58 protein-coding genes and 1 tRNA gene (1 of these 59 cut by a window edge) are annotated in these 56926 nt (G+C 56.0%); 46 read left to right on the top strand and 13 right to left on the bottom strand.

The window, feature by feature from the left end; translation table 11 throughout:
- Positions 1-41 carry the final stretch of a helix-turn-helix domain-containing protein gene (locus tag KQI10_RS07200; RefSeq protein WP_216566731.1) on the top strand. 928 nt of this gene lie to the left of the window's left edge, so only the last 41 of its 969 coding nucleotides appear in the window; its start codon lies off the left edge, out of view; the stop codon is at positions 39-41.
- A gap of 249 nt (positions 42-290) precedes the next feature.
- Here the strand turns inward: KQI10_RS07200 and KQI10_RS07195 are convergent, their stop codons facing one another.
- The 5 genes from KQI10_RS07195 to KQI10_RS07180 form a co-directional block, all read right to left on the bottom strand.
- Positions 291-878, bottom strand: a complete 588-nt coding sequence (locus KQI10_RS07195) for a hypothetical protein (protein ID WP_216566730.1) — start codon at positions 876-878, stop codon at positions 291-293.
- Positions 868-1044 carry an RNA polymerase sigma factor gene (locus KQI10_RS11950; protein WP_371818383.1) on the bottom strand — a complete coding sequence of 59 codons (177 nt, stop codon included), beginning with the start codon at positions 1042-1044 and terminating at the stop codon, positions 868-870. The genes KQI10_RS07195 and KQI10_RS11950 overlap by 11 nt, the downstream gene beginning before the upstream one ends.
- The gene (locus KQI10_RS07190) at positions 1017-1340 is read right to left on the bottom strand and encodes an RNA polymerase sigma factor (protein ID WP_371818382.1); all 324 of its coding nucleotides are present in this window, start codon (positions 1338-1340) and stop codon (positions 1017-1019) included. Before KQI10_RS07190 ends, KQI10_RS11950 begins: the two co-directional genes overlap by 28 nt.
- A 175-nt stretch (positions 1341-1515) precedes the next feature.
- Positions 1516-1737 (bottom strand): hypothetical protein, encoded by a 222-nt coding sequence (locus tag KQI10_RS07185; RefSeq protein WP_216566729.1) that lies wholly within the window; start codon positions 1735-1737, stop codon positions 1516-1518.
- The gene (locus KQI10_RS07180) at positions 1734-2375 is read right to left on the bottom strand and encodes a hypothetical protein (protein ID WP_216566728.1); all 642 of its coding nucleotides are present in this window, start codon (positions 2373-2375) and stop codon (positions 1734-1736) included. The genes KQI10_RS07185 and KQI10_RS07180 overlap by 4 nt, the downstream gene beginning before the upstream one ends.
- 120 nt (positions 2376-2495) lie before the next feature.
- Here KQI10_RS07180 and KQI10_RS07175 point away from each other — a divergent pair, with 120 nt between their 5' ends.
- The 25 genes from KQI10_RS07175 (at position 2496) to KQI10_RS07055 (ending at position 29673) form a co-directional block, all read left to right on the top strand.
- Positions 2496-3110 carry a single-stranded DNA-binding protein gene (locus KQI10_RS07175; protein WP_216566727.1) on the top strand — a complete coding sequence of 205 codons (615 nt, stop codon included), beginning with the start codon at positions 2496-2498 and terminating at the stop codon, positions 3108-3110.
- A gap of 62 nt (positions 3111-3172) precedes the next feature.
- Positions 3173-3811, top strand: a complete 639-nt coding sequence (gene nth, locus KQI10_RS07170) for an endonuclease III (protein ID WP_216566726.1) — start codon at positions 3173-3175, stop codon at positions 3809-3811.
- A 51-nt stretch (positions 3812-3862) separates the two neighbouring features.
- The gene (locus KQI10_RS07165) at positions 3863-5341 is read left to right on the top strand and encodes an oligosaccharide flippase family protein (RefSeq protein WP_216566725.1); all 1479 of its coding nucleotides are present in this window, start codon (positions 3863-3865) and stop codon (positions 5339-5341) included.
- Between the two features lie 83 nt (positions 5342-5424).
- Entirely contained in the window at positions 5425-5658 is a 234-nt protein-coding gene (locus KQI10_RS07160; protein WP_216566724.1) for a kinase, read from the top strand.
- A 45-nt stretch (positions 5659-5703) separates the two neighbouring features.
- Positions 5704-6633 carry a LysR family transcriptional regulator gene (locus tag KQI10_RS07155; RefSeq protein WP_216566723.1) on the top strand — a complete coding sequence of 310 codons (930 nt, stop codon included), beginning with the start codon at positions 5704-5706 and terminating at the stop codon, positions 6631-6633.
- A gap of 236 nt (positions 6634-6869) precedes the next feature.
- Positions 6870-8174, top strand: coding sequence for a 2-hydroxycarboxylate transporter family protein (locus KQI10_RS07150; protein ID WP_216566722.1), 1305 nt, complete (start codon positions 6870-6872; stop codon positions 8172-8174).
- A gap of 15 nt (positions 8175-8189) precedes the next feature.
- The gene (locus KQI10_RS07145) at positions 8190-9011 is read left to right on the top strand and encodes a S9 family peptidase (protein WP_216566721.1); all 822 of its coding nucleotides are present in this window, start codon (positions 8190-8192) and stop codon (positions 9009-9011) included.
- Between the two features lie 257 nt (positions 9012-9268).
- Positions 9269-10390, top strand: a complete 1122-nt coding sequence (locus KQI10_RS07140; RefSeq protein WP_216566720.1) for a sodium ion-translocating decarboxylase subunit beta — start codon at positions 9269-9271, stop codon at positions 10388-10390.
- Positions 10391-10403: 13 nt separating this feature from the next.
- A complete protein-coding gene (locus KQI10_RS07135; RefSeq protein WP_216566719.1) occupies positions 10404-10529 on the top strand; it encodes an OadG-related small transporter subunit in 126 nt (41 codons plus the stop codon).
- A 120-nt stretch (positions 10530-10649) separates the two neighbouring features.
- A complete protein-coding gene (locus tag KQI10_RS07130) occupies positions 10650-11858 on the top strand; it encodes a 5-bromo-4-chloroindolyl phosphate hydrolysis family protein (protein WP_216566718.1) in 1209 nt (402 codons plus the stop codon).
- Positions 11859-11870: 12 nt separating this feature from the next.
- Positions 11871-13016, top strand: coding sequence for a toxic anion resistance protein (locus tag KQI10_RS07125; protein ID WP_216566717.1), 1146 nt, complete (start codon positions 11871-11873; stop codon positions 13014-13016).
- Between the two features lie 95 nt (positions 13017-13111).
- Positions 13112-14023, top strand: coding sequence for a UDP-N-acetylmuramate dehydrogenase (gene murB / locus KQI10_RS07120; protein ID WP_216566716.1), 912 nt, complete (start codon positions 13112-13114; stop codon positions 14021-14023).
- Positions 14017-14952: a DNA-binding protein WhiA gene (gene whiA, locus KQI10_RS07115; protein ID WP_253285194.1), complete on the top strand. Its 936-nt coding sequence runs from the start codon at positions 14017-14019 to the stop codon at positions 14950-14952. Before murB ends, whiA begins: the two co-directional genes overlap by 7 nt.
- Positions 14949-18392 carry a DNA polymerase III subunit alpha gene (locus tag KQI10_RS07110; protein ID WP_216566715.1) on the top strand — a complete coding sequence of 1148 codons (3444 nt, stop codon included), beginning with the start codon at positions 14949-14951 and terminating at the stop codon, positions 18390-18392. Before whiA ends, KQI10_RS07110 begins: the two co-directional genes overlap by 4 nt.
- Positions 18393-18456: 64 nt before the next feature.
- Complete coding sequence (locus KQI10_RS07105) at positions 18457-19782, top strand: hypothetical protein (RefSeq protein WP_216566714.1); 1326 nt, start codon at positions 18457-18459, stop codon at positions 19780-19782.
- Positions 19783-19785: 3 nt separating this feature from the next.
- Positions 19786-20472 (top strand): response regulator transcription factor, encoded by a 687-nt coding sequence (locus tag KQI10_RS07100; protein ID WP_216566713.1) that lies wholly within the window; start codon positions 19786-19788, stop codon positions 20470-20472.
- Between the two features lie 6 nt (positions 20473-20478).
- Positions 20479-21903, top strand: a complete 1425-nt coding sequence (locus KQI10_RS07095) for an ATP-binding protein (RefSeq protein WP_216566712.1) — start codon at positions 20479-20481, stop codon at positions 21901-21903.
- 99 nt (positions 21904-22002) lie between these two features.
- Positions 22003-22986 (top strand): DUF1385 domain-containing protein, encoded by a 984-nt coding sequence (locus KQI10_RS07090; RefSeq protein WP_216566711.1) that lies wholly within the window; start codon positions 22003-22005, stop codon positions 22984-22986.
- Entirely contained in the window at positions 22983-23855 is an 873-nt protein-coding gene (gene prmC, locus KQI10_RS07085; protein WP_216566710.1) for a peptide chain release factor N(5)-glutamine methyltransferase, read from the top strand. The genes KQI10_RS07090 and prmC overlap by 4 nt, the downstream gene beginning before the upstream one ends.
- A 3-nt stretch (positions 23856-23858) precedes the next feature.
- Positions 23859-24965, top strand: a complete 1107-nt coding sequence (recA, locus tag KQI10_RS07080) for a recombinase RecA (protein ID WP_216566709.1) — start codon at positions 23859-23861, stop codon at positions 24963-24965.
- Positions 24955-25584, top strand: a complete 630-nt coding sequence (locus KQI10_RS07075) for a regulatory protein RecX (protein ID WP_216566708.1) — start codon at positions 24955-24957, stop codon at positions 25582-25584. Before recA ends, KQI10_RS07075 begins: the two co-directional genes overlap by 11 nt.
- Positions 25584-26915, top strand: a complete 1332-nt coding sequence (gene rimO / locus KQI10_RS07070; RefSeq protein ID WP_216566707.1) for a 30S ribosomal protein S12 methylthiotransferase RimO — start codon at positions 25584-25586, stop codon at positions 26913-26915. The genes KQI10_RS07075 and rimO overlap by 1 nt, the downstream gene beginning before the upstream one ends.
- Positions 26915-27445 carry a CDP-diacylglycerol--glycerol-3-phosphate 3-phosphatidyltransferase gene (gene pgsA, locus KQI10_RS07065; RefSeq protein WP_216566706.1) on the top strand — a complete coding sequence of 177 codons (531 nt, stop codon included), beginning with the start codon at positions 26915-26917 and terminating at the stop codon, positions 27443-27445. The genes rimO and pgsA overlap by 1 nt, the downstream gene beginning before the upstream one ends.
- A 177-nt stretch (positions 27446-27622) precedes the next feature.
- A complete protein-coding gene (locus KQI10_RS07060) occupies positions 27623-28111 on the top strand; it encodes an RNA polymerase sigma factor (RefSeq protein ID WP_216566705.1) in 489 nt (162 codons plus the stop codon).
- Positions 28108-29673: a hypothetical protein gene (locus KQI10_RS07055; protein WP_216566704.1), complete on the top strand. Its 1566-nt coding sequence runs from the start codon at positions 28108-28110 to the stop codon at positions 29671-29673. The genes KQI10_RS07060 and KQI10_RS07055 overlap by 4 nt, the downstream gene beginning before the upstream one ends.
- Positions 29674-29710: 37 nt before the next feature.
- Here the strand turns inward: KQI10_RS07055 and KQI10_RS07050 are convergent, their stop codons facing one another.
- Genes KQI10_RS07050 through KQI10_RS07040 form a run of 3 tightly spaced genes read right to left on the bottom strand, consistent with a single transcriptional unit; the run spans position 29711 to position 32800 of the window.
- Positions 29711-30505, bottom strand: a complete 795-nt coding sequence (locus KQI10_RS07050) for a biotin--[acetyl-CoA-carboxylase] ligase (protein ID WP_216566703.1) — start codon at positions 30503-30505, stop codon at positions 29711-29713.
- Positions 30505-31923 (bottom strand): 2-oxo acid dehydrogenase subunit E2, encoded by a 1419-nt coding sequence (locus KQI10_RS07045; protein WP_216566702.1) that lies wholly within the window; start codon positions 31921-31923, stop codon positions 30505-30507. The genes KQI10_RS07050 and KQI10_RS07045 overlap by 1 nt, the downstream gene beginning before the upstream one ends.
- Entirely contained in the window at positions 31916-32800 is an 885-nt protein-coding gene (locus KQI10_RS07040) for a homocysteine S-methyltransferase family protein (protein ID WP_216566701.1), read from the bottom strand. Before KQI10_RS07040 ends, KQI10_RS07045 begins: the two co-directional genes overlap by 8 nt.
- Positions 32801-32929: 129 nt before the next feature.
- On the opposite strand from KQI10_RS07040, the gene KQI10_RS07035 reads away from it, so the two are divergent.
- The 16 genes from KQI10_RS07035 to KQI10_RS06960 all read left to right on the top strand — a co-directional run bounded on the left by KQI10_RS07035 (position 32930) and on the right by KQI10_RS06960 (position 47683).
- Positions 32930-34153 (top strand): aminopeptidase, encoded by a 1224-nt coding sequence (locus KQI10_RS07035; RefSeq protein ID WP_216566700.1) that lies wholly within the window; start codon positions 32930-32932, stop codon positions 34151-34153.
- Between the two features lie 145 nt (positions 34154-34298).
- Positions 34299-34499 carry a 50S ribosomal protein L31 gene (rpmE, locus tag KQI10_RS07030; RefSeq protein ID WP_216566699.1) on the top strand — a complete coding sequence of 67 codons (201 nt, stop codon included), beginning with the start codon at positions 34299-34301 and terminating at the stop codon, positions 34497-34499.
- 129 nt (positions 34500-34628) lie between these two features.
- A complete protein-coding gene (gene hflX / locus KQI10_RS07025) occupies positions 34629-35894 on the top strand; it encodes a GTPase HflX (protein WP_216566698.1) in 1266 nt (421 codons plus the stop codon).
- Positions 35895-35897: 3 nt separating this feature from the next.
- A complete protein-coding gene (locus KQI10_RS07020; RefSeq protein ID WP_216566697.1) occupies positions 35898-36539 on the top strand; it encodes a YigZ family protein in 642 nt (213 codons plus the stop codon).
- Between the two features lie 18 nt (positions 36540-36557).
- A complete protein-coding gene (locus tag KQI10_RS07015; protein WP_216566696.1) occupies positions 36558-37568 on the top strand; it encodes a deoxyguanosinetriphosphate triphosphohydrolase in 1011 nt (336 codons plus the stop codon).
- A gap of 51 nt (positions 37569-37619) precedes the next feature.
- Complete coding sequence (gene dnaG, locus KQI10_RS07010; protein WP_216566695.1) at positions 37620-39365, top strand: DNA primase; 1746 nt, start codon at positions 37620-37622, stop codon at positions 39363-39365.
- Entirely contained in the window at positions 39362-40240 is an 879-nt protein-coding gene (locus KQI10_RS07005) for an RNA polymerase sigma factor RpoD/SigA (RefSeq protein ID WP_216566694.1), read from the top strand. The genes dnaG and KQI10_RS07005 overlap by 4 nt, the downstream gene beginning before the upstream one ends.
- A complete protein-coding gene (locus tag KQI10_RS07000; RefSeq protein ID WP_216566693.1) occupies positions 40237-41268 on the top strand; it encodes a sigma factor-like helix-turn-helix DNA-binding protein in 1032 nt (343 codons plus the stop codon). Before KQI10_RS07005 ends, KQI10_RS07000 begins: the two co-directional genes overlap by 4 nt.
- A 33-nt stretch (positions 41269-41301) precedes the next feature.
- Complete coding sequence (gene cmk / locus KQI10_RS06995) at positions 41302-41982, top strand: (d)CMP kinase (RefSeq protein WP_216566692.1); 681 nt, start codon at positions 41302-41304, stop codon at positions 41980-41982.
- Positions 41979-43916 (top strand): bifunctional 4-hydroxy-3-methylbut-2-enyl diphosphate reductase/30S ribosomal protein S1, encoded by a 1938-nt coding sequence (locus tag KQI10_RS06990; RefSeq protein WP_216566691.1) that lies wholly within the window; start codon positions 41979-41981, stop codon positions 43914-43916. The genes cmk and KQI10_RS06990 overlap by 4 nt, the downstream gene beginning before the upstream one ends.
- 69 nt (positions 43917-43985) lie before the next feature.
- Positions 43986-44267, top strand: a complete 282-nt coding sequence (locus KQI10_RS06985) for a Dabb family protein (protein WP_216566690.1) — start codon at positions 43986-43988, stop codon at positions 44265-44267.
- Between the two features lie 11 nt (positions 44268-44278).
- Positions 44279-44548: an ACT domain-containing protein gene (locus tag KQI10_RS06980; RefSeq protein WP_216566689.1), complete on the top strand. Its 270-nt coding sequence runs from the start codon at positions 44279-44281 to the stop codon at positions 44546-44548.
- A gap of 9 nt (positions 44549-44557) precedes the next feature.
- Complete coding sequence (locus tag KQI10_RS06975) at positions 44558-45916, top strand: PFL family protein (protein ID WP_216566688.1); 1359 nt, start codon at positions 44558-44560, stop codon at positions 45914-45916.
- Between the two features lie 92 nt (positions 45917-46008).
- Positions 46009-46084, top strand: a tRNA-Ala gene (locus KQI10_RS06970).
- Positions 46085-46435: 351 nt separating this feature from the next.
- Entirely contained in the window at positions 46436-47107 is a 672-nt protein-coding gene (locus tag KQI10_RS06965; RefSeq protein WP_216566687.1) for a hypothetical protein, read from the top strand.
- A 105-nt stretch (positions 47108-47212) separates the two neighbouring features.
- Positions 47213-47683: a GNAT family N-acetyltransferase gene (locus tag KQI10_RS06960; RefSeq protein ID WP_216566686.1), complete on the top strand. Its 471-nt coding sequence runs from the start codon at positions 47213-47215 to the stop codon at positions 47681-47683.
- 200 nt (positions 47684-47883) lie between these two features.
- On the opposite strand, the gene KQI10_RS06955 is transcribed toward KQI10_RS06960, so the two are convergent.
- Together KQI10_RS06955 and KQI10_RS06950 are read right to left on the bottom strand one after the other, a co-directional pair.
- The gene (locus tag KQI10_RS06955) at positions 47884-49323 is read right to left on the bottom strand and encodes a M56 family metallopeptidase (RefSeq protein WP_216566685.1); all 1440 of its coding nucleotides are present in this window, start codon (positions 49321-49323) and stop codon (positions 47884-47886) included.
- Between the two features lie 5 nt (positions 49324-49328).
- Positions 49329-49691 carry a BlaI/MecI/CopY family transcriptional regulator gene (locus KQI10_RS06950; protein ID WP_216566684.1) on the bottom strand — a complete coding sequence of 121 codons (363 nt, stop codon included), beginning with the start codon at positions 49689-49691 and terminating at the stop codon, positions 49329-49331.
- A gap of 154 nt (positions 49692-49845) precedes the next feature.
- On the opposite strand from KQI10_RS06950, the gene KQI10_RS06945 reads away from it, so the two are divergent.
- A complete protein-coding gene (locus KQI10_RS06945) occupies positions 49846-50409 on the top strand; it encodes a DUF5808 domain-containing protein (RefSeq protein ID WP_216566683.1) in 564 nt (187 codons plus the stop codon).
- A gap of 94 nt (positions 50410-50503) precedes the next feature.
- Positions 50504-51160: a helix-turn-helix domain-containing protein gene (locus KQI10_RS06940; protein ID WP_216566682.1), complete on the top strand. Its 657-nt coding sequence runs from the start codon at positions 50504-50506 to the stop codon at positions 51158-51160.
- 219 nt (positions 51161-51379) lie between these two features.
- On the opposite strand, the gene KQI10_RS06935 is transcribed toward KQI10_RS06940, so the two are convergent.
- The gene (locus KQI10_RS06935; RefSeq protein ID WP_216566681.1) at positions 51380-52366 is read right to left on the bottom strand and encodes a calcium/sodium antiporter; all 987 of its coding nucleotides are present in this window, start codon (positions 52364-52366) and stop codon (positions 51380-51382) included.
- A gap of 14 nt (positions 52367-52380) precedes the next feature.
- A complete protein-coding gene (locus KQI10_RS06930; protein ID WP_216566680.1) occupies positions 52381-53271 on the bottom strand; it encodes a 2-oxo acid dehydrogenase subunit E2 in 891 nt (296 codons plus the stop codon).
- Between the two features lie 136 nt (positions 53272-53407).
- Between KQI10_RS06930 and spoIID the strand changes: the two genes are divergently transcribed.
- Entirely contained in the window at positions 53408-54343 is a 936-nt protein-coding gene (gene spoIID / locus KQI10_RS06925) for a stage II sporulation protein D (protein WP_216566679.1), read from the top strand.
- Positions 54344-54390: 47 nt separating this feature from the next.
- The gene (locus tag KQI10_RS06920; protein ID WP_216566678.1) at positions 54391-56091 is read left to right on the top strand and encodes a nucleoside kinase; all 1701 of its coding nucleotides are present in this window, start codon (positions 54391-54393) and stop codon (positions 56089-56091) included.
- A 45-nt stretch (positions 56092-56136) separates the two neighbouring features.
- Here KQI10_RS06920 and KQI10_RS06915 read toward each other — a convergent pair whose 3' ends face one another.
- Positions 56137-56907: a hypothetical protein gene (locus KQI10_RS06915; RefSeq protein ID WP_216566677.1), complete on the bottom strand. Its 771-nt coding sequence runs from the start codon at positions 56905-56907 to the stop codon at positions 56137-56139.
- Between the last annotated feature and the right edge of the window lie 19 nt (positions 56908-56926).

Below are 56926 nucleotides of genomic sequence, written 5' to 3'. Positions count from 1 at the left end.
TCACGCCTAGTCTTCAATTGGTATCTCACGAGGCGGACTAGACTCTGAATAGGGTGCTGCATTATGTCTGTACGTATGGTCCGCCCGTGCAGACACGTTTGCCATGGATAGGCAAATGGCCAAGAGAGCCATAAACAGTGCCAATTTTTTCTTCACAATGTTGCCCCCCTGTGTGTTATTTGCATTGACAAAATAACACATATTCCCAGAAAGAACAATAACACCCAGTGAAAATTCACTGGGTGCATTGTTTATATTGGGCTGCCGCTTTATGCGGCGGCACCTTTGTATTAATCTGAAAATTCCTCCGGCTGGACATAGCCGAAACTGCTCCAGGAAAGGCTTCCGCCGTACTTTACGGTGACGTAGATCGTTTCCGTTCCGGTTTTGATCTGGACATAGCAGACCTTGTTTTCATCAAACAGATCCGTGATCTCCATGGCCTGGTCCTGATAATAGACCCAGACGGTACCGTCGTCCTTATATTCCACGTCCACGTTGCTGCTGATCTCCTCCAGAAGCTCCTCGTCCGTCAAGGGCCGCTCCCGGCCAAAGTTGTCGATGGCTACGCCGCCGCCGCCCCGCTCGTGGCTGCCCTGTTCGTCTTCATAGGAAAGGCTATAGTTTCCGTTTTCAATGTCCATGACGGCATCAGTCTGGTCTCCGTGGATCCAGAGCTGAACGGTACGGCGAATGCCGCCGATGTTTTCCGCGTAGCCGACCGTCCCCATGCCCAGGATCAGCACAGCCGCGGCGCACAGAATGACTGCCTTGCGCACGGTGAATTTTTTCATTTTCATGGTTTTTGCCTCCGTCAAAAAATCGTCGGAGGCGTGCAGCACACCAAAGGCACGCCGGTATTTTTCCTTATTCGTCATCGTCCCACGCCTCCATCAGTTTGGTTTTCAGGAGCTTTCTTCCTCTGCTCAGCTGGCTTTTCACGGTGCCCTCGGTGGTATGCAGGATTCCCGCGATTTCCGAAACGGACAGGTCCTCGTAATAATGCAGATGGATGGTCACCCGGTATTTCCGTGGCAGCTCCATAACCGCCTCAAACAGGTTCTTGTCCTCCGGCTCCGCAAAAGGAAGCAGTCCTCCCATGGCACCTTTTTTCTATGCCAGAAGGACCGCAGCAGATCCCGGGACCGGTTGATGGACATCCGCAGCAGCCAGGCTTTGATATGGTTTTCGTCCGCAAAATCCTGGTCCGTATTCCAGTATTTCAGAAATGTGTCCTGCACTACGTCGTCGGCGTCCTCTTTGTTCCCCGTTGCGCTGAACGCGGTGGAAAACACCCGGTCGCCGAACTGACGGAACGCGTCCTCAGCTGATAGCTTCATAAGCAGCTCCTTTGTATGTTGGAAAGTACTTTCTGTATACCAAACGATTCAGGGAGGGAACAGGTTGCGTGTTCCCAAAATTTCTGTGCTGGCTATCAGATGAAAACAAAAACGCAGAGGCGGACGCTCCGTCGACCTCTGCGTAATCTCTGTTCTTGCGGCGCTTTCGCGTTCCTCAAAGCCACTTCCGGATCACCCTGCGCAGCACCCAGGCGGCTGCCATAACCATGAGACATACCACCCCCGGCGGAAGCAATCCCACATACCATGGGGCCGACTGCATGGCGTACAGTCCGGGGCGGACCCTGAAGTCGATGTATTCGTACAGGGCAATGCCCGCAAATACTCCGGGTGCTGCCCAAAACAGGGTATGCAAAAATTGATCCGGTTTTTTCATAAAACAGTACCTCTCAGCAGAAAAGCCAACAGAACCGCGCTCCCCAGGCACGCAAGGGTTCGCTTGGAGTTTGCGTTCAGCATAAACACGCAGACCAGAAACGCGGCTGTATAGAGAATTCCCCGGAAGTCAAAGTACCAAAAGCCAATGCCAAAGCAGCTCAGGAGCAGTACCGTCAGAATCAGCGTTTGGATGCACGCCGCAGCCGGTCCCTTGCCCTTGGCGTACCAGCACAGCCAACCAAGCACCGGTGAAAGAGCCGTCAGGCCGTACCAGATGCGCATATACCCGCTGGGATTGAAGCCGCCGAATTGTATGCTGTACCAGTGGTACGCGCCGCACATGCCCAGAAAGAAGAAAAACACTCCGTCCCCGGCCTGGAAAGCCGAGGGGGCATAGACCGCAATGGCCAGCCCGACTGCCAGCCAGAAGGGGAAATCAGACAGAAAATTCCGAAGATCCAGCCATTCCAGCACCCTTTCCCAGAAGGTCGCGCCGCTGCAGCTGGCCAGGTCCAGCTGTTTTGCCAGCGCCCCCAGAGCAGCGCCCAGGAGCAGGCAGAGTAAGCTCCGCCGGATGCCCTGCCAGACGGTGTACCGCTTTTTTGGGGCCCGAATATTGTGGAGCCATTGTATCATGCGCATCACCTCTTGGGCACATTTTATCCTACGGCCGGGGAGAAGTCAACAGCCGGGCGTTCTGTTTGTCCCGGGGGCGCATAGGATGTGCTATCCTACGAAAATTTTGGGGTGGTACTTATGGAATATCCGACCAATCAGGCCTTCCTCCGGGGCAGTCTTCTGGAGCTGCCTGCCTTTTCTCACGAAAGCGGCGGGGACCGCTTTTACCGATTTCTTCTGGAAGTCCCACGGCTTTCCGGCGCGGTGGACACCCTGCCGGTCATTGTCCGGGAGCGCATTCTGGAAACGCTGGACCTTTCCGGAGGCCGTATGCTGGCGGTGACGGGGCAGATCCGTTCCCACAATCTCCGCCGGGAGGACGGGCGCAGGCTGCTGATCTTCGTCTTTGCCCAGACGCTTACCGCCGAGGACGGCCCGCCAGCCAATGATATTGCCCTCTGCGGCAGCCTGTGCCGGGATTCCAATTATCGGAAAACGCCCCTGGGGCGGGAGATATGCGATGTGATGCTGGCGGTGCCCCGGACTACCCGGCGGGCGGATTACATTCCCTGCATCCTTTGGGGCTCCACCGCCCAGCTGGGGGCCAGATGCCGCACCCGGGACCGGCTGTCCATCCAGGGCAGGCTCCAAAGCCGGGTCTATACCAAGCTCACCGAGGACGGGGCTCAGGAACGGACGGCCTATGAGGTATCCGCCCTCACCGCCCAGACGGAGGAAAATCCATTCCTCTGAACGATTGAAAATCGGGCGGAAATGTGGTATTCTGAAGAAAAACAGAAAAGGATGCTGATCCTATGGAAGAGAAAGTTCAGGCCATTCTGGAAATTCTGGAAAACCGCTATCCGGAATCCATGTGTGCTCTGCATTACGGAAAGGACTATGAGCTGATGATCGCCGTTCGCCTGTCCGCCCAGTGTACGGACGCCCGGGTGAATCTGGTGACCCCCGCGCTGTTTGCCGCCTACCCCACGCTGGAAGCTATGGCGGCGGCGCCTATTGAAGATGTGGAGAACTATGTCCGCTCCTGCGGCTTTTACAAGCACAAGGCCCGGGACATCGTTCTGGCCTGCCAGATGCTCATCAGTGACTACGGCGGGAAGGTTCCCGGCACTATGGAGGAGCTGCTTCGCCTGCCCGGCGTGGGGCGGAAGACGGCTAATCTGCTGCTGGGCGACATTTACAAGGTCCCCGGCAGTGTGGTCTGCGATACCCACTGCATCCGCATCTGCGGCAAATTGGGTCTGAGCCATGGCAAGGATCCGGAAAAGGTAGAGCGGCAGCTCCGTAAGATCCTGCCCCCGGAAAAGAGCAACGACTTCTGCCACCGCCTTGTCCTCTTCGGCCGGGAAATCTGTACGGCCCGCAGCCCCAAGTGCGGGGAATGCCCCCTGAGCCCCTTCTGCCAGGAAGCAAATCCCGCGGCAAAGCAATAATTCTATTCACCCCCTTGTCCGCATAGTTTGTGGACAAGGGGGTGTGCTTCTTTGGCCCGAAAAAAACCACTGTTTTACAGTGCAATGCTGCTGACCGCCGTGAACCTGGCTCTGCGTATGGCCGGAACCGTATTTCAGGTCTACTTGTCCCGGAAAATCGGCCCGGAGGGTATTGGGCTTTTGCAGCTGACCATGTCCGTGGGCAGCCTTGCCATGATCGCGGGCATCGGCGGCATCCGGACGGCTGCCATGTACCTGACCGCCGAAGAGCTGGGAAGAAAACGCCCCTGGGGACTGCGGTCGGTGCTCTCCGGCTGCGCTGTCTACAGTATTCTTTGCAGCCTTGGCGTGAGCGTGGTCCTGTACCTGCTGGCCCCGAAAATTGCCGCCTCCTGGATCGGCAACAGTGCCGTGACCTCCGCCCTGCGGCTGTTTTCCTGCTTTCTGCCGGCAAGCTGCCTGTGCGCCCTGATGACGGGCTTCTTTACAGGCCAGAACCGTATTGGTACACTGGCGGTTGTGGAGGTCATCGAGCAGCTGTTCTCCATGACGGTCACCATGGTTTGCCTCCACTTCTGGGCGGGCAGGGACTCCGGCCGGGCATGCCGGTGCGTGATTCTGGGCAGCGCCATGGGCAGCTGCCTGACGCTGCTGGTACTGACGCTGCTGACCCTTTTGCGGCGCGTCCCCAAGGGCAGGCGGGAACCCATGAGCCGCCGGGTGCTGCAGGCCGCGGGGCCTTTGGCCCTGGCGGACACCGCAAAATCCGGCATTTCCACGCTGGAGCATATGCTGGTGCCCAAGCGCCTGGCTCTGGCGGTCAGCAACCCTTTGGCTCTTTTCGGAATCGTCACCGGTATGGTCTTTCCCGTGCTCATGTTTCCTGCCTGCATTCTCTTCGGGCTGTCAGAGCTGCTGATTCCGGAAATGGCCCGGTGCCACTGTGCCGGGGAGGAAAAGCGCATCCGCTATCTCCTGCACAGGAGCCTGCGGGTAGCCCTGCTGTATGGGCTGCTCTGGGGAGGCTGGCTGTTCCTGTCAGCGGATGTGCTGTGTCTGCGGCTGTATAAGAACAGTCAGGCGGGTATATTGCTGCGCTGGTTCGCCCTGCTGGCGCCCATGCTCTACTGCGATGCCGTCACCGATGCCATGACCAAGGGCCTTGGCCAGCAGAAGTGGGCCATGGCCATCAATATCTTCACCAACGCGCTGGATGTGGCGCTGCTCTTCTTCCTGCTGCCGGTTTTCGGCATCCGGGGGTATTATGCCAGCTTTCTCATCACCCATGTGATCAATTTCATCCTCAGTATGCAGCGTCTGCTTGCCATTACCGGGGAAAAGATTGACCTGCGGTTTGCTTTTGCCGCTATTTTCTGCGCCGCCGGGACATTGTGGGTCTGCACTTACGCAGGCGGCATCGCCGGGTGCGGCCTGTATGCACTGGCGCTGTTTGCGGCGCTGCTGCTGACGGGGACGCTCCGCCGGGCCGACCTCCACTGGTTCCGTCGGCTTTTCCATTCGACAATGTAATTTCGGAGGGGTTGCTTTTTTGGCGTTTTCCTGTATAATAAATGCAAACACAATCATAAAAGCAAACACAAAAGGAGCTTTTTATGCGTCTGGAAGCCATTCAGAACTGCCTGCGGGCAAAAAATATGCCCTTTGAATACTGGGAGGACAACGACAGCGGCAGCATCCACTTTATCCACAAAGGTCTTTCCTACCATATCTGGGAGTATCCGGCCCCGGAGAGGGGGGCGGAAAGCAACGTCCGCTCTGCCGGACGAAGCGAGGATTTTGAAGGAGACTATGAGGCTCAGATTCTGGAAATATTGAAGGAATTCTGATATTCGGAAACATCGGGCGTTTCCGTAAAAAACGGGAGGTTGCAAATGGATACCAATGTGTTCCACTATTGTCTGGAAGTGGAAGAGAGTAAGAATATCACCTTGGCTGCCAAACATCTGTTTATCTCTCAGCCTGCGTTGAGCAAGCAGCTGAACAAGCTGGAAAAAGAGTTGGGGTTTCAGCTCTTCGACCGTACCAGAAGTCCCATTACCGTAACGCCCCAGGGGGAGATATTCCTGGAGTTTGCCCATCGCTACGTGAATATGGAGCGGGAGCTTCTGGAGAGCCTGCGGCAGTTTACCTCCGTGCAGACAGAGCCTGTCCGCATCGCCACGACCCATCGGGGCGGCACTTATGCAGGGTCTCAGGCGGCGTCCTTTATGCTGGAGCATCCGGAAATCCCTCTGGAGTACACAAACCGTTCCTCGTCCCAATGTGAAGAGGATCTGGAAAACGAGACAGCGGATCTGGCCATCTATACGGAACCGGTTCGTTCGGAAAAGCTGGAATATATGCCGGTCCAGGAGGATCCTCTGATTTTTGTGATTCCCAGAAATTCACCCATTCTGGAGGGCCTGGATACATCCGGCAACAGTCTGGAGAATCCCTTGCATATCGATGCCCAGCGATTCCGGAATCCGTCCCTTCGCTATGTGCTGGCAACGCCGGGACAGGGACTTTATTACGCGGAGAACGCCTTTTTCAAAAAGTACCGCGTCACGCCGATCCATCCGCAGAGGGTCGATTATGTGGATACCCGCTATCTGGTGGCGTGCAGTGGCTGCGGGATCGCGCTGCTGCCCCATGTGACCATTCGGGAATCGAAAAGAGGCCAGAATGAGATCTATGGCATGGTAGAAGGGGACAACCTCTATCGCTACGTTGTTGTCGCGCGAAAGAAGGGACGGCAGCTTTCCCCGGCCGCCGAGACAGTGTGGCGGTTCAGGGTTGGAATATCCGCAAAAAATCGATAACCTTTTGGAATCAATGTCATAACTTATTCACAAAAAATGCAGTCTCGGAACACGGCTTTCCGGGGCTGCGTTTTTATAATATACATGCAATGATTCCAAATGGTTATGATGGCTGCCACAAAGGGGAATTGCGGAACTATTGCACAATTCATACGGCATGATATATAATGCTATTGTGAAATTTACCGGTAAAGGCTTCAAACTGCACAAAGAAAAAGAAAATAGGAGGGTCAATCGTGAATAAACTGAAAGAGACAAAAATCCTGGGATTCCCACTGTGGATGTACCTGATCTTAAGTGCCCTGATGCTCCTCATGGCCGCCAATGACTGGATGCTGACCAATATGGTCGGCGCTCTGGCCTTCGCCATGATCATCGGTACGCTGCTTGGCTGGGTGGGCGACCACATTCCCGTTTGGAAGACCTGGTTCGGCGGCGGTATGCTGTTTGCCTGTCTGGTGGCAGGAGCCCTGAACACCTTCAATCTGATCGGCGAGGGCTCCAGGGAAGCACTGAACACTTTCAATGGCTCCACCGGCTTCCTGGATCTGTACATTCTGGTGCTGATTACCGGCTCTGTGCTGTCCGTTGACCGCAAGATGCTGATTAAGTCCTTTGCGGGCTTTATCCCCACCATTCTGGCTGGTATCGTTGGTGCTCTGGCACTGGCCGGTCTGGTAGGCGCTGTCACCGGTGTGGGCGCCATCGATGCCATCGCAACCTATGCCATCCCCGTCATGGGCGGCGGCAACGGTGCGGGTATCACTCCCATGAGCAAGATGTGGGCTGCCGCGACCGGCGGCGATGCCTCCACCTGGTACGCCTCCGCTTTCGCCATTATCAGTATCGGCAACCTGTGCGCCGTGTTTATGAGTGCCCTGCTCAATAAGCTGGGCCAGGCCAAGCCCTCTCTCACCGGCAACGGCCGCCTGATGGAAGGCGAGGAGAAGCTGGAGAACAAGGCAAACGATGTGAAGCCCACCGTGGGCGACTACGCCACCGGCCTGGCGCTGGGCGTTGTGTGCTACAACGTCGCCAACCTGTACGCGAAGAAGATCTCTATCATCAACCACGCGAACCTGGGCTTTACCATCCATACCTTTGCGTTCATGGTCATCCTGATCGCGATTCTGAATATCTCCAACATCCTGCCCGAGAATGTGAAGGCCGGCGCAAGAGGCATGCAGATGTTCTTTGTCAAATACATGTCCTTCCCGCTGATGATTACCGTCGGTATCGGCACCAACCTGAGCGACTATGCCAAGGTCTTTACCAACCCCGCTTACATCCTGATTATTATGGCTACCGTTATCGGCGCTATGATCGGAACCCTGCTTATGGGCAAACTGTTCCACTTCTATCCCGTGGAATCCATGCTGACCGCGGGCCTCTGCATGGCCAATGGCGGCGGTTCCGGCGACGTGCAGTGTCTGGGCGCCGCGCACCGTATGGAACTCATGTCCTATGCGCAGATCTCCTCCAGAATCGGCGGCGCCATCATGCTGGTGATTGCCAGCTTTGTATTCGGAAAATTCCTGTAAGGAAAGAGGCTTATCATGGCAAATACGAACCCCCTTGCTGCCAACCTGACACTGGAGCAGCAGAAAAATCTATTCGGCAACGCGTATCTGAATATGCTCTGGCACTGCCCTACGGACCAGCGGTTCCACTACTGGGTTCATCTGCCGGACTGCTACTATGACGAGGCCGAGCACAACTATTCTCTGATGGTCATTATCCATGGCACCGGGTGCGCTACGGAGGAATATATCAAGCAGGCCAAAGAACTGTCTGACAAGTACCATATGGCGGTTCTGGCACCTATGTTCCCCGGCGGCTTGATCCAGAGGGATGACTTCAACAGCTATAAGCTGCTTTCCTGCGATGGGATCCGGTATGATCTGATCCTGCTGGATATGATTGAGGACATGGCGAAGCGTTACCCCGGTGTCCATACGGATAAGTTCTTTATGTTCGGCCATTCCGGCGGCGGCCAGTTTGTCAACCGCTTCCTGTTTGCCCATCCGGACCGGATGAAGGCCTGCTCCATCGGCGCGCCGGGCCGGCCCACCTTCCTGAACCCGGATGAGGACTACTTCTGGGGAATTCGGGATTTCAAGGATTATTTCGGCTATGATGTAGACCTGGATGCCGTTCGGAAGGTGCCTGTCCTGATTACGGTCGGGGAACTGGACAACAAGTTCATCGGTGACTCCCCTTATGGCAACAACCGCGTAGACCGCATGAAGAGTCTGCAAAAGAATCTGCGGGACAACGGCGTCCATGCGGAGCTGGAGATCCTCCCGGGTTTTGCCCATGAAAGCGGCGAGAAGGAACGGGTGCAGGCAGCGCAGAAGTTCTTCATCCGCTATCTCTGATTCATCATTCCCATCTGCGTCCGGCAGGATTTTCCTGCCGGACGCGTTTTTTCGGTTGACTTTTTCACTGGAAATACATATAATATTCCCAAGGTAAAAGGGAGTAAAGGGCGGGGTGTTCCCGCTGCATGGTCTCGTCATCACGGCGTTTCGCCCGGGGCCATGTGGTAAGCTTGAGACTTTTATCACAGTTTTTCTGCTGTGATGGAGGTCTTCTTTTTTATCCTCTTCACAGCGCGCCTGTAAGGAGGGTATTTATGGAAATTCTCGCGCTTTTCTCCAATCTCACAAACATCACACCCCAGATGGTCCTTATGTGGGCTATCGGCGGACTCCTTATCTATCTGGCAATTGCCCGGAAGATGGAGCCCAGTCTGCTGCTGCCCATGGGTTTCGGCGCAATTCTTGTCAATCTCCCACTGTCCGGGGCAATTACGCAAGGGGACGTTGAAGGAGCCCTCAGCGTTCTGTTTCAAGCGGGCATGTCCAATGAGCTGTTCCCGCTGCTGCTGTTTATCGGCATCGGGGCCATGATCGATTTTGGCCCTCTGCTGGAAAAGCCCTGGCTGCTGCTGTTTGGCGCGGCGGCACAGTTCGGCATTTTCCTGACGCTGGTGCTGGCGGGCTTCTTCTTTGATTTGAAGGATGCTGCCTCCATCGCCGTTATCGGCGCGGCGGACGGGCCTACGGCCATTTTCGTAGCCAATACGCTGGGCTCCAAATATCTGGGAGCCATTATGGTGGCGGCCTACAGCTACATGGCTCTGGTTCCCATCGTCCAACCGCCGGTGATTCGGCTGGTGACCACCAAAAAGGAACGGCGAATCCGGATGCCTTATCAGAAGGGCAACGTCAGCCGTCTGACCCGGATTCTGTTCCCGATTCTTGTTACCGTTGCCGCCGGACTGGTGGCCCCGGCCAGCGCAAGTCTGGTGGGTTTCCTGATGTTCGGCAACCTGCTGCGGGAATGCGGCGTGCTGAACGCCCTGTCCGAAACCGCCCAGAGTACGCTGACCAATCTCATTACCATTGTACTTGGCCTTACGGTTGCCAGCCAGATGACTGCGGAGCAGTTCGTCCGGCCGGACACCTTGTTGATTCTGGCTCTGGGCCTGGTGGCCTTTATTGGCGACACCATCGGCGGCGTGCTGTTTGCCAAGCTCATCAACCTCTTCCTGCCGGAGGGCAAGAAGATCAATCCCATGATCGGCGCGGCGGGCATTTCCGCCTTCCCCATGAGCGGCAGAGTGGTGAACCAGATGGGACTGAAGGAGGACAATCAGAATTTCCTGCTGATGTACTCCATCAGCGTCAATGTTTCCGGCCAGATCGCTTCGGTCATCGCGGGCGGCCTGATCCTCACCCTGATGGGTGTCTGAGGAGGTGGAGAGAATGCTGCATCCTGACGCACTGGCCCAGACGCTTCCCATGCTCACCAAGGGCATGGCCGGGGTTTTCCTGGTCATCGGCGTGATTGTCCTGGCAACGGCGATTCTGAACAAGCTGACAAACAGATAAGAGGGATCCCCGGCGGAAACGCCGGGGACATTTGGTATCTTTTCGCTGTTTTTTCGGATACCTATTGTTTTTTCCCGGAAGAAAAGCTATAATAGAAAAAGTATTTATGGGAGGGACACCATGGCGAACGAAAAGCAGAACCAGGAGTGGGATTCCCTGGGCCGAAGCATTGAAGATATCATTGACAAGGCAATCAATTCCCAGAACTATCGGGAGCTGAGCCGCAATATCACCAGCACCATTGACAAGGCCGCCCGCACCGGTTCCGATGCCCTGTGGCGGGCACTGGATATGTCCGGCGCGACGAAGCCCAGAAAAACGATCACGGTGGAGCCTATGCGGCCGGAACCCGTTCAGAAAACCAATCTTCCCGCCCTATACGGCAGCGCCAACGGCGAGACAGCAAAGGGTATTCTCAAAACCGTTTTTGGCGGCATTCTCTCTATTACAGGCTTTACCCTTTCTCTGATCTCCGGCATTTTCCATCTGGTGGGCTTTGCTGCCGGGTCCATTGCCGCACCTCTGGTTTTCGGCGTAGGCAGTCTGGGTGTAGGCGGCTTCCTGCTCAGCGGCGGTATTCGATCTCTGGGGAAGGTCAGCCGTTATAAGGTCTATTTGAAGACGCTGGATCAGAAGACCCACATTGCTCTGGAAAAGCTGGCCCGCGGTGTGGGCAAGCCTGTGAAGTTCGTCCGCAAGGAGCTCCGCGGCATGATTGACGAGGGCCTGTTCCTGGAAGGTCACCTGGACAAGGAAGAGAACAACCTGATCACCAGCGATGAGACCTATCAGCACTATGAGGCCAGCCGCCTGGAACTGGAAGCCCGGCAGAAGGCTCAGGCGGAGAAACAGGCGGAGCAGGCGCGGAGCGCGGTTTCCCCCAAGGTTCAGGAGGTTCTGGACCGGGGAAATGCTTATCTGCGGGAGATCCGCCGGTGCAACGATGAAATTCCCGGGGACGAAATCTCCGCGAAGATATCCCGGATGGAATCCATTGTGCGGAAGATTATCGAGCGGGCTGAGGCCCATCCGGAGATTATTCCGGACCTCAAAAAGCTCATGGATTATTATCTGCCCATGACCATCAAGCTTTTGAACGCCTATGCGGACATGGACCGTCAGCCAATCCAGGGCGAGACGATTCAGGCCTCCAAGAAGGAGATCGACGACACTTTGGATACCTTGAATCTGGCCTTTGAAAAGCTGCTGGATTCCGTATTTCAGGATACGGCCATGGACGTGTCCAGCGATATTTCCGTCCTGCAAACCCTGCTGGCCCAGGAGGGCCTGACGGGCGATGATTTTTCGAAAAACAAACCGGTAGAATAAGGAGAGAGTACTATGAGCAACGAATTTGATATGGACGCCGTCCCCAGCCTGACTCTGGAGCCGGAGCTGGAGGAGAAACAGGAGCTGACTGTGAAGGAGCAGACCGCGCCTGTGGAGAAGCCCATGCAGCAGCCTGTTCTGACCGAGCAGGAGCAGAAAATGGTCACGGACTTTGCTGCCAAAATCGATCTGGAAAACACCACCCAGATTTTGCAGTACGGTGCCGCTGCCCAGAAGAAAATGGCAGATTTCTCGGATGCCGCGCTGGCAAACGTGAAGACCCAGGATCTGGGTGAGGTTGGCGATCTGATTGTCAATGTAGTCGGCGAACTGCAGGGCTTCGACAAGGAGGAGCAGAAGGGCTTTCTTGGTTTCTTCAAGAAGCAGGCAGACAAGCTGGAGCTGATGAAGAGCCGTTATGCCAAGGCTGAGGTCAATGTGGAAAAAATCAGCGATGCGTTGCAGCAGCATCAGGTGCGGCTGCTGAAGGATTCCGCCGTACTGGATAAGATGTACGAGCAGAACCTTGCCTACTTCAAGGAGCTGACCATGTATATCATGGCCGGCAAGCAGAAGCTCCAGGAGGTCCGAGAGGGCAAACTCAAGGAACTGGAGGCCAAGGCCCAGCAAACGGGTCTGGCGGAGGATGCCCAGACTGCCCGAGATCTGGCTGAGAAGTGCAATCGGTTTGAAAAGAAAATCTACGATCTGGAGCTGACCCGGACCATTTCCATCCAGACAGCCCCTCAGATTCGCATGATCCAGAATAATGACACCGTTATGGTGGAAAAGATCCAGACCACGCTGGTAAACACCATTCCCTTGTGGAAGAACCAGATGGTTCTGGCCTTGGGCATTGCCCATTCCTCCGAGGCCGCTCAGGCCCAGCGGCAGGTCAACGATGTGACAAACGCGCTGCTGAAATCCAATGCGGAAAAACTGCACATGGCCTCTGTAGAGACCGCCAAGGAAGCGGAGCGGGGCATCGTGGATATCGAGACTCTGAAGAAGACCAACGCCGATCTGATTCAGACTCTGGACGATGTGATGAAGATCCAGGCCGACGGCCGCACCCAGCGCATGGCCGCCGAGGCCGAGATGGCAAAGATGGAGCAGCAGCTGAAAGACAAGCTCCTGCAGATCCGCGGGACGAAATAAGTTCACATATCCCGGGGCAGTGCCCCGGGATTTTTCGTTGCATAATCGCCCCGGGTGTGGTATACTATTCTGGATTCATACACCCGGAGGCGTTTATGACTGAATTGACCGATTTTCAGCGGAAAACCGCTGCCTTTTTCCCGGAAATATCTCTGAGCTTCGGCGAAAGCCTGGCAAAGCATACCTCCTTCCGCATCGGAGGCCCGGCGGAAGTGATGGCTTTTCCCAAAAACGGAGAGGAACTTTCCGAGCTTTTGAATAAGTCCGCTTTATTGGACCGTAAACCGGTTATCCTTGGCGCAGGAACCAACGTATTGGCGCCGGACGAGGGCCTTCCCGGCCTTGCCATCTGCCTGAAGGACTGCCTGGACGGCATGGAGCGGGTGGACGAGACCCATATTCGAGTCATGGCGGGTGTGACCATGACCCGCTGCGCCATGTTTGCGGCGAAGGAGGGACTCAGCGGTCTGGAATTCGCCCATGGCATTCCGGGTACCATCGGCGGCGGTGTGTATATGAACGCCGGGGCCTACGGCGGCGAGATCGCCCGGGTCTGCGTGGAGGCGGAGCTGATGACAAGTACCGGTGTCCGCTATACCCGAACCCGGGAGGAGATGGCCTTCTCCTATCGCCATAGCTGCCTGGAGGAGACCGGGGATATTGTGCTCAGCGCGTTGCTGGAGCTGACGCCGGGGGATCCGGAGCAGATCCGGCAGCGTATGAAGGAGCTGCAGGCCAAGCGGTCTGCCTCTCAGCCTCTGAACTATCCCAGCGCCGGATCTGCCTTCAAGCGTCCCAGCCAGGGCTATGCCGCCGCGCTTATCGATGAGGCGGGACTTCGGGGCTACAGGGTGGGAGACGCCGCCATTTCCGAAAAGCACGCGGGCTTTGCCGTGAATTTAGGCAATGCCACGGCGGAACAGGTCAAGCGGCTGCTTGCGGACGTGGCACGTATCGTAAAAGAGAAATCCGGCATTCAGCTGGAACCGGAGGTTCGTGTTTGGTAAAAGAAAGAAGGGAAGCCATGCAATCCTTTTCCGCATCCGCCAAGGCGGAGATCTGCCGGGAATATCCTCAGAATACCTGCTGCGCCCTGGCGGAATGCTTCGGCATTCTGCTCTTTTGCAATTGCTTTCAGGACACACAGATCAAGATCATTACGGAGAGCCAGGACTTCGGAAAGCTGCTGCCCAGGCTCTTCCGCAAGGCTTTCGGCGTGAGCTTTGACCAGCTGCCGGAGGATGGGGGCACCGGGAAGCTGGTATTCCAGATCACCGCCCCAAACAAAATCGCCGCCATTATGGATGCCTTCGGCTTTACCAGAGGGGACACCCTGTCCCTGCATATCAATCTGCCCGTAGTGGAGGAGGACTGCTGCAAAGCAGCCTTTCTGCGGGGGGCCTTTCTGGCGGGCGGCAGTGTGACCAGTCCCGCCAAGGCGTACCATCTGGAGTTCACCACTACACACAAGAGCGTGGCCCGGGAATGCTATACTCTGCTCCATGAGACCGTGGGCTTTTCGCCCAAAACCGCCTCCCGTGCGGGAGCGCAGGTACTCTATCTCAAGCAAAGCGACCTGATCTCCGATTTTCTCACCTTTTTGGGCGCTCCCGTCGCCTCCATGGGCATTATGGAGGCGAAGTTGGAAAAGGAGCTTAACAACCAGGTCAACCGCTGCTGCAACTGTGACGACGCCAATACCTCCAAGGTGGTGGAGGCGGCTCAGGAGCAGCTCAGCGCCATTCGCGTTTTGCGGGAGCGGGGAGAGCTGGAAAAGCTGCCCCAGAAGATTGCTCAGGCGGCCAGGGCCCGGGAAGAGAACCCGGAGGCATCCCTTTCCGAACTGGCGGCAATGATGGAGCCGCCTATCACCAAGCCAGCCATGAACCACCGTCTGCAGCGCATTGTTGCCATGGCAAAGGAGGCGGCACAATGAGTTTTGCACATCTGCATGTCCATAGCGAGTACAGCCTTCTGGACGGCGCCTGCCGCATTGACAGCATGATGGACCGGGTCAAGGAGCTTGGGCAGACGGCCATTGCCCTGACGGATCACGGCGTCATGTACGGCTGTATCGATTTCTATAAAGCGGCCAAGGCAGCGGGCGTCAAGCCGATTATCGGCTGCGAGGTCTATGTGGCGCGCCGGAAAATGACGGATCGTGTCCACGGTCTGGACAACGACCCCTACCATCTGGTTCTGCTCTGCAAGGACAGAACGGGCTATGAAAACCTCTGCTATCTGGTGTCGGAGGCCTTTCTGCATGGCTTTTACGGGAAACCCCGGGTGGATCTGGAGTTGCTGGAAGCCCACCATGAGGGATTGATCGCCCTGTCCGCCTGCCTTGCGGGGGCCATTCCCCAGGCTTTGATGAACGAGGACTATGACAAGGCCAGAGCAACAGCTCTGGAGCTGTCCCGGATATTCGGGCAGGACAATTTCTATCTGGAGATGCAGGACCACGGCATTGCCGCCCAGCGCCCCGTGAACCAGGGCATTCAGCGTCTGGCCCGGGAAACAGGGCTGCCCATGGTCATCACCAACGATGCCCACTATCTGCGCAAAGAGGACGCGGATATTCAGGATGTGCTGCTGTGCATCCAGACGGGGAAATCCGTGGACGATATCAACCGAATGCGGTTCGAGACCCAGGAATTCTACCTGAAAAGCGAAGAGGAGCTGCGCAGTCTGTTCCCCGGCTGCGACGAGGCTTTTGAAAATACAGTCAAAATTGCCGAGCGTTGTAATGTGGAGTTTACCTTCCATGAGTACCATTTGCCGGCCTATCCCGTGCCGGAGGGCTATACCAACGAGGAGTACTTCCGGAAGCTCTGCTATGAGGGCTTTCAGGAGCGCTACCCGGACGCGCCTGAGGAATATCGGGAACGCATGGAGTACGAGATCAAGGTCATCAGCTCCATGGGGTATGTAAACTATTATCTGATCGTCTGGGACTTTATCCACTATGCCAAGAGTGCGGGCATTCCCGTGGGCCCCGGCCGTGGCTCCGGCGCCGGCTCCATTGTGGCATACTGCATTCACATTACGGAAGTGGATCCTATGAAGTACGGCCTGATCTTCGAGCGCTTCCTGAATCCGGAGCGGGTCAGTATGCCTGATTTTGACACGGACTTCTGTCAGGAGCGCCGGGGTGAGGTCATTGACTATGTGTACCGGAAGTACGGCGCGGATCATGTAGCCCAGATCGTGACCTTTGGCACCATGGCTGCCCGGGGCGCCATCCGGGATGTGGGCCGTGCCCTGAACTTCACCTTTGCCGAGACGGATGTGGTGGCAAAACTGGTGCCCGCTGGCCCCCATGTGACGCTGAAATCCGCTTTGGAGGAGTCTCCCAAGTTCCGGGAGATGTACAATGGGGATGAACGGGTCAAAAAGCTCATCGATACCGCTATGCGCCTGGAGGGAATGCCCCGCAATTCCTCCACCCACGCCGCGGGCGTGGTGATTACGGCAGACCCCGTGTGCAGCTATGTGCCGCTTTCCAAAAACGATGATACCATTGTTACCCAGTATACCATGACCACCATTGAGGAACTGGGCCTTCTGAAAATGGATTTTCTGGGATTGCGGAACCTGACGGTGATCCAGGACGCGGAACAGCAGATCCAGCAGAAGGAGCCGGCGTTCCGCATTGACCGGATTCCGGACAACGACCCGGAGACCTTCCGGATGCTCTCCGAGGGAAAGACCTCCGGCGTGTTCCAAATGGAGTCTGCCGGTATGACCGGCGTTTGCATCAGCATGAAACCCAGTTCCATCGAAGACATCACGGCTATCGTGGCGCTGTACCGACCCGGCCCTATGGATTCCATTCCCAGATTTGTTGCCAACAAGCTGGATCCCTCCAAAGTGACCTATAAAACGCCGCTGCTGGAGCCCATCCTGCGGGTGACCTACGGCTGCATCGTCTACCAGGAGCAGGTCATTGAGATTTTCCGGACTCTGGGAGGCTACACCATGGGGCAGGCGGATAATATTCGCCGGGCCATTTCCAAGAAAAAGCTGAAGGTCATTGAAGCGGAGCGAAAAGTTTTCGTCTATGGCGACAAAGACCAGGGGATCTCCGGTGCCATTGCCAAGGGCGTCAGTGAGGCGGCGGCCCAGTCTATCTACGACGAAATCGTCGATTTTGCCAACTACGCTTTCAACAAGTCCCATGCCGTGTGTTACGCGGTGGTGTCCTATCAGACGGCTTATCTGAAATGCCACTATCCCAGGCAGTATATGGCGGCGCTGATGACCTCCGTGCTGGATTCCGCCGTGAAGATCTCTGCCTACATTGCCGAGTGCAAGGAACTGGGTATCGCGTTGCTGCCGCCGGATATCAACCACTCCGAGGATCATTTCTCTGTGGAGGAGGGCGGCATCCGCTTTGGTCTGGGCGCGGTGAAGAACATCGGCAGAGGCCTGATCCGCAGTATGGCGGCAAAGCGCCGGGAAGGTGGCCCCTTCCGCTCCATGCAGGATTTTCTGGAGCGGATGGACGAGGGCGAGCTGAACAAGCGGGCGGTTGAGAATCTGATTCGCTGCGGCGCTATGGACGGCTTCGGCTGTCACAGAAGCGAACTGATCGGGGTCTATGAAGCCATGATGGATTCCATCGCCGCCAGCCGCAAGCAGAATCTGGAGGGACAGATGGGCCTGTTCGCTATGCTGGAGGACGAGGGCCCCAGCAAAATGGACATTCCCCATAAAGAAGAATACAGCCGGGCGGAGCTCATGGCCATGGAGAAGGAGACCACAGGCATTTATCTCTCCGGTCACCCCATGGACGACTACCGCAAGCTGCTGAAAAACACCCATGTGCTTCCCATTGGCGATTTGATGGACGAGGAGAAGCGCTTTCAGGATGACCAGATTGTCTCCGTGGCGGGCATCATTCAAACAGTGAAGACCAAGACAACCCGGAACAATTCCGTGATGGCCTATGTGACCATGGAGGACGATACGGCTTCTATTGAAATGCTGGCCTTCGCCAGTGTTCTGGGCCAGTACGGCGGCTATATCCGGGAGAATTCCGCCGTTGTTGTCACAGGCAGGCTCTCCCTGCGGGACGATAAGGACCCGCAGATCCTGATAAACCGTGTGCGGCCCATTTCCGACTATGCCGCCGGGAGACCACAGGAGGCCCCTCGGCCTCAGATGCCCCAGACATTGTATCTGCGGCTGCCGGGGGAGCAGGGGAAGCTCTATCCCAAGATCAAGGCCATCCTCAACATGTTCCCGGGCACCCAGAAGACGGTTTTGTTCTTTGAGGATACCCGGGCCCGCCGGGGCACCACCTGTGATTTCCGGGAAAACATGCTGCGGGAGCTGAAAAATGTCCTGGGAGACGGGAATGTTGTGCTCAAATAGCTTTTCATTTTCAAATGAATGTGTTATAATAAAAAGAAATCTGACAGTTTGGGGAGTTGATGCCTTGAAAAAGAAATTTTTTGCCATAGGACTTGTGCTGCTGGCGTCGCTTCTTACCGGCTGCGGTTTCCGAACGGTAGATCAGATGTACTGCATCCCCCGCAGGACAGAGGAGTATACCATTTTGCAGAATACCATTGAGCAGGCCATGGACGGACTGGAATTTGCCTCGCCCTCCTATGGAGACAACCAGCAGATGGTCCAGAGCGCGGATCTGGACGGCGACGGCAAGCAGGAATATCTGGTGTTTGCCCGGGGCAATTCCGAGAAGCCTTTGAAAATTTTGATTTTCCACGAAACGGACAACGGGAAATATGTTCTGCTGGAAATGCTGCAGATGAACGGCTCTGCCTTTGAACAGGTGGACTATGTGGATGTGGACGGCCGTCCCGGCAGCGAGCTGGTGGTAGGCCGCAGACTCAGCGACCAGATGATGCGGATCGCGGCGGTGTTTTCCTTTGCGGACGGCCAGAGCAACCAGCTGATTAATACCATCTATGCCAAGTTTTATACCACGGATATGGATTCCGACGGCAAGGCGGACCTGCTGGTGCTGCGGGAAGGGGAGACGGATGTCTCTGCCGGTACCGCTGTACTCTATACCTACGAAAATGACGCCATGGTGCGCTCCAGAGAGATTCGGCTGTCCCAGCGCATTGAGCAGGTGAAGCGTACAAAGGTCAGCCGTCTGCAAAGCGGAGAAACTGCTCTCTATATCTCCAGTTCCATGAACGACAGTGCCATCGTCACCGATGTGCTGACCGTGAAGGATGGGGAACTGATCAATCTGAACAGCGGCAATAAGCTGGCCTACAGTGTGCGGACCCTGCGCAATTACTTCCTCTACATGGATGATATTGACGGCGACGGCGTAATGGAGCTTCCGAACCTGATGGACCTCCGGGCGGCTCCGGGCCAGACGGACGGCAAACGCCAGCAGCTGGTCTACTGGTATTCCATCGATTCGGAGGGCTACGAGATCAAAAAACTCTTTACCTTCCACAATGTGGATGGGGGCTGGTATCTGCGGCTGAATCTGGACAGCATGACGGCTGAGCGCCTGGCGGTCTCCAAGAACGGAAGCGGCTATACCTTCTACATATGGGATGAGACCAACGAGGGGGCTGTCCCGCTCTTCACCGTCTATTCCTTTACGGGAAAGGAGCGGGAGGAACTGGCTACAGAAAATAACCGCTTCCCGCTGTACCGGGGCGAAAATGTGGTTTTTGCCGGAAAGCTGGAGGTCGGTTCCGGAGTCTACGGCATTACCCAGGAGTCTTTGACCCAGGATTTCAGCCTGATCGGCGTGGATTGGAAACAGGAAGGATAAGAAATGAAAAAGGTACTAATTCTGGAAGATGAAGTGAATATCCGCAGCTTTGTGGTCATCAATCTGCGCCGGGCGGGCTATGATGTGATCGAGGCAGGCACCGGTCAGGAGGCTCTGGACCGGCTTTCCGAGAATCCGGATATCGGTGTGGCCATTCTGGATATCATGTTGCCGGATATCGACGGCTTCGAGGTCTGCCGCCGGATCCGCGCCACCAACAAGCAGATGGGTATCATTATGCTCACTGCCCGCACCCAGGAAATGGACAAGGTCACGGGCCTGATGACCGGCGCGGACGACTATGTGACGAAGCCCTTCTCCCCGGCGGAGCTGACTGCCCGGATCGATGCCCTCTACCGCCGCATCGGCGGTGACAGCACGGCCAGTCCCGAGCTGTTGACCCAGGGCCCCTTTGCCATGAATACCCGGAACCATACTCTGGAAAAGAACGGGGAGCGCATTCGCCTGACCCAGGTGGAGTATGCCATTTTGAAGCTGTTTATGCAGAATCCAGGCAGAGCCCTGTCCCGGGAGGACATTCTTTCCGCCGTTTGGGGCAAGGACTATGAGGGGGAATTGAAGATCGTGGACGTGAATATCCGCCGTCTTCGCATTAAAATCGAGGACGATACGGCCAATCCCACCTATATCACTACGGTCTGGGGTCTGGGCTATAAGTGGGGCGCGTAACCCGGCATGAAACTGGAACTCAAAAAAATCGGAAACCTTCATAAGCGCTGGCTGACAAATATTACGCTGGTCATTGTGGCGGTGGGCCTGGTATGTGTGGCAGCCATTACCGCATCCTATGCGGCCTACTGCTACCGGAATATGGACGCGGATCTGCAAAACCGTGCCCGCAGTACGACGGAGTTTTTCAAGGAGTATATCGGTCAGGACTATGATACCTTTTATCAGTCCTGCATCACCTATGCCGAGACCTTTGAAAACGGCGACGCTTTGGAGCTGCAGTTCATCGACCAGTGGGGGAAGATTGTGGCTTCCTCCTATGGCAGCTGGGCGGCGGTGTCTCCCAGAACGCCGGAGATTGCGGAGGCGGTGTCTACCCGCACCATCCAACCCTTCGTGGGGCGGGACCCGGACACCGGGGAGCGGATCATGGCGGTGAGCAGCCCCATGATCTACAGCAACGGCCAGGTAATCGGTGTGCTGCGGTATGTGACTTCTACCTCTGTTATGGACCGGGAGATTGTCAGCATTGCCTTTATCAGCGTCACTGTGCTGGCGGCGGCATTGGTGGTGGTGCTGCTGTTCAGCAGCTTCTTCATCCGTTCCGTCATGCTGCCTGTGGAGCAGATTACGGAAAAGGCAAAGCGCATTGCCAACGGAAGCTACGGCGCACAGATCAAGACAAAATACAATGACGAGATTGCCGATCTGGCGGAGACCATCAACGAGATGTCCGTGAAGATCAGTCAGAACGAGAAGATGCAGGCGGAGTTCATCTCCCAGCTTTCCCATGAACTGCGGACGCCTCTGACTGTCATCAACGGCTGGAGTGAGACATTGCTTGCGGACGAATCGCTGGATGCCGATACGGCACAGGGCCTGAAGATCATCTCTTCCGAGGCCAAGCGCCTGACGGAAATGGTCATGGAACTGCTGGACTTTACGAGACTTCAGGACGGCCGCATGACCTTGAATGTGGAGCAAACGGATATTCGCGGAGAGTTTGAGGACACCATCTTCATGTACGGCAGCCGATTGGCACAGGATGGCATCACTCTGGAATATCTGGAAAATGACGAGGAGATTCCTGAAATCCCCTGTGACCCCAAGCGTTTGCGGCAGGTGTTCCTGAACATTTTGGATAACGCCGCCAAGCATGGCAAGGATGGCAAGAAAATCGAAGCCAGCATTGCCTATGAGAATGATCAGGTCATTGTCCGCATTCGGGACCACGGCCCCGGCATTCCTGAGGATGAGCTGCCGCTGGTGAAAAAGAAATTCTACAAGGGCAGCTCCAAGGCCCGGGGAACCGGCATTGGTCTGGCTGTCTGCGATGAGATTGTTCAGCTCCACGGCGGTACCCTGACCTTGGAGAACGCCGAGGGCGGCGGAACCCTGGTGACCATCGCCCTGCCCGCATCCCAGGAATAAGAGCCTTCTCCTGAGAGAAGACGTCCAGCCGCGGGCGTCGTATGGCAGCAGGTTGCGGCCATTGCAATATGAATAAAACCCACAGCGGAAAGGAAACACATGGAAACAAAAGAACAGTTCAAAACCTCCATCGGCGGCCAGGCCTTGATCGAGGGAATTCTTATGCGGGGACCGGAGAAGGATGCCATTGTCATCCGGGGAGCCGATGGCCTGACATTGGAGGTCAGTGACCGGAAGGTGAATCCGCCGGAGTCCTGGAAAAGCAAACCCTTTATCCGGGGCATTTTCAACTTCTTTGATTCCCAGGTAGTGGGCGTCAAGGCACTGATGCGCTCTGCCGAGCTGGTGCCGGAGGAAGAGCAGGAGGAGCCCAGCAAGTTTGACCAGTGGCTGGAAAAGACCCTGGGTGGTGAAAAATTCCAGAAGGCTATTGTAGGTATTGCGGTGGCAATGGGCGTTGGACTGTCGGTGCTGCTGTTTTTCCTGCTGCCCATGACCATTGCGTCTTTCTTTGACAAGATAATCACAAGCAATCTTCTGCTGAACCTGGTGGAAGGCGTCATTCGTATGGCCATTTTTATGGGTTATATGATTCTAATCTCCAAAATGGGGGAAATGAAGCGGGTTTTCTCCTACCACGGCGCGGAGCATAAAACCATCCGTTGCTATGAGGCGGGGCTGCCCCTGACCGTGGAAAATATCCGGGGAATGTCCCGGTTCCATCCCCGCTGCGGCACCAGCTTCCTGTTGGTGGTCATGGTCATTTCCATTCTGATTTTTTCCATCGCATCTTCGCTGCTGCTGGCCGTTTTTCCGGGGCTGAATGCCATCCGGGGCACCTTCGGCTACCGGCTGCTGATGATTGTTTTCAAGCTCCTGCTGCTGCCGCTGGTGGTAGGCGTTACCTATGAGATCAATCGCTGGGCGGGCCGCCATGACAACGGCTTTACCAGAGTAATCACCAAGCCCGGCATGCTCATGCAGCACTTTACCACCAATGAGCCGGACGACAGCATGATCGAGGTGGGCATTGCGGCAGTCAAGGCTGTGCTGCCTGAGAAGGAGGGCTCTGACCGGTGGTGAAGACCTACGGCGACCTGTATATCAGGACTCGTGACCGGCTGACGCTGACGGAGACCCCGGAGACTGCCGGCCCCATGGCGCGGGATCTGGTCAGCACCCTCTCCGGCATGACTCAGGAAGCCTTTCTGGCAGAACGGGACAAGCCTGTTCCGGAGGAACTCACAGCCCGGGTGGATATGGCGGTGGATCGGTACTTAGCCGGAGAGCCTCTGCCCTATGTGCTGGGGGAGTGGACGTTTTACGGCCTGGATCTGTATGTAAGCCCTGATGTGCTGATTCCCCGGGATGATACATGCGCCGTGGCGGAATTGGCCATCCATCGGGGACTGTTTCTGGACCAAAATCCTCGGATCCTGGATCTCTGCTGCGGCTCCGGATGTATTGGTCTGGCAATTGCCAGCCGCTTGAAGGATGCCAGGGTAACCCTGGCGGACCTCTCCGGGCCTGCGCTGTCCGTTGCCCGGAAGAACATCCAGCGCAACCATATGGGCGGCCGGGTCAGCTGTGTTCAGGTGGATGCCATGGAAGCGCCGCCGGCCTTTTTGGGGAAATTCGATATGATCGTCTCCAACCCTCCCTATGTGACGGCCTCCGAAATGGAGGAACTGCCGGGCAGCGTGAAGAAATACGAACCCCATATGGCCCTGTTCGGCGGAACGGACGGCCTGAATTTCTACCGTGCCATTACGAAAAATTTCCGTGGCCTTTTGAAGCCCGGTGGATTCCTGTGCTATGAGTTCGGCATGGGCCAGGGGGACGCGGTCTGCGCCATACTGGAGGAGAACGGTTTTACCGTTCTGGAACGGACCTTGGATTTTAATGAAAGAGAACGCGCCGTGCTGGCTCAGTACGGCAGGAAAGGAATATGAATCATGGCTACAAAAAAGACTCCTTATGAAGCACCGACTCCCGCCTCGGACAAGAAAAAGGCTCTGCAGACGGCTCTGAGCCAGCTGGACAAGACATTTGGCAAGGGCACCGTTATGCGTCTGGGCGATCGTCCCGAGATGAATGTGGAGGCAATCCCCACCGGCTCTCTGGCACTGGATGCCGCCCTTGGCATCGGCGGTGTGCCCAAGGGGCGGATCATTGAAATCTACGGCCCGGAATCCTCCGGCAAGACCACTCTGGCCCTGCATATTCTGGCAGAGGCCCAGAAGCGTGGCGGAGAGGTGGCTTTTGTGGACGCAGAGCATGCGCTGGACCCCGTTTATGCCGCCGCGCTGGGCGTGGACATCGACAATCTGCTGGTTTCCCAGCCCGATACCGGTGAGCAGGCATTGGAGATCACCGATGCCCTGGTCCGCTCCGGTGCCGTCGATGCCGTGGTCGTGGACTCTGTGGCGGCACTGGTCCCCAAGCAGGAAATTGAGGGGGAGATGGGCGATACTTTCGTGGGCCTCCAGGCGAGACTGATGTCTCAGGCACTGCGGAAGCTGGCCGGCACCATCAACAAGACCAACTGCGTGGTCATCTTCATCAACCAGCTGCGTATGAAGATCGGCGTTATGTACGGAAACCCTGAGACCACCACCGGCGGCAATGCCCTGAAATTCTATGCCTCCGTCCGTTTGGATGTGCGGCGTATCGAGCAGATCAAGGAGGGCGGCAATGTTATCGGCAACAAGACCCGAGTCAAGGTGGTCAAGAATAAGGTAGCGCCCCCCTTCAAGGAGGCTGTGTTCGATATCATGTATGGTCAGGGCATCTCCAAGTGGAGCGAGCTGATTGATCTGGCCGTCCAGATGGAGATCATCCAGAAGAGCGGCAGCTGGTTCTCTATGGGCGACGATCGCATCGGCCAGGGTAAGGAAAGCGTAAAGACCTATTTGCAGGAGCGGCCGGAGTTGGCCGAGCAGGTGGAGGCAGAGGTTCGGGAGAATCTCTGGAAGATTTCCGGCGGAGCACCCAAGGCCCCTGCCAAGGCGGCGGAGAAGCCCATCGCCGTAAGCGCTGACGATTTCAGCGATGAGGATTGAGTACCTGAAAACCGCCCCGGACCGTTCGGGGCGGTACACCCTGCGCTTTGAAGACGGCAGCATCCTGCGGCTCTACCGCCAGACGATAGAGGACTTTGGCCTTTCTATAGGGCTGGAACTGGACGAGGCGCAATACAAAAAGCTATTGGCGGCGGCCTCTGAAATGTCCGCGAAAATGCGGGCGGTGCGAATCGTTTCCGCCTCCAATGTTTCCAAAAGGGATCTGGAGAGCCGTCTGGTGCGAAAAGGGGAAGATCCCCTTCAGGCCCGGAAAGCGGTGGGGTGGCTGTCAGATCTGCATCTGATCGACGACAGCGCCACGGCGGAGACAGTGGTCCGTTCCTGTATTGCCAAGGGCTATGGAAAGGCCCGGGCAAAGCAAGTCCTGTATGAAAAACGAATTCCCCGGGAGCTTTGGGAGGCGGCCCTGGAGGATTATCCCGACCAGTCGGAGAAAATCGCTGATTTTCTCCGGGCAAAGCTGAACGGCAGCACGGATCCCAAGCTGCAAAAGCGGGCCATTGATGCGCTTTTGCGCCGGGGCCACAGCTATGGAGCCATTCGGCAGGCGCTCAGCGAGCTTTCCCTAGACACAGATGATTTCCCGGAGGAAGAATAATGGCAACGATCGGATTTATTTCTCTTGGCTGCGCCAAGAACCAGGTGGACTGCGAGCGGATGATGTTCCGGGTGCAGGAAGCCGGATATACGGTAAACGAGGGCATTGTGGGCAGTGATGTGGTGGTCATCAACACCTGCGGCTTTATTGACTCCGCCAAAAGCGAGGCAATTGATTATATTTTGCAGACCGCCGCGCTGAAAGCGGAAGGCCAGGTGGGCAAGATTCTGGTGACAGGCTGCCTGTCCCAGCGCTATCAGGGGGATATTCTTCAGGAGATGCCCGAGGTGGATGGCATTCTGGGCACCGGCAGCTATACGAAAATTGTTCCCGCCATTGAGCAGCTGCTCAGCGGTCACAAGGTGGTGGATTTTGGCTCCATCGATGCCCCGGAGGAGGAAATAGGCCGTGTAGTCACCACCCCGGAGCACTTCTCCTATATCAAGATCGCTGAGGGCTGCAACAACCGCTGCGCTTTCTGCATCATCCCCTATCTGCGAGGCAAGTACCGCAGCCGTCAACTGGACGATGTGTTGTACGAAGCCCGTGTGCTGGCCGCCAACGGCACCAAGGAGCTGATCGTTGTGGCCCAGGACACCAGCCGCTACGGTACGGACTTCCCGGAGCACAAGCGTCTGCTGCCGGAACTGCTGCGGGAGTTGTGCAAGATCGACGGGCTGCACTGGATCCGGGTGCATTATGTGTACCCGGACGAGATCGATGACGAACTTATCGATGTGATTGCCAGCGAACCCAAAATCGTCAAGTATCTGGATATTCCCATTCAGCATTGTAATGATAAGATCCTTTCCACCATGCATCGCCGGGGGGACAAGAAGCTGATCGAAGAGCTGTTCGCCAAGCTGCGCGCCCGGATCCCCGGTCTGGTTATCCGCACCAGCCTGATTGCCGGCCTGCCCGGCGAGGGGGAAGAGGAATTCCAGGAACTGTGCCAGTTCCTGCGGGAGCAGCGCATGGAGCGGGTAGGCGCTTTTGTCTTCTCTCCGGAGGAGGGTACCCCCGCCGCGACCATGGAGCATGTGGATGAGGAGGTCGCCAGGGAGCGGGCGCAGACTCTGGAGATGATCCAGTCCCAGATTATGGACGAGTACAACGCGGCCCAGATCGGCAAAACCCTGGAGGTTCTGGTGGACGGCTATGACGAGGAGCAGGAGCAGTTCTATGGACGGACCTATGCCGATTCTCCGGATATTGACGGCAGGGTATGGATTGCTTCGGAGGAACCGCTCCATGAGGGAGATTTTGTAAATGTGACCATCGACGGTTGTATTGACGGTGATCTGGCAGGCTATGTAACGGAGGAAGAATAATGACAACAGCTAGTAAAATTACGCTTTTTCGTGTATTTCTGATCCCGGTCATGATGGTGACCCTGTACTTAAGCGGCGGTCAGAGCGACATCTGGATGTGGGTCTCCCTGGCAATTTTCATTCTGGGCAGCCTCAGCGACTTTCTGGATGGCCAGATCGCCCGGCGCTGCAATCAGGTGACGGACTTCGGCAAGTTCCTGGATCCCTTGGCCGACAAGCTGCTGACCATTGCCGTCATGACCATGTTCACCCAGTGGGGGCGCTTCCCCGCCTGGGCGCTGATGATCGTTCTTACCCGGGAGTTTGCTGTCACCGGCCTGCGTCTGGTGGCCGCCCCCAAGGGTAAGGTCATTGCCGCCGCCTGGAGCGGCAAAGTGAAGACCGCCAGCACCATGGTGGGCATCATTGCCTGGCTGATCTTCCCCACAGACATGGTGGTGGGTCTGGTGGTCTCCGCCGTCATCGTGCTGACCACGGTGTACTCCGGCGTGGAGTACTTCGTTAAGAACTGGAGCTGTCTCTGGGATTAAGCAGAATTCTTATGTAGGGGCGGTAATCTGCCGCGCGCGGCGTAATGAAACTGAGCAGAAAAACGATCGCTCAATTTCGCTACCCGACGGGCGTCGGATTGCCGTCCCTGTTTTTTTGCATTTTCTGAAACATCCGTCCCGTTTCAGTCGTATCTTGGGTGAGAGGAGGTGGTGACCATGGCTTCTTTGTTGCGTACGGACAAAGAGATCACGGAAATCTATCATCGTCAGGTCGATACGGTCTACCGTATCTGCTATTCCTTTATGAAAAACAAGCCGGAGGCGGAGGATATGGTCCAGGAGACCTTCCTGCGGCTCATCGCTTCCGGGAAGACCTTCGAAAACCCACGGCACGAAAAGGCCTGGCTCGTCGTGACGGCGTCCAACCTGTGCAAGGACCAGCTGAAGAGGTTCTACCGAAAGGACGAGGATCTGGACGACCACGCGGACATTGCGGGGGACCTTGGGCCAAAGGAAAACCCGGTGCTGGAGGCAATTCTCAGCCTGCCCCGGGACTACAAAACGGTGGTGTATCTCTACTATTACGAGGGCTATACCACGGCGGAAATCGCGAAATTCTTACGCTGTCCCCAGCCAACGGTCCGCACCCGGCTTGCCCGTGCCCGAAAACAACTGAAATCCATGTTAGGCGGTGATTTGGAATGAAAAAACAGAACATTCAGGAAGCGTTTGAATCCGTCGCTTTGACGCAGAAGGAGAAAGATGCTCTTCTGGAAAACATCCTGTCCGCCTCCGGTCATCGGCCTGCGGAAAGGAAACGGATTATGAAAGTTAAGAAACCTCTATTGATTGCGGCCATCATTACCGCAATGGCGATTTTTATGGGCTGCGCTGTTGCGGCCCTCAGCACCAAGGACCTGAAGCTGGACGAGTACCAGACCACGGCCCCCGCCTGGATCGATGGGGACGGCCAGCGCCATGAGGCGCGGGAAGTGACAAAAACGGTTCTGTCCCTCCAGGGCGTCCGGGATACCCCGGAGCAGAAGGCGGCGCTGGAATGGTATCAGTTCTGCAAAAGCTATGATCCCAATAATGATATCTACCTGGCAAATAAGGGAAAGTTCCAGGCACCGGAGGAATACGCGGCCTATGACGTATACTCCCAGGAAATGGTGGACAAGCTGGAGGAAATCGCACGGAAATATGATTTGCAGATTCTGGGGCGGGAGGCTATGGCCTATCACTACGACTGGGAGCTTGGCTGGAACGCTCTGGGGCTGCCGAGGGATTTCGTCAGTGACACCGAGGATGCGGAGAATCTGCGATTCTGCAGTTTCTATGAATCCGGAAACGCAACCTTTGGAGCTGATCTGAAGGTGACGGATCCGGCGTTTACCTGGGAGAATCCCGTTGGCATTTTCCTTTGCTACGCCCAGAAGGGCTACATGAATACGACTACCTTCGTGACAAACAACGCGGCCAACATAAGGGAATGGACCTATACCCGCAGCGACGGACAAAAGATCCTGATTGCGATTTCCACGGACCCTGTTCAGCCCGCCAACGACTGGACTTACCTGATCTGCGACCGGGAGGACGCGTTCCTCTACGCACGTTTTACGACTGTCTGGTATCTGAACGACGGAGAGGGCCCCCGGATGGAGATGTCCGACCAGGATATCGAATGGCTCGCAGAGCACATTGATTTCTCCATCCGGCCCCGTAAGCCGGATATGGATGCGGTGCTGCCCAAAATTCAAAAGGAGGACGCGGAATACGATGCCATGCTGGAGCAGGACAATCCCTTCCGGCAGGACAGCTTTGCTGCCTTGAGTAAGGTCATGACCGCTGCTGAGTACACATTGCTTGACCTGAACGGGGACGGGCAGGACGAGTGCGTCTTCTGGCAGAGCGGACGTCCGCAGCTTTACGCAATGAAGGACGGCAAGACCACCTTTGTGGGCCTGCGGGAGAAGGAAATGGTAGGTCTGGATGGAGAACTGAAGCTGTATGAGGGCAATATTCTGGGAACCTATGTGGAAGTGAATAACGCCTATAAGCTCTATACCTTCTACACCGTAGAGGATGCCAGCCTGGTGGTGCAGCAGTGTGTGGTTTATGATTCTGCCAACGATGTCTGGGGCCTGGGGCTGGGCGGAACGCAAATCGCCAAGACCATTACCCAAACGGAAGCGCGGGAAATTCTGAATAGCTATCGGGAGATCCCCATGGAGCGCAAGCCCGTGAGCCAGTTGACAGAAGAATAAAATAATGGGCACGCCGTCAGGCGTGCCCATTTGTGTGTTATACGTACCCGTACATCCCGCGGATGCTGACCTCGCCGCTGCTTACGGCTTCCGTGTGGCCGTCATCAAAGCGGACGATCAGATCACCGTCGTCGCCGATATCCAGTGCCGTGCCGTGGCGAATCTCGTCTCCCCGGACCACGGAGATTTTCTGACCAAGGGTCACACAGTCCCGGCGGTACTGTTCCAGCATGGCTTCTTTGCCGGTGAGCAGGTTCCTGTCCATGTTCGCCAGAGCCTCCATCATGGCGGCAGCCACCTTAGGGCGGTCAATTCTATGGCCCGTGACCATGGCCAGGGAACCGGCCCGGTCCCGCAGCTCCTCCGGAAAATCCGTCAGCTGCTGGCAGCAGTTGACACCGATGCCGATAATCACGCACAGCTTTCCCTGGGTGTCGTTCAGCAGCTCCACCAGAATGCCGGAGAGCTTCCGTTTTTCGCAGACCAGATCATTGGTCCATTTGATGCCGGGCCTTACGCCCGCGGCCTCTTCCAAAGCGTCGCACATGGCCGTACCCACGGCGCAGGTCAGGTGCATCAGCTGCTTCTGGGGACAGTCGGGCCTGAGCAGCATGCTCAGGTAAATGCCCACGCCCCCGGGGGACTGAAAGCTTCTGCCCAACCGCCCTTTGCCGCCGGTCTGGCAGTCCGCCACGGCTACCGTGCCGTGGGGTGCGCCCAGAAGAGCCTGCCGTTTCAGATAGTTATTGGTGGAATCGACGGTGTTAAAGTAATGAAAGCGGTCTGCCCAGGGGTAATCCGGGGACAGGGCATTTAAAATGGCGTCTTTCATTATTCTACATCCTTTACGACTTCCTCGGGTGCCAGGTCCAGTACCTCCGGGTGCTGGATCAGGCGACGAAGATGCTTGAGGAAAGAGGCATAATAAAAGCCGTCAACAATGCGCTCGTCCAGGGTAAAGCGGAAGTCCACGTACTTTTTCTGGACAACGGAGCCGTCCTCCTGAACCTCCAATTCCTTGCGCTTGCAGCCGAAGGCGCCGAATACGGGAAGATTGCCAAAGTCATACAGATGGTGATAAACAGGGGGGATGCCCAGAGAACCCATGGAGGTAAAATACACGCTGCCATGGAAGGGGCTCAGTTCCAAAAGGGCTTTTGGCAGCAGCCCAAAATAATCCAGAGTTTTCAGCAGCCACACCGTAAATTTCAGAAACACGCCGGGAACCAATGTCAAAGCATAGGCGGCGTTGTCCACCCCGGCATCCAAAGGCGCATTCTTGGCCTTGGTGATTTCATCATTCATCTTTTTGTAGACATCGTAGACGGTATCTCTGGGGCTGAGGTGAAGTTTGATTTCCGTTTCCGCGCCATCGGTGCTCATTTCCTTTTTGATGGTCATGCTGAACTGGATGTCCTCGCCCCGGGAGTAAATTTTCTGACCGGCAACAAACCGGTTGATTCCGGGATACTTGGCAATGGCCCGGCAATAGGCCGTAAGAAACACATGGGTCAGACCAAAGCTGCTCAGTCCCTCCCGGCGCTTCTGCCGGATATAGCGGTCCACATTGGTGATTTCAAAAGCCTGTTCAAAGAGATTGGAGGAGCCGTTGCGGTTTACCATAATATAGGGGATGATCTGGTTGACCGGGGGCAGGGAGCGAATTCTCCGACCATCCACCCGGTCACCCCAGGTGGGGTGGTATTCCCCGGCGGGATGGACCCGAATGGCGAAAATCAGAGCCGTACACCCTAAGAACAGCAGGGTATTGGGAAGCAGCAGCACAACGGCGTTCCAGTCCCGGAGAAAAATCGCCTGACGGTTGTAAAAAACCACCGTGGCCATAGGGGCCAGCATCAAGGGAAACAGCAGCCAGGACCGGTGGAGCCGGATACCGGAGGTCAGGTCCGTATAGATGAAACAAAAGAAAAACAGGGCCATCCAGCTTAAGGCAATCAGCATCCGCCCGTTCAGATTGTGACGCACCCAGACGGCGGAAAACAGCGCAAACAGCCACACGGGAATGGCGGTTTTGTAAAACCGCTCCTGACCGTCCAGCAGCACCGTCAGCATATACAGCACCGTGGCCGCCACAGGCAGCACCAGCTGCAGCCATACGTTGGTGTATGTGGGGAGATCAGAAGAACAGTAGAGATAGATCCGTCCCACCGCCGAGAGACTCAGGCACAGGGCCATCAGTGCCACAATGGCACTTTTGGGTTGAACATAAAAGTGAACATTTTTATTCATGACAGTCCTCCAAAAGACGTTTCAGGGCTTTCATATGCCGGGGCGTGGTGCCGCAGCAGCCACCTAAGAGGGCGGCTCCGTTATGAAAGGCATCCAGCTGGATTTGGGCAAAGGGTTCCGGCTCCAGCTTGTATTCAGCCAGACCCTCGGCATTGATTGTGGGATTTCCGGCGTTGGGTTTGGAAATCAGGGGAAGTCTGGTATGTCGCCGCAGCTTGCTTACCAGATGGGCTGTCATGTCATCAGCGGCCACGCAGTTAAAGCCCACGGCGCAGGCCCCCCACTGCTCCAATTGCTCCATCAGCGGACCCGCGTCGTGGCCGCTGTAGAGGAAGCCACCGGACTGCATGGAGAAGGAAATCATGGTGGTTTGCGCCCCTTCCAGCTCCGCGGCGGTCAGAATTGCCTCCGCTTCCTGGGGATAGAGCAGGGTCTCGCCCACAAGCAGGTCTGCCCCGCCGTCAATGAGCCCCCGGATCTGACGGCGGTAGTTCTCTACCAGCAGATCAAAGTTGTCCGGGTCCCAGCTGTCGCAGAAGGCGGCCAGAGTGGCGATGTCGCCCGCAATCAGGCAGCCGGGAGCGGCGGAGCGGCTCAGGGCGATAAGCTGGGCGTTGATGGCTTCCGTGTGGTGCTCCAGGCCGATTTTTTTCAGGGCAATGGGCTGGGCCTGGAAAGTGGGAGCGTAGATGATTTGAGAGCCCGCCTCGGCGTAGCCACGCTGCAGTTCCACCAGAACCTCGGGGTTGCGCAGCACCCATTCCTCGGTAGCGCAGTCTCTGGGCATGCCCTTGGCCCGCAGATAGGAACCGGTAGCGCCGTCCAGCAAACAGGGGCCCTGAGAAACCAGCGCGGAAAAAGCTTCTTTTGTCAGCATAAAAAATTTACCTCAGTTTCCGAAGATGGGTATATTATAAAGGAATTGGGTAAGAATTGCAATACCGTTGACCTTTTTCCGAAAATCTGCTACAATAGGAAAGATTTTTCAGAAAGGAAGTTTTGAACCATGAAGAAAACCGTACTGCGGGAATATGCCCGCTTGATTGTTCGCTGCGGCGTCAATGTCCAGAAGGGACAGGAGGTCGTCATCTATGCCGATCTGGATCAGCCGGAGTTTGTCCAGATGGTGGTGGAGGAAGCCTATAAGGCCAAGGCCAAAAAGGTCACCGTGGAGTGGAACTATCAGCCCCTGACCAAGATCCACACCCGCTATCGTTCTGTTACGACCATGGGCACCGTGGAGGAGTGGCAGAAGGCCAAGTACCAGCATGAGGTAGACGTGGTGCCCTGCCGCATTCACCTGATGTCCGAGGATCCCGACGGCCTGAAGGGTATCAACATGGAGAAGGTCACCAAGGCCCGCCGTATGAGCTACCCCATTATCAAGCCCTACAAGGACCAGCTGGAAAACCGCCAGCAGTGGTGCATTGCCGCCGTCCCGGGCGCTGCCTGGGCGAAGAAGGTATTCCCCGGTGAGCGCACCAGCACTGCCGTTGAAAAGCTCTGGGAGGCAATTCTGTTTACCTCCCGGGTCACCGAGGATCCCATCAAGGCATGGGAGGAGCACGACAAGGACCTGCAGGCCCGCTGCGACTATCTGAACGGCCTCGGCATTCGCTCCCTGCACTATACCGCTGACAACGGTACGGACTTTACCGTAGGAATGATCCCCCAGGGACGCTTCTGCGGCGGCGGCGAGACCAGCCGGGACGGCCTGTTCTTCAATCCCAATATTCCCACTGAGGAATGCTTCATTTCTCCCATGAAGGGCCAGGCGGAGGGCATTGTTTACGCCACCAAGCCTCTGAGCTACCGCGGCCAGCTGATTGAAGGCTTCTCCATCCGCTTTGAGGGCGGCAAGGCTGTAGAAGTCCACGCCGAGAAGGGCGAGGAACTGCTGAAATCCATGATTTCCATGGACGAGGGTGCCGCCTATCTGGGCGAGTGCGCGCTGGTTCCTCAGGCCAGCCCCATTGCCGAAAGCGGCCTGTTGTTCTACAATACTCTGTTTGATGAGAATGCTGCCTGCCATCTGGCCCTGGGTATGGGCTTCCCGGATACTATTGAAGACTTCCAGAATAAGTCCCTGGAGGAGTGCCGGGAGCTGGGCATCAACGATTCCATGATCCATGAGGACTTCATGATCGGCTGCGACAGCATGAATATCGATGCCGTCTGCGCCGATGGCTCCATCAAGGCCATCTTCCGGAAGGGTAACTGGGCGTTCTGAGAGCCGGGAGAATACCACAAAAAGATTTTTTCGAAAATCAAAAAAAAGACTTGCATTTTGGCCGCCTGTGTGATATTATACCTAGGCGATTCAAGATTGCTAAGGACATTTATGCCCTTTAACTGATATGAAAGAGGTGAAAGAAATGAAGGAAGGTATCCATCCTAACTACGAACAGACCACCATCCGCTGTGCATGTGGTAACGTCATCGCGACCGGTTCCACCAAGAAGGACATTCGCGTTGAAATCTGCTCCAAGTGCCACCCTTTCTATACCGGCAAGCAGAAGCTGGTTGACACCGGTGGACGTGTTGATCGCTTCAACAAGCGCTTCGGCCTGAAGTAAGAGATCCGATTACCCGCACTACGTTGGTAGTGCGGGTTTTTTGTATTTTCTTTGAACTTTTTCGCTGGACGGTTGCCCAAAAGGCCGTGTCTGTGGTATACTGAAAAGAGAAGATTACGGAGGAAGAAAATGGAAGGAAATTTTGAGACGAAACAAGAGCGTGCGGTCTTGGTGGGCCTGAACGCCGCCTGCTTTACCCAGGAGCAGACCGCTACGGACGAGACGCTGGAGGAACTGGAAGCGCTTTTGGAAACCGCCGGAGGCTTCTGCACCGGGAAGATGCTGCAGAACCGGCCCAGCCCGGATCCCCACAGCTTTATCGGCGAGGGCAAGGCCCGGGAGGTCCGGATGCTGGTGGAGGCCACCGGAGCCACCATGGTGATTTTTGACAATGAGCTTTCCCCGGGAAATATCCGGGCGCTGGAGGAAATCATCGGCGTAACGGTGCTGGACCGAAGCGCATTGATCATGGATATTTTCGCCCAGCGGGCGAAGACGAAGGAAGGCCGGCTCCAGGTGGAACTGGCCCAGTATAAGTACCTGCTGCCAAGGCTTTCCGGTATGGGCAAGAGTCTTTCCCGGCAGGGCGGCGGCATCGGCACCCGAGGCCCCGGCGAAACGAAGCTGGAAAGCGACCGGCGGCATATCCGGGAGCGGATCAACCGGCTGGAATCGGAGCTTGCCCAGGTGCGGCAGGTTCGGGGCGTTCAGCGGGAGCGCCGGATGAAGAACTCTGTACCGGTAGTCGCCATTGTTGGCTACACCAACGCCGGAAAATCTACCCTGCTGAACCGGCTGACCGGTGCGGGGATTCCGGCCAACAACCGCCTGTTCGACACACTGGATACCACGTCCCGGCAGCTGAAGGTTTCGGATAATCTGGATGTGATTCTGTCCGACACAGTCGGCTTTATTGCCAAGCTGCCCCACCACCTGGTGGATGCCTTCCGGGCGACTCTGGAAGAGCTGGAATACGCGGATTTGTTGCTGCACGTCATTGACTCCGCGGACCCCAACCGGCAGGAGCATATTGCCGTTGTGGATAAGCTCATCGGCACGCTGGCGAAGCCCGGAACGCCGGTACTCTACTGTTATAACAAGGCAGATCTGGTGAGCCGGGAAGATATCCCCGTTGGGGAGGACACCGTTGCCGTCTCTGCCGCTAACGGCGTGGGCATGGAGGCGCTGCTGAAGAAAATCGAGCAGATGCTGGGCCACGCCCGCCACCATGTGGTTTTGTGCCTGCCTTATTCCATGGGCGGCCAGGTGGATGCCCTGCACAGCGGGGCAAAGGTCAACAGCGTTGACTATACCGCCAATGGAATCGAAATCGACGCTGTACTGGATGATATCCTCTATGGAAGACTGCGGGAGTATGTGACAAAGGAGAATTGAGCCTTGGAAGAGTATCTGGTCCCCACCGGCTTCGGAGAAGACGAATTCATCGAGAAAAAGTCCCGCTTCATCGGCAGACTCTGGCCTGCGGAGACGGAGGAGGAGGCTTTGGCCCGCATTCAGGAGATGAAAAAGCAGCATTACGATGCCACGCATAACTGCTGGGCTTACATCATCCGGGACGGGGCCGTCCGTTTTTCCGACGACGGCGAGCCCGGCGGTACAGCGGGAATGCCCATGCTCCAGGTTTTGCAGCGGGAGGGACTCTACAATGCGGTCTGTGTGGTGACCAGATACTTCGGCGGTATTCTTTTGGGCGCCGGAGGACTGGTGCGGGCCTATACCAAAGGGGCCAAAATCGCTGTAGATGCCGCGGGAAAGTCCATGAAGCGGGTGTGGACGGTGCTGTACCTGCCCTGTCCTTATGCCTGGTACGAGCGGGTGAAGCTGGAAACAGCGGCCTATGGCGGCATTATCCGCAATACGGACTTCGGCTCCGAGGTGGAGCTGGAGCTGCTGTTCCCGGAGGCGAAGACGCCGGAATTTCTGGAAAGGCTTACGGATATGACCGCCGGGACCGTGGAAGCCATGGAAACCGGCACGGAGTATCGGGCGTTCCCGGTACAGGAAAACGAAAAGGACTAAGAGAAGGAGCGAAAGGCAATGACGGTACGGGAAGAGCTGGAACGTTTGGAGCATCGGCGGCTGAATCCTTTGGCGGCTTTTTCGGACAAGTCCACAGGCCGCCCCAGGCCGGAGCCGGAGCGGGAGGAGGACGTGCGCACCTGTTTTCAGCGGGATACGGACCGTATTGTCCACAGCAAATCTTTCCGCCGGCTTATGCACAAGACCCAGGTGTTCCTGAACCCGGAGGGGGACCACTACCGTACCCGCATGACCCATACTTTGGAGGTCACCCGCATTGCCAAAACCATAACCCGTGCGCTGGGGCTGAACGAGGATCTGGCGGAGGCCATTGCCATGGGCCACGATCTGGGGCATACCCCCTTTGGCCACGCCGGAGAGGGCGCATTGACCGAATGTTGGGGCAAGCCCTTCCGGCACAACGAGCAGAGTCTGCGCGTGGTGGATATTCTGGAAAAGGATGGACAGGGACTGAACCTCTGCAATGAAGTCCGCATGGGCATTCTTGGCCATACCGGCTCCTATATCCCGGAAACCCTGGAGGGGCAGATCATCCGCCGTTCGGATCAGATCGCCTACGTCAACCATGATATTGACGATGCCATCCGGGCAGGCATTTTGACCACAGAGGACATTCCGAGGGATATCGCCGCTATTTTGGGCGAAAACCAGCGGGACAGAATCAATACTCTGGTCTGCGACATGATTTTTACATCCCGGGAGGCGGGGAAAATCTGCATGACGCCCCATATTGAGAAGGCACTGGCGGACCTGCGCAGCTTCATGTTTGAGCGGGTCTACCGCAACCCGATTGCCAAAGGGGAGGAGAGCAAAGCAAAGGATATGCTGCAAATGCTCTATCGCTATTATGTGGAGAATCCCGAGGAACTGCCGGAGGATTTTCAGCCCCAGCTGACCTTTGACGGCTTGGGCAGGACGGTCTGCGACTATATCGCGGGTATGACGGACAACTACGCCGTGGGAAAATTCAATGAGATTTTTGTACCGACCGGCTGGAATGTCCGGTGATCTTGTGATATAATAAACTATTGAAATAAGCAGAGAAGGAGGGGAGCGCCTATGCCGTTTCCACCGGCATTTTTGGATGAGTTGGCCGCCAGAAATCCAATTGAAGAGGTCGTTGGCCAGTATGTGAATCTCAAGCGCTCCGGCTCCAACCTCTTCGGCCTCTGCCCTTTCCATGGGGAGAAGACTCCGTCTTTTTCCGTAGCGCCGGACAAGGGAATCTACTATTGCTTCGGCTGCCACAAGGGCGGCGGTGTTATCAATTTCGAAATGGAGATCGAGGGCCTGAGTTACCCGGATGCCGTCCGTGCCCTTGCCCAGCGTGTGGGTATGGAGGTGCCGGACGACGAGGAATACCAGAGCCGCTACCGGAAGCAGGAGCGGCTGTGGGCCCTCGCCAAAGAAGCGGCGCGGTTCTTTGTGACCCAGCTCTATGCTCCGACAGGGGCAGAGGGCCTGCGTTACGCCCAAAGCCGGGGGATGTCCAAGGGAACGCTGACCCGGTTTGGCATCGGCTTTGCTCCGGACAGCTGGGACAGTCTCTGCAAGGCCATGCGGGCCAAGGGCTATACGGATGAAGAACTGAAGGACGCCGGGCTGGTTTCGGTATCCCAGAAAAATGGGAATATCTTTGATCGCTTCCGCAACCGGCTCATGTTTCCCATTATCGATGTGCGGGGGAATGTGATCGGTTTTGGCGGACGGGTCATGGACAATTCCACACCCAAATACCTGAATTCCCCGGAAACGGAGATATTTAACAAGCGAAAAAATCTGTTTGCCCTGAATGTTGCTAAAAAAACCAAGCTGGGTTACCTTATTCTGGTGGAAGGCTATATGGACGCTATCGCGCTGCACCAATATGGCTTCGACTGTGCCGTGGCTTCGCTGGGAACATCTCTGACGGAAGAGCACGCGGTGCTTCTCTCCCGGTATACGGAACAGGTGGTTTTGATTTACGATGGCGATGAGGCGGGACAGAACGCTACCAGGCGGGCCATCCCCATGCTGGAGAGAGCGGGGCTGCAGGTAAAGGTTCTGCAGATGCGGGACGCCAAGGACCCGGATGAATTCCTGAAAAAGTTCGGCGCGGACCGGTTCAAGCTCCTTCTGGAGGAGTCTTCCAACCGAGTGGAATACCAGCTTCGGGCCATTCAGAAAAAGTACGACTTGAATGTGGACGAGGATCGGGTGAAATTCATCAGCGAGGCGGCGGAACTGGTCAGCAGTCTCGGCAATGCCGTCCAGCGGGAAATCTACGGTAACCGAGTGGCGGAAGCGGGGAAAATTTCTTCCGATGCCATGAAGATTGTGGTCAATAAAGCCTTTAAGCGCCGTCAGTACCGGGAAAAGCGGAAGCAGGAGCGTATTGATTTGGCTCCGGCCGTGGCGGCCCAGCCGAAGAGCCGGACGATCCGTTATGACAATGTACGCTCCGCCATGGCAGAGGAGATCGTTCTGGCCCAGTGCCTGAGCGACGCTGCCATGATCGCGGAGACGGAAGGGCTGAAGCCAGAGGATTTTTCCTCGCCTTTGCTGGGCAGGGTCTTTGAGCAGCTGCAGCAGCAAAGCAGACAGGGGATGGTTCCCAGCGTGGCCGGCCTCACCGATTTTACGGGAGAGGAAATGGCCCATATCGCCGGGATTTTGCAGAGAAATCCGGGTCCCGTCTCCGAACAGGCCATGCGCGACAGCATTCAGGTCATACGGCAGATGCATGAATTCAAAACCGCCGATACGAAAGATACGCTGATGGAATTACAGCGGAAACTACAGGAGAGCAAAGGAATCAAAGCATGACGGAACTTTTGGATAAAGAAAAAGACACCCAGCCCATTCCGGTTCCCACGGATGAGGACGATATCCGCCAGTACCTCCGGGAGATCCGGCAGATCCCCCGGCTGACTGTGGAGGAGGAGCGGGAGCTGGCCCGCCGCTGCGCACAGGGAGATGAAGAGGCCATCCGCAAGATGGTCAATGCCAACCTGCGTCTGGTGGTTTCCGTTGCCAAGGAGTATGCCGGGCGGGGCGTGCCTCTGCTGGACCTTATTCAGGAGGGGAGCATCGGCCTGCTGGCCGCGGCCAGGAAATTTGATTACACCCGGGATTACCGTTTTTCCACTTACGCCACCAAATGGATCCGCCAGGGCGTGACCCGGTGCCTGCTGAACCATGCGGGCACCATCCGTGTCCCGGTCCATACGGCGGAGCGGATGCGCAAGATTCAGGCGGCGCAGGCCGTCCTGCGCCAGGAGGAGGGCACGGAGCCCACGGCGGAGGAGATTGCCAGGCGGGTGGATATGCCCAGGGAAAAGGTGGAGGAGCTGCTGCAGCTGTCCCCGGACATCTGTTCGCTGGATGTACCCGTCGGAGACGAGGACAAGAGCAGCTTCGGGGACCTCCTGGAAAACCTGGAAGCGCCCCAGCCTCAGGAAGAACTGGTCCGCAAGGAGCTGACCGACACCATAGACCGTCTGCTCTCCACGCTGACAGAGCGCCAGCAGATGATCTTGCGGCTCCATTTCGGCATGGAGGACGGCACCTGTCATTCTCTGGAGGAGATTGGCCAGAAGCTGGGCATCTCCAAGGAGCGGGTGCGCCAGGTGGAAAAACAGGCCATGGACAAGCTCCAGGCCATGGGCGCGAGCATGGGATTGGAGGACTTTTTGGAATGAACGAATTGGATTTTTCCTTTGAAAACAGCCCCTGGGAACTGTTCCTGTCCGGAAAAAGAGAAGGAGACAGGATTTCTGCGGCGCATTTTCTGACGCTGCTGGAGCAGGAGACGGAGGATGCCGTAGAAGATGCCTTTGCGGCTCTGGATGAACGAAAGCTGATGCTGGATGTGTCCGACCTGCCTGTAAAGCAGTATACCGGTCAGGCGGCTCTGCGGCTGCGGCAGGAGGCGGAAATTGCCGAAAAGGCATTGGATGTTTCCGGACTGAATCCCACGGACCCCCTGCGGCTGTACTTAGAGGAAATCCGGGAAATGCCCCGGCAGACGGATGAGAAAGCTCTGGCAGACCGTGTCGCTCAGGGTGACCAGCGGGCCGCGGAGCAGCTGATGCATCAGGGACTGCACCGTGTGGTGGAAATCGTGCCGGAGTTTGTGGGCTACGGCGTTCTGATGATGGACCTTCTGCAGGAGGGCGGTTTGGCCCTTTGGCAGGCCATTCAGGTGCCGGAGGGCGACTACCTGACCCGGCGGGACAGGGCCATCCGCGCGGCCATGGCGAAAGCCGTGACTCTGCAGGCCCGGGCCAATGGTGTGGGCCAGAAAATGCGCCAGGCGCTGGAAGACTATCGGGCCGTGGATGAGCGGCTGCTTGCGGAGCTTGGCAGAAACGCCACTCTGGAGGAGATTGCCCTGGAGCTGCACATGACTCCGGAGGACGCGGAAACCGTCCGCAAGGTCCTGGAGGACGCCAGAATGCTCCAGCAGGCCACTGCCCCCAAGGAAGAGGAAGCATCGGAGGAGGAGCAGGCCGTGGAGGACACAGCCTACTTCCAGATGCGCCAGCGGATCTCCGAGTTGCTCAGCGTGCTGCCGGAGGAGGACGCCAAGCTTCTGACGCTGCGCTTCGGCCTGGAAAAGGGCCTGCCCATGTCCCCGGAGGACACAGGTAAGGCACTGGGTCTGACCGTTGATCAGGTTTTGCAGCGGGAGGCAAAGGCCCTTGCCATGCTGCGGGAAGAAAAATAAATCCGGCGTGCTGCGCCGAGAAATGAGGATAGAATGGGAAAGAAGATTTCAGTAGCCATTGACGGCCCCGCCGGTGCGGGGAAGAGCACCATTGCCCGCCGGCTGGCCGGGGAACTGGGCTATCGCTATGTGGACACCGGCGCCATTTACCGCACCGTGGCCTATTTTATGGACCTGTGGGGTGTAAGTCCCAAGGATGTGGACGGTGTGAACCGGTACATTGACGAGCTGACCATTGGCATCGAATACGATGATGAGGGTGTACAGCACATGATCATGAACGGCATGGATGTGACGGCGGATATCCGAACCCAGGAGATTGGCCAGAAGGCCAGCCTGATTTCCGCCCATGCTGTTGTCCGGGATGTACTGCTGGATATGCAGCGGGAAATGGCGGAGCAGTACGATGTGGTCATGGACGGCCGGGACATCGGCTCCGTGGTGCTTCCCAAGGCAACTGTGAAGATTTTCCTGACGGCCAGCCCGGAGGTCCGGGCCCGGCGGCGCTACAAGGAGCTGCTGGAAAAGGGCCAGAAGGCGAAGTACGAGCAGGTGCTCAAGGAGGTGCAGCAGCGGGATTACCAGGATACCCATCGGGAGATCGCCCCGCTGAAGATGTGCCGGGATTCCGTCAAGGTGGATACCTCGGACATGACCTTTGAGGAGTCCGTTGCCGCCATCCGGAAGATCATCGAGGAGAAGCTTGCCAAATGAGTGTGCGGGTAGCGAAAAGCGCCGGATTCTGCTTCGGCGTCAATCGGGCGGTAGAGCTGGTTCAGTCCTCCGCCGCTGCGGGCAAACGCACGGTGACATTAGGGCCCATTATCCACAATCGACATGTGGTGGAGGCGTTTCACCAGGCAGGAGTCGGTGTGATCGACACACCGGAGCAGACAAACCCCGGCGATACGGTCATCATCCGCTCCCACGGTGTGGGCCGGGATGTGTACCGCCGCCTGGAAGCGCGGGGGGCGGAGATCGTGGATGCCACCTGCCCATTTGTAAAGCGGATCCATACGCTTGTCAGCCAGGCAGAGCAGGAGGGACGGCTTCCTGTCATTATTGGCACGCCCACCCACCCGGAGGTGGAGGGAATCGCCGGCTGGTGCGGGAGCTGTAAGATTTTTGATAGTGCAGAATCACTAAAAAAATGGGCCATTGATGACAAAATTGCTGCGGACTTGCCAATTTGCATGGTTTGCCAGACAACTTCTACTGAAAATTTGTGGAAATTATGCAGAGAATTTGCAAAAAAACAGTTTACTAACTTGAAAATTTTTGATACAATATGTAAAGCGACTGAGGATAGGCAGACCGAGGCGGCTAGCTTGAGCCGTCAGTGCCAGGCGATGGTTGTGGTTGGGGACGCAAAAAGCTCCAATACCGGCCGCCTTGCCATGATTTGCCGGGAATACTGCGACCGTGTAGCTCTTGTTGACGATGCCAGCGAACTGGAGCCCGCGTTTTTCGCCGGTATCACTGATGTTGGAATCACGGCTGGTGCGTCTACACCGGCGTGGATTATAAAGGAGGTCAACAAGACTATGAGCGAAATTACCAATGTTGAGGCTGTACAGGAGGAGAACTTCGCTGAACTTCTCGAGCAGTCCATCAAGACTTTAAATACAGGAGATAAGGTTATCGGCACCGTTACCGGAATCGGCAATACCGAAGTCCAGGTAGATCTGGGCACCAAGCATGCCGGTTACATTCCTTATGATGAAGTCAGCACCGATCCTTCCGTAAAGCCCGAGGACATTCTGAAGGTTGGCGATCAGATCGAAGTTTTCGTCGTTCGCGTCAACGATCAGGAGGGCACCGTGCAGCTGTCCAAGAAGAAGCTGGACGGCCTGAAGGTTTGGGACGAGATGGCCGACTATGTGGAGAATAAGACCACCATCGACGCCGTCATCACCGAAGAGAACAAGGGCGGTCTGGTTGCCAATGTGAAGGGCATCCGTGTGTTCATCCCCGCTTCTCAGTCCGGCGTTGCCAAGGGCGGCGATATGGCTGCTATGGTTGGCAAGCCCGTTCAGCTGAAGATTACCGAGGTCAACCGTGCCCGCCGCCGCGCTATCGGCTCCATCCGTGCCGTCAACGCTGAGAACCGCAAGGCTGCTCAGGAGAAGATCTGGAGTGAGATCGAAGTCGGCAAGAAGTACCACGGCGTTGTGAAGTCCCTGACTTCCTATGGCGCCTTTGTGGACATCGGCGGCGTGGACGGCATGGTTCATGTTTCCGAGCTGAGCTGGAACCGCATCAAGACTCCCGCTGACGTTGTGAAGGTTGGCGACGAGATCGATGTTTATGTCATCTCCTTTGACCCCGAGAAGCACAAAATCTCTCTGGGCTACAAGACCGCTGAGATGAACCCCTGGAACCAGTTCATGACCAACTATGCCGTTGGTGATGTGGTGGATGCCAAAGTTGTGAAGCTGATGACCTTCGGCGCTTTTGCGGAGATCCTGCCCGGTGTTGACGGTCTGATCCATATCTCCCAGATTGCTGACCGCCGTATCGGCAAGCCTGAGGATGTTCTGTCCGAGGGTCAGGAGGTCAAGGTCAAGATCACTGATGTTGACGCTGAGAACAAGCGTATTTCTCTGTCCATCCGCGCTCTGCTGGAGGACGGCGAGGACGCCGAGTAATCTTTCCTGAACGCAATACCGGGGTAGCCTGTCTGCCCCGGTATTCTTAGTATAGAAAGGAAACTTGTCATGGTAAAACATATTATTCTGTTCACATTGAAGGAAGAGGCAGATAAGCCCGCTGTGATCGCTGCGGCTCAGGATGCCCTGCTGCCTCTGGTAGGGCAGATTCCCGGCCTTCTGAAGATGGAGGTCAGGCCCTGCTTCTGTGGCCCGGATTTTGTACTTTATTCCGAGTTTGATTCCCGGGAATCCCTGAATATCTATGCCAATCACCCCTTGCACGTGGAGGCAAAGTCCCATTTCTTCCCCTGGGTCGATGCCAGAATGCCCGCTGACTACGAGGTATAAGGAGAGAGAATATGAAAGCAATCGTTACCGTTGTTGGCCAGGACCGGGTGGGCATCATTGCCGCCGTCTGCGCCAAGCTGGCCGAGTTTAATGTGAACGTGCTGGACATCAGCCAGACTGTCATGCAGGGCTATTTCACCATGATGATGGCCACGGAAGTTTCTGCCTGCAATGTCCCGCTGGCAGAACTGGTCCAGAGAATGGACGAGCTGGGCGTGCGTATGGGTCTGTCCATCCGGGTTCAGCGGGAAGACATTTTCCAGTCCATGCACCGTATCTGAGGGTTCGCCATGCTGGATCAAAAAGATATTCTGTCCACACTGGACATGATCGACAATCAGCATCTGGACATCCGGACCATTACCATGGGCATCAGCCTGCTGGACTGCGCAGACCCGGATCTGTCCATCTGCTGCGAGAAAATTTATAACAAAATCACCCGCTGCGCCAAAGATCTGGTTCGGGTTGGTCAGGAGATCGAAGCGGAATTCGGCATCCCCATTGTCAATAAGCGCATCTCCGTTACCCCCATCTCATTGGTTGCCGCTGCCTGTCAGACGGACAGCTATGTGGAGATCGCCAAGACCCTGGACAGGGCGGCCAAGACCTGCGGCGTCAATTTCATCGGCGGTTTCTCCGCTCTGGTGCAGAAGGGCTGTACGGAGAGCGACTGGAAGCTGATCCGGTCTATCCCCGAGGCTATGGCGGCTACGGATATGGTCTGTGCCAGTGTCAACGTCGGCTCTACCAAGGCAGGCATCAATATGGACGCTGTGGCCGAGATGGGCCGCGTCGTCAAAAAGACCGCTGAGCTGACCCGGGATAATGACTGCCTGGGCTGTGCCAAGCTGGTGGTCTTCGCCAACGCTGTGGAGGACAATCCCTTTATGGCGGGTGCGTTCCATGGTGTGGGCGAGCCGGAGTGCGTCATCAATGTGGGCGTTTCCGGCCCCGGCGTGGTGTACCATGCCCTGCAGAGCGTCAAAGGGCAGCCCTTTGATGTGGTGGCAGAGACTGTGAAGAAGACCGCCTTCCGCATTACCCGTATGGGCCAGTTGGTAGGCGTTGAGGCTTCCCGCCGTCTGGGCGTGCCCTTCGGCATTGTGGATTTGAGTCTGGCACCCACCCCCGCCATCGGCGACAGCGTGGCAAGAATCTTGGAGGAGATGGGGCTGGAAGTCTGCGGCACCCACGGAACAACCGCCGCTTTGGCTTTGCTGAACGACGCTGTGAAGAAGGGCGGCGTTATGGCCTCCAATCATGTGGGCGGACTGTCCGGCGCGTTCATCCCCGTATCTGAGGACGAGGGCATGATCGCCGCCGCCGAGCGTGGCACCCTGGTGCTGGATAAGCTGGAAGCCATGACCTGCGTCTGTTCTGTTGGTCTGGACATGATCGCCGTCCCTGGGGACACCAGTGCGGCAACAATTTCCGCAATTATCGCCGATGAGGCGGCAATCGGTATGGTCAACACCAAGACCACCGCCGTCCGCATTATCCCCGCTCTGGGGAAAGGCGTCGGCGACCGGGTGGAAATGGGCGGCTTGCTTGGCAGTGCTCCTGTTATGCCCGTCCATTGTGAAAGCAGCGAGGCATTCATCGCCCGCGGCGGCCGTATCCCGGCACCGCTGCAAAGTCTGAAAAACTGACAAAAATGCCTCCGGCCTGTACCGGAGGCATTTTCTCACTTGACATTTCCGGGAAACGGATGTATAATATCCCAGTCAATTGAAGAAGATATGGGCTTGTAGCGCAGCTGGGAGCGCACCACATTCGCATTGTGGGGGTCGAGGGTTCGAATCCCTTCAAGTCCACCAAAAATGAAGCGCACCCAAAAGGGTGTGCTTCATTTTTGCCTGGGAAGGGGATTCGAACCATGCCATGCAACGGTCTGGTGGACCGTTGCCCATCGCCGGCTGGACGGCGATGGCTCCATAGTGTTTCGAATCCCTTCAAGTCCACCATTTTTTAGCCGATAAACTGTAATGTTTACCAGATTTCGCGTAATTTCACAACTTTCTTAAAAACCCGATTTCCGGATTTTTAAGCCAAGCTAACAGATGAAAAAATGGAGCGCATAGTAATTTCTTGCGTAATCTCCTGCTTGATGATATAATACACCATATAGGCCGTTACTTAATTTGCGAGAAAAGCGGGGTGTGTATGGAGTGGCAAAAACAAAAATTGAGTGTTTCGAAGAGGAACTTACCAAGACCGGCGTGACGAATGAAAAGCTCCAGGAATATGAGAAACTGCTTAAAAGAGCGGGAAATGACTGGAGCAGAATTCAACATTGCTATATTACAGCTTATTGGCTTCCAGTTGAGAGACTGGAGGAATCCATAAAGCTGATTGAGTTCGGAATCGCCAGGTATGGAAGTGAGCCGGGATATGCTGTACACGCTTATGATATGCTGGGGATGATTTACGAAAGAGCGGGCTGTTACCAAAAGGCCTACGAAATCTACACATCAATTTTCCCAAACCATATTGGCGGCTACAGAGGAAGCTATCCCTGGTGTCTGCTGAATATGAAAATGCACACTGACGGATTCCGGTACTCTGAGAAGCTGGAGGCGTATTTTGAGCTTTGCCTGTCAGAGAATGAATTTTCCAGATCAGCACTAAATAATCAATTCATGTTGGCCGTGGCAGACTACATTATTGCGGATCATTATGATGATGAGAAACGTAGAAATAATGCGTATGATGACATTTTTGAAATGCTGGAACCGGGATTCAAAGGGGCTTTGTTTGACATTTTGAAGAAACACGGGCATGAGGAACAGCTTAAGCTCACAAAGGAGTGTCGGATATTTTTGGACGGTATAAAAAGGTGACACAAAAGAGATGAGATAGTTCCCCAAAGCGGCACCTTTTTGTATATTCCGAAAATATAGTTGGCACGGAAAAACGATTATAGGAAGACAAGCTATAGGGGGAGTATGGAATTGCTTACCATTTATGAACCTAAATATGAAGACCTCTGGTTCCGGCAGGAAATGTTGGCCGACGAGGCGACCATGGCCTACAACCATGCCTGGGGCGGAACCATTGCGTTCCCGGAGGAACGGTGGGCGGGCTGGTATGACCGCTGGGTCGGAAATCCGGAAGGTCAGCGGTACTACCGGTATCTGAAAAATGAAGCCGGGGACTTTATCGGTGAAATTGCGTACCATTATGACGCCGATGAAGATATTTTCCATGCGGACGTTATCGTCTATGCCAAATACAGAGGAAAGGGCTTCGGCGCTCAGGCGCTGGATCTGCTGTGCGGTGCGGCGAAGGAGAAGGGCGTTTCTGTTTTGTATGACGATATCGCCATCGACAACCCGGCCATATCGCTGTTTCGGAAGCATGGATTTCAGGAAGAACGCCGGACGGAAGAGAAGATTCTTTTGCGAAAAGAGCTGTAATAGAGCAGAAATATCGTAGGGGGCGATGCCTTCATGGCCCCGAGGGCCAGACAATAGATTGGTACATATCTCGTACCGATCTATCGACCAACCTTCGGGACGATGTGGGCATCGCCCCCTAAAGTTGAATACGGTTGCCGCCTATGAAACAAGGTGACCGGCAGGCAAGTTCCGCAGGTGTAGAAACCGGGCACGCGGCGTTAGTTCTGCGCTGACATCCAGACGATCACAGCGCACTCCGATGCCTCCTGTAATCTGTACCCGTTTTCCCTGTAATCCTCATTGTCAAATGAAAACAGGAAGAATCCGGCCTCGCCGTGGTCGAAGATCATGGCGCTGAGCAGAATATCCCTGTCAGGTGTCAGATCGATGGTTTTGGCTCCGGACCATTCCAGGCTGTTCAGCAGGTAGCTGTTTTCCGGCAGGAAAATGGAGGCGGTCAGGGATTCTTCGGAAGAGTCGGTATCGACCTGAATTTGATAGGCTGTGGTTGCGTAGTCCTTTGCCTCTCGATTCAGGGACAGACGGACATTCTTTGTGCCCTGGGGAATGTCCAGCGGGATGCTCTGGGTGCAGGTCCCGTTTTCCCAAAGCTCCGCGTGAATGGTCACGGCGGTGTTGAAAGTGGAGGTGTGCAGCTGAATTTCCGCAGTCTGCGGAGGATCAAAGGGGGTGTTATGATAGCTCTTGAGCTTCATATAGTCGCCTGCCCGTACAGGATTCGTCAGGAAGCAGGCCGCAACAGTCAGACAGATGACGACAGCTGCCAGAATGGCACGGAAGGTGGGCTTTCGGTAGTTCAGGATTCCCCTGATCCGCTGCTTGACGCTGGCTTCTCCGAAAGCGACGGGACAGGCAGTTATAAACTTTCCGGGAACAGAGCAGGCGAGAAGCGCTTTGGAATATGCCTGTTTACCAGCTGGGGCCATATTTCGGATAACTTGCTCATCACAGGCAAATTCCATATCCCGGCAGAACAGCCCATAGGCAGCCCAGACCAGAGGGTTGAACCAGTGGATGCTCAGCAGCAGGAAGCCCAGGAGCTTCCGCCAGGGATCCAGCCGCGCGATATGGGTGCGCTCGTGGGCGATGACAGGCTGCATCTGTGCTTCCTCCATGTCAGAAGGGAGATAGATTTTTGGCCGCGCCAGCCCCAGAACGAAGGGGGAGGGAATACGGTCACAGAAATAGATGTTGCCTTCATAGGGGATGCTTTCCTTCGTCCGTCTGCGTACCCGTGCATAGCTTACCGCAGCGTACAGAAGCATGACACAGGCCCCTCCCGCCCAGATGCACATCACCGCGGGCAGATAGACATTTGGTGTATGGAGCGTTGCGGTTGGGCCGTCTTCCGTGGGCGCAGCCGCAAAATAGGGGATCTCTGCCATGGGTTTCTCGGATTTCTGGTTGTAGCGGATGTACTCGAGCTGTCCATTGTGAAAGGCACCCACATGATTGAATACGGAAAGACCACTGGAAAAGGTAACCGGGCAGCATAACCGCAGAGCCACAAAAAGCCAGAGGATACAAAGGTACCTTTTCGGAAAATTCCGGAAAATCAGCCGCAAAAGCATCACAACGCCAATCAGAATGGCGGAGGCGGCGCTCATATTCAGGAGCGTTACAAAAGCGCTGTACATATCTCTTACTCCTTTCTCATCTGTCGGATCATTTCCTGAATCTCGGCAAGGTCGGCCTCAGAAAGCTTTTTCCGCCGGGTAAAGGCTACCAGGAAGGCGGGCAGAGAGCCGCCGAAGATGTCCGTGACAAATTTCTCACTCTGGGCCGAGGCATACTCCGCCTTTGTCATCCGGGATGTGACCGTGCCGTTTTCATTTTGGAAAATACCTTTCTCACACAGCCGTTTCAGAACGGTGTAGGTGGTGGATTTTTTCCAGTCCAGTTCCCGACCGCACAGCTCCACCAGTTCTCTGGAAGTAAGGGGCTCATGCTGCCAGATAATATCAGCAAACCGCGCTTCCACAGTGCCGAGTTTCAAATCGTCCATATGCATTCCTCCTTGGTCTATACTTTGTAGATTCATGGATAGTCTACAACACATAGACCAATTTGTCAAGAGCGTTAAGAAAGAATTAACCTTCGCATGCTTGACGTTTTGGCACATGAAAGGTACAATCAAAGCAGAAAAGGAGGGTGCTGTCATGGGAGAAAAGCACAAATGGACACCGGAAGAAGTCCAGCTGTGGTACAGAGGCCAAAGGACCCACAACTATTCTAACCCGGAGGACACCAATTGGGTGGTCCGAAAGCCCCACAACATGGGGTGGACCATGAATCTGGCGAATCCAAAAACCTGGTGGTTTCTGGCGGGGGTCGCCTGCGTTGTCATGCTGGTGAGTTGGTTTACAAGCTGGCGCGGCTCCATCGGAATTATCGGCGGTGCGGACGGCCCCACGGCCATTTATGTGTCGGGCGGCAGCAGCACACCTACAGGCTACCCAACAGGCAGCGTCCAGCGGCCTCAGATCATGTATGACGGGACGCTTTACCTGTACTCTGCCAACGGCTTTGACGAACCCCTGCCGGAGGGCTTTGCTCTGGTTGGCAGCGTTCAGTGCGTGGATGATGCCAATGCGCCGACCCGTGACTTTTCCGGCAGCCTCGTTGAGGTTGGACAGAAGATCTACGCTTCGCCGGAGAATAGCAGCATCTATGTAGAATATACGGACGGCTTCGGGGAGTTTGTGCCGGAAGAGACAGAATAGACGGAAAATGTGCTGCGGTACCCTGCTGCAAAGAATCTTTGCGTGACATTTCGGCCCCTGTGTGCTATCTTGGGTGCAAAGGAGGCGGAGAACTATGCGTGATATCGGAAAGAACATCCGCCAGGCCCGGGAGCGGAAGGGCTGCAGCCAGGAGCAGCTGGCGGAGCTGCTGTTTGTAACGAGACAGACAGTCTCCAACTATGAGACGGGCCGGTCCCGCCCGGATGTGGAGACCCTTGTAAAAATATCCCAGCTGTTGGATGTGGAAGTTACGAACCTTATTTACGGACCTCAGCAGGTCACCAGTCATCGCTGGTCCTTTTGGATTCGGCTGAGTATCGTTGCCGCACTGCTCGGCATCTCCCTCTGGCTTACGCCATTTTCCCGACGCTATGCGGAGCTGTACTATAACAAGATCCCGGAATGGTACAGGATGCTGATCCTTGTACCATGCGTATACTTTTCTCTGGGACAGCTGTTTCTGGATGTGCTGCGGCGAATCTGGAAGCCCAAGCCCCTCGCCGGGGCAAAAATCATCCGTGGGGTCTGTGTTGCCTGGATCGTTTGCTATTGTGCGGCGCTCCTGCTTGCTTTTTTACAGTTGTATGTGGAGTGTTTGGAATATACATGGCTTGTGAAATGCGCCTACACCTTCCTCGGCATGGTCCCGGGTTCGGGATTTGCCCGGTATTGCGGCATGACCTGTGCCTTTCTGGCCGGAGGCGGGCTGGTGCTGTCGGAGGACAAGTGAACAATGCAGATTGCTATCAAAAAAGCCGCCCAACCGGGCGGCTTTGGCGTTAGGGAAGCTCTGATTAAATCGCCAAGAGCTGACGGCGAAAGATTTTGTTTCCAGGCAAGGTTTGGAAAATGAGGGAATACTGTATGTATTTCCCATTTTTCAAACCGCAGACTGGAAGCAAAAGAACCGCCGCTCAGCCGCAGACGATTTATTCAGAGTTTCCTTAGGTTACATGGTAAACTGAATTCCGCAGAAGGCGGCGTAGAGAATCAGCAGCACAATGCCCTGATACCGGGAAAGCTTCTTGGTTTTCAAGGCGGGCAGGGTCAGAAACGCCATGACGAAAAGCATCAACGGAATATCCAATACAAGAGAGGCGTTGACGCCAAAGAGAGTGCTGGACTCCGGAATATAGAAAGGAGCCAGTGTCATGGACATACCGCTGACCAGAACCAGGTTAAAAAGATTGGCGCCGATGACGTTGCCCAGGGACAGAGCACCGTGGCCCTTTGCCAGGGAGGTGATGGCCGTGACCAGCTCGGGAAGACTGGTACCCAGAGCTACGAAGGTCAAAGCAATGACGGATTCGGGCACACCCAAAGCCTGAGCAATCAGCGTGCCATTGTCCACCAGCAGATCAGCGCCCACCGCTACCAGAGCAGCGCCTACCACCAGCAAAAGAATGTCCTTGCCCATGGAGTTCTTAGTGGCTTTTTCCTCAATTTCCTTCGTTTCCTCTTCTTCCGCGGCGGCTTCAACGGGGTTCCTGAAACCCTGCCGGACAGTAACCACCAGGTAGACAACGAAGATGGCCAGCAGCAGAATACCCAGAGGGCGGCCGAAGTAGCCGGTCACATAGGTGTTGACCACGTAGATCGCGGCAGAGCCGAAGAAAAACAGCACGGGAGTTTTCAATGCCTTGGTGTCCACAGGGCCGGGGCGGACAGCCACGGTGATGGCGGCTATCAGAGCGGTGTTGCAGATGATGGAACCGATGGCGTTGCCGTAGGCGATCTCGCCGTGGCCCGTCAGGGCAGAGGTGGCGGAGACCATGACCTCCGGCAGAGTGGTGCCGATGGAGACGACGGTAGCTCCAATGATGATCTCGGGCACATGGAACCGCTCGGCAATGCCGGTAGCGCCGTCAACGAACCAGTCGCCGCCCTTAATGAGAAGGACAAGCCCCAGGGCAAACAGCAGTACAGGAATGAGCATTCAGTAACAACTCCTTAGCGTTTGATGGAATATTCTACAGGGGTATCCGCGGGCATATCCAGAAGCTCGGGATTTTCCAGGAGCTTCTTGACCAGCGCTACGGTGCCGGAGTAGTAATAGCCGTCGGCGATCCGCTCGTCCAGAGTGATACCAAGGGGAACAACCTCTTTCAGTTCCTCGGTGCCGTCGGCATAGTGGAACATCTTCATATGCTTCTTGCCCAGAACGATGAAGCAGGAGTTGGTGCCCCAGTTCACCAGATGGTGATAGCCTACCTCCAGACCGATAGAGCCCAGATTGGACAGAAAGATTGCCGCGTGGTTGGGGTCGGAGCCAATGAGGCTCTGGGGAGCCCAGCCGCGCTTGTCCAGCCAGAGAACGAAGCCCGTAATAAGATTGATGGTCCACTGGGGCAGTTTGGACACGATGTCCATGGCACCGGTGGAGGTGTCTTTCTCCGTATCACTTTTGGTGACGTGGATGACCTTCATAATCTTCTCATGGAAGGAGTCCATGGTCTCTTTTTCACCGATCTTGAAATGGGCCAGAGCTTCCTCGGCCCGGTCGTCGAATTTCTTCTTGACGGTAAAGGCAACGGTAATGTCATTCCGCTGGTATACCCGTTTGTTGCAGACAAACCGGTTCATTTTGGGGCGCAGCACAAAGGCCTTGCCGATGGCGCAGGCAATAACGTGGAAGAAGGTGTATTTATCTTCGGTCAAGCCCTCGTTCTTTTTGGCGAGATAGGTTTCCAGTGGCTTATAGTCAATATCTACGCTGATATAGGCCTCATTATCCGCCCGGTTGGGCATGATGCAGGGCATAATCCGGTTCATGCTGGGCAGATCCTTCAGCCATACCGCATCAGGTCGGTCGCCCCATTTTTTCTTTTTGGTCTCAGGCATAATAATTCCCTCCGTATGGTCACAAGTGCCCCTATTGTAGCAGAATCTGGTATCAATTGCAAATAAAATTTCCGACGGCCTTTTTGTCTCCCTTGTGCTATTATGACGGCAGATTTACCGGGGAGGCGCGGGTGTTATGGAAAAACAATCGTCCCAGCTGCGGCAGTCCATCCTTATGGGGCTGCTGCTGCCTGTATTGCTGATTGGCGGCGTGGGAAATCTGGCGGAAGAGGCAGAGATGCCTTCTTTTTACACAAAGGACAGTGCCGTAAGCGTTTGCCTGACAGACGGAACGGAACTGGCTTTGGATGCTTATTTGCAGCGGGTGCTCCTGGGGGAGATGCCCATATCTTTTGAGAAAGAAGCCTTGAAGGCCCAGGCGGTGGCGGCCAGGACCTATACGGCCAAGGCCATGGCCGGGGGAAAACATGGGGGAAAGCTCTGCACGGACAGCACCTGCTGCCAGGCTTTTTGTGACGCCGCGGCATTTACCTCCTTTACGCCGGAGGAGCGGGAAAAAGCTGCCGACGCGGTGCGGGAGACGGATGCACTGGTTCTGACTTACGACGGGGCGCTGATCGAGGCGACTTTCTTTTCCTGCTCAGGGGGCCGGACGGAGGATGCCGTTGCGGTGTGGGGCACGGACTATCCGTATCTTCGCAGCGTGGAAAGTCCCGGGGAGGAGGCCGCGAAATATGACACGGACAGCCGTCTGGTTTCCAAAAGGGAACTGGAAACGGCACTGGAGATCACATTGAGCGATAATGCCGCGTCCTGGGCGGGCGCGGTACAGCTGACGTCCGGCGGTGGGGTGGAGACGATTGAACTGGGCGGCAAACGTTTTCTGGGCGTCTATCTGCGAAAGGCATTGGGATTGCGCTCTACGGCCTTTACCGTTACGCCGGAGGGGGATGCCCTGCGTTTTGATACCCGGGGCTATGGCCACCGCGTGGGGCTGAGCCAGTACGGAGCCAACGCCATGGCGGCGGATGGGGCGGATTTCCGGGAAATACTCAGACACTATTACCCCGGAACGGCTTTGTTAAATTATGGTGAATTTGTTGAAAACTGACCCGGATTATGGTAGAATACAGGCAAAAATAACGGGTAGGTGATTCTATGCAGCTGAATATTGACGGAAAGACCATCCAGGCAGAACCGGAGCAGTCCCTGAAAGCACTGGTGGCGAAGCTGGGGCTTGACGCGCCAAAGCTGTCTCAGCGGCCTCTTGCGGCCCGGATTGCGGGCGAGGTCTTTACATTGAATTATATCCCTCTGCGGGAAAAGGACGGGGAAGGAGACCGGCCTTCCATGCGGCGGGCCATGGCCGCTTCCGGCGGAAATATTAAGCTCCTGCGCTACGGCGATTCCGCCGGCAAGGAGGTCTATATCCGCACGGCCCAGTTTTTGATGTTCCTGGCATTTCAGCAGCTCTGGCCCAAGGCCCGGGCTGTGGTGGGCTGCACCTTGGGTTCCAGCGTATATGTGACCGTTGAGGGCGCGGAAAATTTTTCGGCGGAACGACTGAAAAAGCATATCCAGGAGCTGGTTGCCCGGGATATTCCGCTGCTTCGCAGACGGGTGTCCCGGGAGGAGGCCATTGCCCGCTACGCCGCTATGGGGCGACAGGACAAGGCCCGGCTTCTCTCCTGGCGCAGCCTGCCCTATTGCAGTGAATATACCCACGGAGACTACACGGATAGCTTTTTCGGGGAAATGGCCCCCTCTACGGGCTTTTTGACGGTTTGGGACGTACTCAGCGCCGATGGAGGCTTTCTCTTCGTCTTTCCGGATGATCTGGACCCGGACAGATTGGCGAAGCTCAGTCCCATGCCCCAGTTTTTCAGCGTGTTTTCCGAGGGAGAACGCTGGTGCCGCCTGATGGAATGCCAGAACGCGGCAGACCTGAACGATCTGACGGTTTCCGGACGCATCCGGGAGCTGATCCGGGTCAATGAGGCCCTCCATGAAAAACGCTTTGCCCAGGCGGCGGATCTGGTTAGCAGCCGGGGGGCCAGGGTGGTCCTGCTGGCAGGCCCCAGCTCTTCGGGAAAGACCACTTCCGCCCACCGTCTGGCGACACAGCTGCGGGTCTATGGCAAAAAGCCCGTGCTTATGAGCCTGGACGACTACTATATCGACCGGGACAAGATCGCCCCGGGGCCTGACGGCAAGCTGGATCTGGAGCATATCAACACGCTGGACTGTGACCTCTTCCGAAAGGATATTTCCGAATTGCTGGCGGGGAAAGAGGTGGAGCTGCCCACTTTCAATTTCAAAACCGGCAAACGGGAGTGGTCCGGCAAGCGTCTGATGTTGGCGGCGGATTCTGTCATCATTGCCGAGGGCCTTCATGCCCTGAACCCTGCTATGCTGCCGGAAAGTGTGGATATGCGCCGGATCTTCCGGCTCTATGTCAGCCCGCTGCTGCCGCTGAATCTGGACGACCACAACCGGATTCCCACCAGCTATCTGCGGCTTCTGCGCCGGATCGTCCGGGATTACGAGACCCGGGGTTCCTCTGTGCAGCATACTCTTTCCATGTGGGAATCCGTCCAGCAGGGAGAGAAGCGCTGGATATTCCCCTTCCAGGAGAATGCGGACATGATCTTCAACAGCTCCACACTCTATGAACTGGCGGTGCTGAAAAAGCATATTTACCCTCTGCTTACCGCCGTTCAGCCGGAGGACAGCTGGTATGACGAGGTGCGCTACATCGTCAGGATTCTGGACTTTATCCGGGAAGCGGACGTGGACGACGAGATCCCACCCACAAGTATTGTCCGGGAGTTTATCGGCGGGAATACGTTTTATCGATAAAAACAGCAGGCGCATGGTGTGAAAATACACCATGCGCCTGTTTCCTTAGAGAATGTAGTCCGTCACGCAGTCATACCAATGCACGTAGGTAATGCCGTTGACGGTGAGCCGGTCGTTTGCCGGCAGCTGCGCACTCCAGAGTTTGCCGTATCGGTCAAGGGCCCAGTCGTCCCGGTTGTACCGGCGCCAAAGAATGGTCCTGCCGTTTTGATCCAGAAACTGTTCCGTGATAACGGCGCAGCCGGGGCTTTCGATATCCATGACGCATACGGTGTCATAGGCTTTCCCGTTGATGGTGACGGTGTATCTCCCAACAATATCCAGAAGGAATTCCCCGTTTTCTGATGTAATGGTGTTCCCGTCCCGTTGGATTAGGCCCTTGGGGGAAAGGCTGACCTCCCTGCCGCAGTTGTCAGCGCCGTAACCCCAGTTCAGCATGAATTCCTCGCCGTCCAGAAATGTGAGGTAATTGCGCACGCCATCGTCCGTCCGAAGCGCCGCCAGATAGCGGCAGCGGGTATCCGTCAGCTGGGCGACAAAGGTACGCTGAATGGTGTCCTTTCCGCCGAGGCGGGGATCCTCCGCCGCGGTCAGCTCCACGCCCTCAATGCCGTGAACCCTGGCCCTTCCGGTCACCTGAGTATGGTAAATATTGGCGCATTTCCGGGAGGGCATATCGTACATGCCCCAGGAGAGCTTTTCTCCAAGCCTTGGGACAAGAAACCATCCCTGGAGTTCCTCCCATCTGACGGAAAAAGGCGGCTGCGCACCGGATACAATGGTATACGGGGGCAAATAGTCGGGCAGTTTTTTCATAGTTGTATCTCCTTTCACT

The sequence above is a fragment of the Pseudoflavonifractor sp. MSJ-30 genome (genome assembly GCF_018918045.1).
Lineage (GTDB): Bacteria > Bacillota > Clostridia > Oscillospirales > Oscillospiraceae > Faecousia.
This window is presented reverse-complemented; position numbering and strand designations above follow the sequence as displayed.

Excerpts from the sequence above, each read along its gene's own strand:
- nth (WP_216566726.1), top strand. The coding sequence starts at position 3,173 with ATGGAAGAGAAAGTTCAGGCCATTCTGGAAATTCTGGAAAACCGCTAT.
- KQI10_RS07050 (WP_216566703.1), bottom strand. The coding sequence starts at position 30,505 with ATGAAAGACGCCATTTTAAATGCCCTGTCCCCGGATTACCCCTGGGCA.
- pgsA (WP_216566706.1), top strand. The coding sequence starts at position 26,915 with ATGACAACAGCTAGTAAAATTACGCTTTTTCGTGTATTTCTGATCCCG.
- KQI10_RS07090 (WP_216566711.1), top strand. The coding sequence starts at position 22,003 with ATGGAAACAAAAGAACAGTTCAAAACCTCCATCGGCGGCCAGGCCTTG.
- KQI10_RS07155 (WP_216566723.1), top strand. The coding sequence starts at position 5,704 with ATGGATACCAATGTGTTCCACTATTGTCTGGAAGTGGAAGAGAGTAAG.
- KQI10_RS06930 (WP_216566680.1), bottom strand. The coding sequence starts at position 53,271 with ATGCCTGAGACCAAAAAGAAAAAATGGGGCGACCGACCTGATGCGGTA.
- KQI10_RS07110 (WP_216566715.1), top strand. The coding sequence starts at position 14,949 with ATGAGTTTTGCACATCTGCATGTCCATAGCGAGTACAGCCTTCTGGAC.
- KQI10_RS07035 (WP_216566700.1), top strand. The coding sequence starts at position 32,930 with ATGAAGAAAACCGTACTGCGGGAATATGCCCGCTTGATTGTTCGCTGC.
- KQI10_RS06955 (WP_216566685.1), bottom strand. The coding sequence starts at position 49,323 with ATGTACAGCGCTTTTGTAACGCTCCTGAATATGAGCGCCGCCTCCGCC.
- KQI10_RS07055 (WP_216566704.1), top strand. The coding sequence starts at position 28,108 with ATGAAAAAACAGAACATTCAGGAAGCGTTTGAATCCGTCGCTTTGACG.
- cmk (WP_216566692.1), top strand. The coding sequence starts at position 41,302 with ATGGGAAAGAAGATTTCAGTAGCCATTGACGGCCCCGCCGGTGCGGGG.
- KQI10_RS07045 (WP_216566702.1), bottom strand. The coding sequence starts at position 31,923 with ATGAATAAAAATGTTCACTTTTATGTTCAACCCAAAAGTGCCATTGTG.
- KQI10_RS06950 (WP_216566684.1), bottom strand. The coding sequence starts at position 49,691 with ATGGACGATTTGAAACTCGGCACTGTGGAAGCGCGGTTTGCTGATATT.
- KQI10_RS07060 (WP_216566705.1), top strand. The coding sequence starts at position 27,623 with ATGGCTTCTTTGTTGCGTACGGACAAAGAGATCACGGAAATCTATCAT.
- KQI10_RS07135 (WP_216566719.1), top strand. The coding sequence starts at position 10,404 with ATGCTGCATCCTGACGCACTGGCCCAGACGCTTCCCATGCTCACCAAG.
- KQI10_RS06915 (WP_216566677.1), bottom strand. The coding sequence starts at position 56,907 with ATGAAAAAACTGCCCGACTATTTGCCCCCGTATACCATTGTATCCGGT.
- murB (WP_216566716.1), top strand. The coding sequence starts at position 13,112 with ATGACTGAATTGACCGATTTTCAGCGGAAAACCGCTGCCTTTTTCCCG.
- KQI10_RS06980 (WP_216566689.1), top strand. The coding sequence starts at position 44,279 with ATGAAAGCAATCGTTACCGTTGTTGGCCAGGACCGGGTGGGCATCATT.
- KQI10_RS07160 (WP_216566724.1), top strand. The coding sequence starts at position 5,425 with ATGCGTCTGGAAGCCATTCAGAACTGCCTGCGGGCAAAAAATATGCCC.
- KQI10_RS07190 (WP_371818382.1), bottom strand. The coding sequence starts at position 1,340 with ATGAAGCTATCAGCTGAGGACGCGTTCCGTCAGTTCGGCGACCGGGTG.
- KQI10_RS07180 (WP_216566728.1), bottom strand. The coding sequence starts at position 2,375 with ATGATACAATGGCTCCACAATATTCGGGCCCCAAAAAAGCGGTACACC.
- KQI10_RS06960 (WP_216566686.1), top strand. The coding sequence starts at position 47,213 with ATGGAATTGCTTACCATTTATGAACCTAAATATGAAGACCTCTGGTTC.
- dnaG (WP_216566695.1), top strand. The coding sequence starts at position 37,620 with ATGCCGTTTCCACCGGCATTTTTGGATGAGTTGGCCGCCAGAAATCCA.
- KQI10_RS11950 (WP_371818383.1), bottom strand. The coding sequence starts at position 1,044 with ATGGAGCTGCCACGGAAATACCGGGTGACCATCCATCTGCATTATTAC.
- KQI10_RS07005 (WP_216566694.1), top strand. The coding sequence starts at position 39,362 with ATGACGGAACTTTTGGATAAAGAAAAAGACACCCAGCCCATTCCGGTT.
- KQI10_RS07175 (WP_216566727.1), top strand. The coding sequence starts at position 2,496 with ATGGAATATCCGACCAATCAGGCCTTCCTCCGGGGCAGTCTTCTGGAG.
- KQI10_RS06990 (WP_216566691.1), top strand. The coding sequence starts at position 41,979 with ATGAGTGTGCGGGTAGCGAAAAGCGCCGGATTCTGCTTCGGCGTCAAT.
- rpmE (WP_216566699.1), top strand. The coding sequence starts at position 34,299 with ATGAAGGAAGGTATCCATCCTAACTACGAACAGACCACCATCCGCTGT.
- KQI10_RS06945 (WP_216566683.1), top strand. The coding sequence starts at position 49,846 with ATGGGAGAAAAGCACAAATGGACACCGGAAGAAGTCCAGCTGTGGTAC.
- KQI10_RS07130 (WP_216566718.1), top strand. The coding sequence starts at position 10,650 with ATGGCGAACGAAAAGCAGAACCAGGAGTGGGATTCCCTGGGCCGAAGC.
- KQI10_RS07140 (WP_216566720.1), top strand. The coding sequence starts at position 9,269 with ATGGAAATTCTCGCGCTTTTCTCCAATCTCACAAACATCACACCCCAG.
- KQI10_RS07195 (WP_216566730.1), bottom strand. The coding sequence starts at position 878 with ATGACGAATAAGGAAAAATACCGGCGTGCCTTTGGTGTGCTGCACGCC.
- KQI10_RS07100 (WP_216566713.1), top strand. The coding sequence starts at position 19,786 with ATGAAAAAGGTACTAATTCTGGAAGATGAAGTGAATATCCGCAGCTTT.
- KQI10_RS07125 (WP_216566717.1), top strand. The coding sequence starts at position 11,871 with ATGAGCAACGAATTTGATATGGACGCCGTCCCCAGCCTGACTCTGGAG.
- KQI10_RS07185 (WP_216566729.1), bottom strand. The coding sequence starts at position 1,737 with ATGAAAAAACCGGATCAATTTTTGCATACCCTGTTTTGGGCAGCACCC.
- KQI10_RS06935 (WP_216566681.1), bottom strand. The coding sequence starts at position 52,366 with ATGCTCATTCCTGTACTGCTGTTTGCCCTGGGGCTTGTCCTTCTCATT.
- KQI10_RS07015 (WP_216566696.1), top strand. The coding sequence starts at position 36,558 with ATGACGGTACGGGAAGAGCTGGAACGTTTGGAGCATCGGCGGCTGAAT.
- KQI10_RS06985 (WP_216566690.1), top strand. The coding sequence starts at position 43,986 with ATGGTAAAACATATTATTCTGTTCACATTGAAGGAAGAGGCAGATAAG.
- KQI10_RS07145 (WP_216566721.1), top strand. The coding sequence starts at position 8,190 with ATGGCAAATACGAACCCCCTTGCTGCCAACCTGACACTGGAGCAGCAG.
- KQI10_RS07075 (WP_216566708.1), top strand. The coding sequence starts at position 24,955 with ATGAGGATTGAGTACCTGAAAACCGCCCCGGACCGTTCGGGGCGGTAC.
- KQI10_RS07000 (WP_216566693.1), top strand. The coding sequence starts at position 40,237 with ATGAACGAATTGGATTTTTCCTTTGAAAACAGCCCCTGGGAACTGTTC.
- hflX (WP_216566698.1), top strand. The coding sequence starts at position 34,629 with ATGGAAGGAAATTTTGAGACGAAACAAGAGCGTGCGGTCTTGGTGGGC.
- KQI10_RS06940 (WP_216566682.1), top strand. The coding sequence starts at position 50,504 with ATGCGTGATATCGGAAAGAACATCCGCCAGGCCCGGGAGCGGAAGGGC.
- rimO (WP_216566707.1), top strand. The coding sequence starts at position 25,584 with ATGGCAACGATCGGATTTATTTCTCTTGGCTGCGCCAAGAACCAGGTG.
- recA (WP_216566709.1), top strand. The coding sequence starts at position 23,859 with ATGGCTACAAAAAAGACTCCTTATGAAGCACCGACTCCCGCCTCGGAC.
- KQI10_RS07040 (WP_216566701.1), bottom strand. The coding sequence starts at position 32,800 with ATGCTGACAAAAGAAGCTTTTTCCGCGCTGGTTTCTCAGGGCCCCTGT.
- KQI10_RS07095 (WP_216566712.1), top strand. The coding sequence starts at position 20,479 with ATGAAACTGGAACTCAAAAAAATCGGAAACCTTCATAAGCGCTGGCTG.
- KQI10_RS06920 (WP_216566678.1), top strand. The coding sequence starts at position 54,391 with ATGCAGCTGAATATTGACGGAAAGACCATCCAGGCAGAACCGGAGCAG.
- KQI10_RS06975 (WP_216566688.1), top strand. The coding sequence starts at position 44,558 with ATGCTGGATCAAAAAGATATTCTGTCCACACTGGACATGATCGACAAT.
- spoIID (WP_216566679.1), top strand. The coding sequence starts at position 53,408 with ATGGAAAAACAATCGTCCCAGCTGCGGCAGTCCATCCTTATGGGGCTG.